General features: G+C 31.2%; 63 protein-coding genes, 3 tRNA genes and 4 pseudogenes (2 of these 70 cut by a window edge). 36 read left to right on the top strand and 34 right to left on the bottom strand.

Annotated elements, in window-relative coordinates:
* Positions 1 to 177 carry the 5' portion of a CidA/LrgA family protein gene (locus NWE55_RS15015; RefSeq protein WP_155091433.1) on the bottom strand. The gene continues 168 nt to the left of window position 1, outside the view, so the window shows 177 of its 345 coding nt (coding positions 1-177); the start codon lies at positions 175 to 177; its stop codon lies off the left edge, out of view.
* A gap of 372 nt (positions 178 to 549) precedes the next feature.
* Here NWE55_RS15015 and NWE55_RS15010 point away from each other — a divergent pair, with 372 nt between their 5' ends.
* Complete coding sequence (locus NWE55_RS15010; RefSeq protein WP_155091432.1) at positions 550 to 1,233, top strand: cell division ATP-binding protein FtsE; 684 nt, start codon at positions 550 to 552, stop codon at positions 1,231 to 1,233.
* A 39-nt stretch (positions 1,234 to 1,272) separates the two neighbouring features.
* On the opposite strand, the gene NWE55_RS15005 is transcribed toward NWE55_RS15010, so the two are convergent.
* Together NWE55_RS15005 and NWE55_RS15000 are read right to left on the bottom strand one after the other, a co-directional pair.
* Positions 1,273 to 1,797 (bottom strand): class IV adenylate cyclase, encoded by a 525-nt coding sequence (locus NWE55_RS15005; protein WP_155091431.1) that lies wholly within the window; start codon positions 1,795 to 1,797, stop codon positions 1,273 to 1,275.
* Positions 1,798 to 1,886: 89 nt separating this feature from the next.
* Positions 1,887 to 2,834 carry a Dyp-type peroxidase gene (locus tag NWE55_RS15000; RefSeq protein WP_160339197.1) on the bottom strand — a complete coding sequence of 316 codons (948 nt, stop codon included), beginning with the start codon at positions 2,832 to 2,834 and terminating at the stop codon, positions 1,887 to 1,889.
* Between the two features lie 322 nt (positions 2,835 to 3,156).
* On the opposite strand from NWE55_RS15000, the gene NWE55_RS14995 reads away from it, so the two are divergent.
* The 3 genes from NWE55_RS14995 to NWE55_RS14985 all read left to right on the top strand — a co-directional run bounded on the left by NWE55_RS14995 (position 3,157) and on the right by NWE55_RS14985 (position 7,085).
* A complete protein-coding gene (locus NWE55_RS14995) occupies positions 3,157 to 5,286 on the top strand; it encodes a TonB-dependent siderophore receptor (RefSeq protein ID WP_155091429.1) in 2,130 nt (709 codons plus the stop codon).
* Between the two features lie 162 nt (positions 5,287 to 5,448).
* Complete coding sequence (locus NWE55_RS14990; RefSeq protein WP_155091428.1) at positions 5,449 to 6,447, top strand: OmpA family protein; 999 nt, start codon at positions 5,449 to 5,451, stop codon at positions 6,445 to 6,447.
* Positions 6,448 to 6,653: 206 nt separating this feature from the next.
* Complete coding sequence (locus NWE55_RS14985; RefSeq protein WP_155091427.1) at positions 6,654 to 7,085, top strand: DUF1801 domain-containing protein; 432 nt, start codon at positions 6,654 to 6,656, stop codon at positions 7,083 to 7,085.
* Positions 7,086 to 7,135: 50 nt separating this feature from the next.
* Here NWE55_RS14985 and NWE55_RS14980 read toward each other — a convergent pair whose 3' ends face one another.
* Together NWE55_RS14980 and NWE55_RS14975 are read right to left on the bottom strand one after the other, a co-directional pair.
* Positions 7,136 to 7,693 (bottom strand): lipocalin family protein, encoded by a 558-nt coding sequence (locus tag NWE55_RS14980; RefSeq protein WP_155091426.1) that lies wholly within the window; start codon positions 7,691 to 7,693, stop codon positions 7,136 to 7,138.
* Between the two features lie 139 nt (positions 7,694 to 7,832).
* A complete protein-coding gene (locus NWE55_RS14975; RefSeq protein ID WP_258204373.1) occupies positions 7,833 to 7,967 on the bottom strand; it encodes a hypothetical protein in 135 nt (44 codons plus the stop codon).
* A gap of 416 nt (positions 7,968 to 8,383) precedes the next feature.
* On the opposite strand from NWE55_RS14975, the gene chrA reads away from it, so the two are divergent.
* The 4 genes and pseudogenes from chrA to NWE55_RS14955 form a co-directional block, all read left to right on the top strand.
* Entirely contained in the window at positions 8,384 to 9,508 is a 1,125-nt protein-coding gene (chrA, locus tag NWE55_RS14970) for a chromate efflux transporter (protein WP_155091425.1), read from the top strand.
* Positions 9,509 to 9,746: 238 nt separating this feature from the next.
* The gene (locus NWE55_RS14965) at positions 9,747 to 10,700 is read left to right on the top strand and encodes an alpha/beta fold hydrolase (RefSeq protein WP_155091424.1); all 954 of its coding nucleotides are present in this window, start codon (positions 9,747 to 9,749) and stop codon (positions 10,698 to 10,700) included.
* A 59-nt stretch (positions 10,701 to 10,759) separates the two neighbouring features.
* A pseudogene (locus NWE55_RS14960) lies at positions 10,760 to 11,325 on the top strand (Crp/Fnr family transcriptional regulator).
* Positions 11,326 to 11,415: 90 nt separating this feature from the next.
* Positions 11,416 to 11,801, top strand: a pseudogene (locus tag NWE55_RS14955) (RidA family protein); the annotation flags it as partial.
* A 619-nt stretch (positions 11,802 to 12,420) separates the two neighbouring features.
* Here NWE55_RS14955 and NWE55_RS14950 read toward each other — a convergent pair.
* The 7 genes and pseudogenes from NWE55_RS14950 to NWE55_RS14920 form a co-directional block, all read right to left on the bottom strand.
* Positions 12,421 to 12,531 (bottom strand): annotated as a pseudogene (locus tag NWE55_RS14950) (transposase); the annotation flags it as partial.
* A 78-nt stretch (positions 12,532 to 12,609) separates the two neighbouring features.
* Entirely contained in the window at positions 12,610 to 13,779 is a 1,170-nt protein-coding gene (locus NWE55_RS14945) for an IS4 family transposase (RefSeq protein ID WP_160339887.1), read from the bottom strand.
* A 77-nt stretch (positions 13,780 to 13,856) separates the two neighbouring features.
* Positions 13,857 to 14,690, bottom strand: coding sequence for an ISAon1 family transposase (locus NWE55_RS14940; protein WP_444850891.1), 834 nt, complete (start codon positions 14,688 to 14,690; stop codon positions 13,857 to 13,859).
* A 37-nt stretch (positions 14,691 to 14,727) separates the two neighbouring features.
* Positions 14,728 to 15,081 carry an ISAon1 family transposase N-terminal region protein gene (locus tag NWE55_RS14935; protein ID WP_160339156.1) on the bottom strand — a complete coding sequence of 118 codons (354 nt, stop codon included), beginning with the start codon at positions 15,079 to 15,081 and terminating at the stop codon, positions 14,728 to 14,730.
* A gap of 262 nt (positions 15,082 to 15,343) precedes the next feature.
* A complete protein-coding gene (locus NWE55_RS14930) occupies positions 15,344 to 15,661 on the bottom strand; it encodes a DUF6922 domain-containing protein (protein WP_006260078.1) in 318 nt (105 codons plus the stop codon).
* Between the two features lie 39 nt (positions 15,662 to 15,700).
* Positions 15,701 to 16,384 carry a nucleotidyl transferase AbiEii/AbiGii toxin family protein gene (locus tag NWE55_RS14925; protein ID WP_025126271.1) on the bottom strand — a complete coding sequence of 228 codons (684 nt, stop codon included), beginning with the start codon at positions 16,382 to 16,384 and terminating at the stop codon, positions 15,701 to 15,703.
* Positions 16,385 to 16,523: 139 nt separating this feature from the next.
* Positions 16,524 to 16,931, bottom strand: a complete 408-nt coding sequence (locus NWE55_RS14920) for a helix-turn-helix domain-containing protein (protein WP_155093393.1) — start codon at positions 16,929 to 16,931, stop codon at positions 16,524 to 16,526.
* 215 nt (positions 16,932 to 17,146) lie between these two features.
* On the opposite strand from NWE55_RS14920, the gene NWE55_RS14915 reads away from it, so the two are divergent.
* Positions 17,147 to 17,401 (top strand): helix-turn-helix domain-containing protein, encoded by a 255-nt coding sequence (locus tag NWE55_RS14915; protein ID WP_155093394.1) that lies wholly within the window; start codon positions 17,147 to 17,149, stop codon positions 17,399 to 17,401.
* A 111-nt stretch (positions 17,402 to 17,512) separates the two neighbouring features.
* On the opposite strand, the gene NWE55_RS14910 is transcribed toward NWE55_RS14915, so the two are convergent.
* The 6 genes from NWE55_RS14910 to thrS all read right to left on the bottom strand — a co-directional run bounded on the left by NWE55_RS14910 (position 17,513) and on the right by thrS (position 22,693).
* Entirely contained in the window at positions 17,513 to 18,817 is a 1,305-nt protein-coding gene (locus NWE55_RS14910) for a site-specific integrase (RefSeq protein ID WP_258204372.1), read from the bottom strand.
* A 267-nt stretch (positions 18,818 to 19,084) separates the two neighbouring features.
* A tRNA-Ser gene (locus tag NWE55_RS14905) sits at positions 19,085 to 19,169 on the bottom strand.
* 255 nt (positions 19,170 to 19,424) lie between these two features.
* Positions 19,425 to 19,769, bottom strand: a complete 345-nt coding sequence (rplT, locus tag NWE55_RS14900; protein ID WP_155093124.1) for a 50S ribosomal protein L20 — start codon at positions 19,767 to 19,769, stop codon at positions 19,425 to 19,427.
* A gap of 103 nt (positions 19,770 to 19,872) precedes the next feature.
* Complete coding sequence (gene rpmI, locus NWE55_RS14895) at positions 19,873 to 20,070, bottom strand: 50S ribosomal protein L35 (protein ID WP_155093123.1); 198 nt, start codon at positions 20,068 to 20,070, stop codon at positions 19,873 to 19,875.
* A gap of 64 nt (positions 20,071 to 20,134) precedes the next feature.
* A complete protein-coding gene (infC, locus tag NWE55_RS14890; protein WP_160340004.1) occupies positions 20,135 to 20,692 on the bottom strand; it encodes a translation initiation factor IF-3 in 558 nt (185 codons plus the stop codon).
* A gap of 48 nt (positions 20,693 to 20,740) precedes the next feature.
* A complete protein-coding gene (gene thrS, locus NWE55_RS14885; RefSeq protein WP_155093122.1) occupies positions 20,741 to 22,693 on the bottom strand; it encodes a threonine--tRNA ligase in 1,953 nt (650 codons plus the stop codon).
* A 404-nt stretch (positions 22,694 to 23,097) separates the two neighbouring features.
* On the opposite strand from thrS, the gene NWE55_RS14880 reads away from it, so the two are divergent.
* A tRNA-Ser gene (locus tag NWE55_RS14880) sits at positions 23,098 to 23,182 on the top strand.
* 272 nt (positions 23,183 to 23,454) lie between these two features.
* On the top strand, positions 23,455 to 24,774 hold the full coding sequence (locus NWE55_RS14875; RefSeq protein WP_258204371.1) for a site-specific integrase: 1,320 nt from the start codon (positions 23,455 to 23,457) through the stop codon (positions 24,772 to 24,774).
* A gap of 110 nt (positions 24,775 to 24,884) precedes the next feature.
* Here the strand turns inward: NWE55_RS14875 and NWE55_RS14870 are convergent, their stop codons facing one another.
* Entirely contained in the window at positions 24,885 to 25,139 is a 255-nt protein-coding gene (locus NWE55_RS14870) for a helix-turn-helix domain-containing protein (protein ID WP_258204370.1), read from the bottom strand.
* Between the two features lie 193 nt (positions 25,140 to 25,332).
* Between NWE55_RS14870 and NWE55_RS14865 the strand changes: the two genes are divergently transcribed.
* Positions 25,333 to 26,664 (top strand): hypothetical protein, encoded by a 1,332-nt coding sequence (locus NWE55_RS14865; protein ID WP_258204369.1) that lies wholly within the window; start codon positions 25,333 to 25,335, stop codon positions 26,662 to 26,664.
* Here NWE55_RS14865 and NWE55_RS14860 read toward each other — a convergent pair whose 3' ends face one another.
* Positions 26,665 to 27,531, bottom strand: a complete 867-nt coding sequence (locus NWE55_RS14860; protein WP_258204062.1) for an IS3 family transposase — start codon at positions 27,529 to 27,531, stop codon at positions 26,665 to 26,667. It lies immediately after the preceding gene.
* Positions 27,532 to 27,536: 5 nt separating this feature from the next.
* Positions 27,537 to 27,836: a transposase gene (locus NWE55_RS14855; protein WP_240142878.1), complete on the bottom strand. Its 300-nt coding sequence runs from the start codon at positions 27,834 to 27,836 to the stop codon at positions 27,537 to 27,539.
* A gap of 237 nt (positions 27,837 to 28,073) precedes the next feature.
* Between NWE55_RS14855 and NWE55_RS14850 the strand changes: the two genes are divergently transcribed.
* A complete protein-coding gene (locus NWE55_RS14850) occupies positions 28,074 to 28,547 on the top strand; it encodes a hypothetical protein (RefSeq protein WP_258204368.1) in 474 nt (157 codons plus the stop codon).
* A gap of 16 nt (positions 28,548 to 28,563) precedes the next feature.
* Here NWE55_RS14850 and NWE55_RS14845 read toward each other — a convergent pair whose 3' ends face one another.
* Entirely contained in the window at positions 28,564 to 30,159 is a 1,596-nt protein-coding gene (locus NWE55_RS14845) for a hypothetical protein (protein ID WP_258204367.1), read from the bottom strand.
* A gap of 178 nt (positions 30,160 to 30,337) precedes the next feature.
* On the opposite strand from NWE55_RS14845, the gene NWE55_RS14840 reads away from it, so the two are divergent.
* Entirely contained in the window at positions 30,338 to 30,736 is a 399-nt protein-coding gene (locus NWE55_RS14840; RefSeq protein ID WP_258204366.1) for an XRE family transcriptional regulator, read from the top strand.
* A gap of 18 nt (positions 30,737 to 30,754) precedes the next feature.
* A complete protein-coding gene (locus NWE55_RS14835) occupies positions 30,755 to 31,153 on the top strand; it encodes a GNAT family N-acetyltransferase (RefSeq protein WP_258204365.1) in 399 nt (132 codons plus the stop codon).
* 40 nt (positions 31,154 to 31,193) lie between these two features.
* Here the strand turns inward: NWE55_RS14835 and NWE55_RS14830 are convergent, their stop codons facing one another.
* The 4 genes from NWE55_RS14830 to NWE55_RS14815 form a co-directional block, all read right to left on the bottom strand.
* On the bottom strand, positions 31,194 to 31,931 hold the full coding sequence (locus NWE55_RS14830; protein ID WP_258204364.1) for an IS3 family transposase: 738 nt from the start codon (positions 31,929 to 31,931) through the stop codon (positions 31,194 to 31,196).
* A gap of 41 nt (positions 31,932 to 31,972) precedes the next feature.
* Entirely contained in the window at positions 31,973 to 32,404 is a 432-nt protein-coding gene (gene tnpA, locus NWE55_RS14825) for an IS200/IS605 family transposase (protein ID WP_155093506.1), read from the bottom strand.
* A gap of 238 nt (positions 32,405 to 32,642) precedes the next feature.
* The gene (locus NWE55_RS14820) at positions 32,643 to 32,942 is read right to left on the bottom strand and encodes an IS3 family transposase (RefSeq protein WP_010257638.1); all 300 of its coding nucleotides are present in this window, start codon (positions 32,940 to 32,942) and stop codon (positions 32,643 to 32,645) included.
* A 113-nt stretch (positions 32,943 to 33,055) separates the two neighbouring features.
* On the bottom strand, positions 33,056 to 33,562 hold the full coding sequence (locus NWE55_RS14815) for a hypothetical protein (RefSeq protein ID WP_258204363.1): 507 nt from the start codon (positions 33,560 to 33,562) through the stop codon (positions 33,056 to 33,058).
* Positions 33,563 to 33,892: 330 nt separating this feature from the next.
* Between NWE55_RS14815 and NWE55_RS14810 the strand changes: the two genes are divergently transcribed.
* Positions 33,893 to 34,363 (top strand): JAB domain-containing protein, encoded by a 471-nt coding sequence (locus NWE55_RS14810; protein WP_258204362.1) that lies wholly within the window; start codon positions 33,893 to 33,895, stop codon positions 34,361 to 34,363.
* A gap of 192 nt (positions 34,364 to 34,555) precedes the next feature.
* Here the strand turns inward: NWE55_RS14810 and NWE55_RS14805 are convergent, their stop codons facing one another.
* The gene (locus NWE55_RS14805; protein ID WP_258204361.1) at positions 34,556 to 36,079 is read right to left on the bottom strand and encodes an anti-phage protein; all 1,524 of its coding nucleotides are present in this window, start codon (positions 36,077 to 36,079) and stop codon (positions 34,556 to 34,558) included.
* Positions 36,080 to 36,346: 267 nt separating this feature from the next.
* On the opposite strand from NWE55_RS14805, the pseudogene NWE55_RS14800 reads away from it, so the two are divergent.
* A pseudogene (locus NWE55_RS14800) lies at positions 36,347 to 36,490 on the top strand (JAB domain-containing protein); the annotation flags it as partial.
* Between the two features lie 78 nt (positions 36,491 to 36,568).
* On the opposite strand, the gene NWE55_RS14795 reads toward NWE55_RS14800, so the two are convergent.
* On the bottom strand, positions 36,569 to 36,856 hold the full coding sequence (locus NWE55_RS14795; RefSeq protein ID WP_258204360.1) for a DUF3408 domain-containing protein: 288 nt from the start codon (positions 36,854 to 36,856) through the stop codon (positions 36,569 to 36,571).
* Positions 36,856 to 37,290: a DUF3408 domain-containing protein gene (locus NWE55_RS14790; RefSeq protein ID WP_258204359.1), complete on the bottom strand. Its 435-nt coding sequence runs from the start codon at positions 37,288 to 37,290 to the stop codon at positions 36,856 to 36,858. Before NWE55_RS14790 ends, NWE55_RS14795 begins: the two co-directional genes overlap by 1 nt.
* Positions 37,291 to 37,994: 704 nt before the next feature.
* Here NWE55_RS14790 and NWE55_RS14785 point away from each other — a divergent pair.
* The 13 genes from NWE55_RS14785 (at position 37,995) to tnpC (NWE55_RS14725) (ending at position 48,332) form a co-directional block, all read left to right on the top strand.
* Positions 37,995 to 38,858, top strand: a complete 864-nt coding sequence (locus NWE55_RS14785; RefSeq protein ID WP_258204358.1) for a pPIWI-associating nuclease domain-containing protein — start codon at positions 37,995 to 37,997, stop codon at positions 38,856 to 38,858.
* A 174-nt stretch (positions 38,859 to 39,032) separates the two neighbouring features.
* On the top strand, positions 39,033 to 39,980 hold the full coding sequence (locus NWE55_RS14780; protein WP_258204357.1) for a hypothetical protein: 948 nt from the start codon (positions 39,033 to 39,035) through the stop codon (positions 39,978 to 39,980).
* Between the two features lie 798 nt (positions 39,981 to 40,778).
* Positions 40,779 to 41,093, top strand: coding sequence for a transposase (locus NWE55_RS14775; RefSeq protein ID WP_155093491.1), 315 nt, complete (start codon positions 40,779 to 40,781; stop codon positions 41,091 to 41,093).
* The gene (locus NWE55_RS14770; RefSeq protein ID WP_308860670.1) at positions 41,069 to 41,980 is read left to right on the top strand and encodes an IS3 family transposase; all 912 of its coding nucleotides are present in this window, start codon (positions 41,069 to 41,071) and stop codon (positions 41,978 to 41,980) included. The genes NWE55_RS14775 and NWE55_RS14770 overlap by 25 nt, the downstream gene beginning before the upstream one ends.
* 179 nt (positions 41,981 to 42,159) lie before the next feature.
* Positions 42,160 to 42,342 carry a hypothetical protein gene (locus NWE55_RS14765; RefSeq protein ID WP_258204356.1) on the top strand — a complete coding sequence of 61 codons (183 nt, stop codon included), beginning with the start codon at positions 42,160 to 42,162 and terminating at the stop codon, positions 42,340 to 42,342.
* Between the two features lie 451 nt (positions 42,343 to 42,793).
* Positions 42,794 to 43,048 (top strand): DUF262 domain-containing protein, encoded by a 255-nt coding sequence (locus tag NWE55_RS14760; protein ID WP_258204355.1) that lies wholly within the window; start codon positions 42,794 to 42,796, stop codon positions 43,046 to 43,048.
* 147 nt (positions 43,049 to 43,195) lie between these two features.
* Entirely contained in the window at positions 43,196 to 43,462 is a 267-nt protein-coding gene (locus NWE55_RS14755; protein WP_006261795.1) for a transposase, read from the top strand.
* Positions 43,463 to 43,557: 95 nt separating this feature from the next.
* Positions 43,558 to 43,992, top strand: coding sequence for a hypothetical protein (locus NWE55_RS14750; protein ID WP_258204354.1), 435 nt, complete (start codon positions 43,558 to 43,560; stop codon positions 43,990 to 43,992).
* A complete protein-coding gene (locus NWE55_RS14745; protein ID WP_308860672.1) occupies positions 43,970 to 44,341 on the top strand; it encodes an integrase core domain-containing protein in 372 nt (123 codons plus the stop codon). The genes NWE55_RS14750 and NWE55_RS14745 overlap by 23 nt, the downstream gene beginning before the upstream one ends.
* Positions 44,342 to 44,614: 273 nt before the next feature.
* On the top strand, positions 44,615 to 45,565 hold the full coding sequence (locus NWE55_RS14740) for a hypothetical protein (protein ID WP_258204353.1): 951 nt from the start codon (positions 44,615 to 44,617) through the stop codon (positions 45,563 to 45,565).
* Positions 45,566 to 46,058: 493 nt separating this feature from the next.
* On the top strand, positions 46,059 to 46,349 hold the full coding sequence (gene tnpA, locus NWE55_RS14735; RefSeq protein ID WP_058699130.1) for an IS66 family insertion sequence element accessory protein TnpA: 291 nt from the start codon (positions 46,059 to 46,061) through the stop codon (positions 46,347 to 46,349).
* On the top strand, positions 46,349 to 46,687 hold the full coding sequence (gene tnpB, locus NWE55_RS14730; protein ID WP_081048718.1) for an IS66 family insertion sequence element accessory protein TnpB: 339 nt from the start codon (positions 46,349 to 46,351) through the stop codon (positions 46,685 to 46,687). The genes tnpA (NWE55_RS14735) and tnpB (NWE55_RS14730) overlap by 1 nt, the downstream gene beginning before the upstream one ends.
* A 49-nt stretch (positions 46,688 to 46,736) precedes the next feature.
* Positions 46,737 to 48,332, top strand: coding sequence for an IS66 family transposase (gene tnpC, locus NWE55_RS14725; RefSeq protein WP_058699585.1), 1,596 nt, complete (start codon positions 46,737 to 46,739; stop codon positions 48,330 to 48,332).
* Between the two features lie 137 nt (positions 48,333 to 48,469).
* On the opposite strand, the gene NWE55_RS14720 is transcribed toward tnpC (NWE55_RS14725), so the two are convergent.
* The 3 genes from NWE55_RS14720 to NWE55_RS14710 form a co-directional block, all read right to left on the bottom strand.
* Positions 48,470 to 49,237, bottom strand: coding sequence for a hypothetical protein (locus NWE55_RS14720; protein WP_258204352.1), 768 nt, complete (start codon positions 49,235 to 49,237; stop codon positions 48,470 to 48,472).
* A gap of 393 nt (positions 49,238 to 49,630) precedes the next feature.
* On the bottom strand, positions 49,631 to 50,053 hold the full coding sequence (locus NWE55_RS14715) for a GNAT family N-acetyltransferase (RefSeq protein WP_258204351.1): 423 nt from the start codon (positions 50,051 to 50,053) through the stop codon (positions 49,631 to 49,633).
* 59 nt (positions 50,054 to 50,112) lie between these two features.
* Complete coding sequence (locus tag NWE55_RS14710) at positions 50,113 to 50,691, bottom strand: Crp/Fnr family transcriptional regulator (RefSeq protein ID WP_155093482.1); 579 nt, start codon at positions 50,689 to 50,691, stop codon at positions 50,113 to 50,115.
* 206 nt (positions 50,692 to 50,897) lie between these two features.
* On the opposite strand from NWE55_RS14710, the gene NWE55_RS14705 reads away from it, so the two are divergent.
* Positions 50,898 to 50,982 (top strand) — tRNA-Ser (locus tag NWE55_RS14705).
* 172 nt (positions 50,983 to 51,154) lie between these two features.
* Here the strand turns inward: NWE55_RS14705 and NWE55_RS14700 are convergent.
* A complete protein-coding gene (locus NWE55_RS14700) occupies positions 51,155 to 52,090 on the bottom strand; it encodes an ISAon1 family transposase (RefSeq protein WP_258204716.1) in 936 nt (311 codons plus the stop codon).
* Positions 52,091 to 52,127: 37 nt separating this feature from the next.
* The gene (locus NWE55_RS14695; RefSeq protein ID WP_160339156.1) at positions 52,128 to 52,481 is read right to left on the bottom strand and encodes an ISAon1 family transposase N-terminal region protein; all 354 of its coding nucleotides are present in this window, start codon (positions 52,479 to 52,481) and stop codon (positions 52,128 to 52,130) included.
* Positions 52,482 to 52,676: 195 nt separating this feature from the next.
* On the opposite strand from NWE55_RS14695, the gene NWE55_RS14690 reads away from it, so the two are divergent.
* The 5 genes from NWE55_RS14690 to NWE55_RS14665 all read left to right on the top strand — a co-directional run.
* Positions 52,677 to 53,384 (top strand): phage integrase SAM-like domain and Arm DNA-binding domain-containing protein, encoded by a 708-nt coding sequence (locus tag NWE55_RS14690; protein WP_258204350.1) that lies wholly within the window; start codon positions 52,677 to 52,679, stop codon positions 53,382 to 53,384.
* Between the two features lie 35 nt (positions 53,385 to 53,419).
* Positions 53,420 to 53,710 carry an IS66 family insertion sequence element accessory protein TnpA gene (gene tnpA, locus NWE55_RS14685; protein ID WP_058699130.1) on the top strand — a complete coding sequence of 97 codons (291 nt, stop codon included), beginning with the start codon at positions 53,420 to 53,422 and terminating at the stop codon, positions 53,708 to 53,710.
* Positions 53,710 to 54,048: an IS66 family insertion sequence element accessory protein TnpB gene (gene tnpB / locus NWE55_RS14680; protein WP_081048718.1), complete on the top strand. Its 339-nt coding sequence runs from the start codon at positions 53,710 to 53,712 to the stop codon at positions 54,046 to 54,048. Before tnpA (NWE55_RS14685) ends, tnpB (NWE55_RS14680) begins: the two co-directional genes overlap by 1 nt.
* A gap of 49 nt (positions 54,049 to 54,097) precedes the next feature.
* A complete protein-coding gene (gene tnpC, locus NWE55_RS14675; protein WP_058699585.1) occupies positions 54,098 to 55,693 on the top strand; it encodes an IS66 family transposase in 1,596 nt (531 codons plus the stop codon).
* Between the two features lie 618 nt (positions 55,694 to 56,311).
* On the top strand, positions 56,312 to 57,671 hold the 5' end (the start) of the coding sequence (locus tag NWE55_RS14665) for a cold-shock protein (RefSeq protein WP_258204349.1). The gene runs 2,129 nt beyond the window's last position; only the first 1,360 of its 3,489 coding nucleotides appear in the window; it begins with the start codon at positions 56,312 to 56,314; its stop codon lies off the right edge, out of view.

The following is a 57,671-nucleotide window of genomic DNA, read 5'->3' as shown; positions in this document are numbered from 1 at the left end:
TAGAAAATCTGTAAACCCACTGATGGACTCGACCTTAACCCATCCAATTTTTAAAAGAGTCCACAATAAGATTAGGCCTATGATACTTGAAGGTAATTTGATACCTGTAAGATAGATAAGTAGTTCACCGAATGCGAGACAGCCTATGATAATCGCAACCTGTTTTATTAAGTTCATTTTTCAAATTAATTTGTTACAAAATTACTAAACAATAACAACTCAAGAACTCATTTTTCGATTTAATTCATTTTTTTAACACTTTAGAATCTTCATATTACTCCATATTAGAAAGTGATTTCTTATTGATTTGATAACCTCTAATTAACACACAGGTAATATTATAAGCATACTTTTACAGTATTAAATAAGTAAATAAAGTCTATAAGAATAAACCCATTTTATTATTGTTTTTGGTTAGTTGAGAAAGCACTTTCAGAGAAAGTGTTTTTTTTTATTGTATTATTCTTATAGCCTATTGCAATTCTTTTTTCTTAGTTATTATGTAAAAAACATTTAACTTGCTATTTTTACACAAAATTAGATGTGATTATGGCTCGTACAGTATTATCCTTACAGGGTGTAGATATATTTCAAAATAAGCACAAAGTACTATCCAATGTTAACTTACAAGTTAAGCAAGGAGAGTTCATTTATATTATTGGTAAGACCGGAGCTGGAAAAAGTAGTTTTATGAAAACGCTTTATGCTGACTTACCTTTAACAGAAGGCCATGGAACTATTGTTGAATATGATTTAAGACAATTAAGAGAAAAAGATATTCCCTACTTACGACGTTCGTTAGGAATTGTATTTCAAGACTTCAAATTACTTCCAGATAGAACAGTATATGGAAATTTACACTTTGCCCTAAAGGCAACAGGGTGGACAGAGAAAGAGGCTATTGACCGCAAAATTGAAGAAGTACTTGACAAAGTAGGTATGCGTACGCATATACAAAAGATGCCTCATCAATTATCTGGAGGAGAACAACAGAGAATAGCTATAGCACGTGCACTTTTAAATGATCCTGATTTAATCCTTGCCGATGAACCTACTGGTAATTTAGATCCACAAACCAGTGTAGAAGTAATGGAGCTACTCAAGGAGATCAATGCTAATGGCAAGACAATCATAATGGTAACTCACGATTATGCTCTACTGTTAAAGTATCCCTATAAAACACTGAAATGCGATGATGGAACACTATTCGAAGTAGTATATAAAACAACATAAAAACAACAAAGGCTTTAGTAATCTAAAGCCTTTGTTGTTTTATTGTAATTGTAATGATAGAACTAAATCACTATAGGATTGCTCTATTAAATCTGCTTGAGTTAATTTAAAAAGATTAAAAAAGTAATCACATTGTTTTTGGAGATCTTCCACTGTTTTATTATTTTCTTCACTACAAGCTTCTACTTCAACAAAGCATCCCAATCCATCAACCTGGTCAAAGTGAATACTTACATTGTCAACCTTGTAGATTTTCCTCACTTTTGACACGCGTACTTTAACGCCAAACTGTAGTTCTAATATTGCAGATAAAGCCTGATTGGGCGCATGCTGATAATAGATTACATCAGATTGCTTTACTGCTTTAGTATTTTCTCTATTATAGTAGATTAAGGAACTAAAATTCCCATACTCGCGTAACTTCACTCTTCCTTTCGGAACATCATAATAGGTGTCAACCTGCTTATATGATCCCTCTAACTTAATATTAGACAACTCAGCAATAGCTATAAGCCTATCTAAATTTTCTACTTTGGCTTTAAATTCAATATTCTTTACTTCCATAACTACTTTTGTTCAGATAGGCAATTTAAGGACGAAAAAACAATTATAATATTTTTAATTTTAGTTTAATTCCATTAGACTATGGCGCATTAATCAGCTGAATAATCACCAAGCATATCCAAGGTTGGTACAAAGTACAATGAGCCAGAAACAGCTGTACTAAAATCTAATAAACGATCATAATTACCTACAGGATCCCCAATGAACATATTCTCCAACATCTTCTCAGTAGTACTAAATCTATTGGCATAAGAAATAAAATAGGTTCCAATTTCTCCCTTAGAGGCATTTCCAAATGGCAAATTATCACGAATAATCTTTAACTCATTACCATCTTCATCTTCAATATTAGTTAATGCTGTATGTGAATTACTTGGCTTAATGTCATCTGGCATCTCGATGTCTGACATTTTATATCTACCTATCACTCTCTCTTGCTCTTCTACCGAGGTACTATTCCAACTTTTCATATTGTGCAAGTATTTTTGCACAAACAGGTAACTACCACCTTGGTAGAGATCAGACTCCTCTCCCACCATAGCATAGTGTTCTCTGTCTTGTCCTTGTGGATTCTCTGTACCGTCTACAAAGCCAATTACAGAACGACCATCCCAATATCTAAATGCCTGTACTTCGTCTATGCAGTCAGCAATCTCAATCAAGACTTCTGACAAAGCCATAGACATATCAAAACAAGCTCCCATAGTAGTAGAACGCAAGTGAAAATGCAAATCTCCTGGTGTAGAAACAGCTGTGTGCTTTGGTCCTTTAATCTCATTAAATGTTTTTAATTCTAAAGGCATTGGCATTGGCATATCTAACTTTAACCAAGCTTCATACCCAATCCCCATCACACAACTTGTCTCTGTATTTGGCAATCTGGTGCGAAAAGAGTTATTAAAATTCTCAACTAAAGCGCAAACACGCTCAAAACTATGCTTAATATCAATATTATCTTTAAATACCCAAATGCTAAAAATAGTATTTACATTTGGTGAATCTGTAACATTTTGCGGTGTAAAATCTGCTCTTTTCATATTAAAATTTTAGTTATACTAAAGGTAGTGATTTCCTCTATAATAGCGAAGAATACAAGGATTATCAAAGTAATTTAAAATTGATATACACAAACTAAACAAAAGGGACATCGTGATTAGCTAAAGTAAATTCAAAAAAAACAATCACTTACAATCAACTGTATGTAAAGATTATTTTCATACAATTACAAAATGTATTTTTAATCTCTTGATTACTGGTATTAAAATCACATATTATAAATAATGTTAAATATTTATTCTCAATTTTTATAATACTTTAATTCATATACCTTTACGCGTCGAAATAATACTAACTTTACTGATGAAATATATTTTACTTTCGTTATCATTGGGTTGTTTTACTTACACATATTCACAATCAAATGATTCTTTAGTGAATCACAAAATCAATGAAGTAGTTATTACAACTACACATCACAGTAGTCATAACACATCTAAAATGCCATTGAGCTTTTTAGAAACACCTCAATCTTACGATGTCATCACGCAACATACTTTCGAAACACAAGTATCTACAAACATACATGACATTCTTAAAAATGCAACGGGTTTACAACGTTCATGGGAATCGACTGGATTGGGTATTCAAGGAGGAGAATACTATACCTTGAGAGGTTTCGCACTTCAACCTAACCTTTTAAACGGTTTACCAAGTTATACAAATGCAACTCTTGATATAGCCAATATTGAACAGATTGAAGTTGTCAAAGGACCTAATGGAACACTCTACGGAGGAAATGCTGTTTCCTATGGTGGTTTAATTAACGTGATTACAAAGAAACCACACGACACATTCAATGCTAATGTGAATTATATCACAGGATCAAATAATCTGAACCGCTTTGCTATTGATGTCAATTCCCCCTTGTCGTCAAAAATTTCTTTTCGAATAAACGCGGCATATCACAAGGAAAATTCATTTCAAGATGCGGGATTCAAAGAATCTATTTTTGTAGCTCCATCTGTGAAGTTTTCACTGCTTGAGAATCTGAAGTTATTTGTTGATTTTCAATATAAAGCGGCTGAGTCAGCTCATGCTCCTATGTACTTTCTCTCGAGGAATGAGATGATGTCGTTTGATCGAATTGATCTATTCAAAGACAATTATAAGAACTCATATACTATAAATGACTTATCGATTAAGAACCCTACATTGACCAGTCAGGTTAGACTTGAGTATCAGATTGCACAAAATTGGACTTCCAATACACTGATTAGTATTAACAATACTCGTAGCAGAGGATACGATCAGTTATTCAGTGATTTAAACAATGGCGATGAGTTCCTAAGGTTCTTGTCTAAAGTTAATTCAAAAACCGATGTCATAAGCCTTCAACATAACCTTACAGGAAAATTTAGAATAGGAAATTTCAATAATACTATTTTGTTTGGATTAGATTATCTATCAAAGAAATTTGATAGTTACGACGGAGATTTAATTGACTATGGTATTATTTCCCTTAAACACCAATCTGATACTGCCGAGATGAATAAGTCAGAAATTGATCAAGCATTAGCAGATATCAACACAACACATAATGTGGCGAAAACACAAACTTATGGAGCATACATATCAAATGTAACTGCGTTTTCACCAAATTTATCTTTGATGTTAAGCCTTAGGATAGATCACCTTAAAGGAAATAGCTCTTCTTTCGGAAAGCAAAGCAATTATCAAACTACACTTTCTCCAAAGTTTGGTTTGGTTTATCAACCCATTAAAGATAAATGGGCCTTTTTTGCTAATTACTTAAATGGATTTCTATACTTAGACCCTGCAGTAACATCAAACGACGATGGGACGACTAAGTCTATCAAACCCTTTGACCCCGAGCAGGCCAATCAATTTGAGATTGGTACAAAAGTCAAGCTATTTGACGGAAAATTAGACGCTAGTATATCTTACTATGACATTACAGTTACCAATAAGTTAATGTCTGATCTCAATACTTTAGATGGGTTAAAACAAGGAGGAAAAGTAAAAAGCAAGGGGCTTGAACTTTCTGTATCTGGTCAATTAGTTCCTGGTTGGGATTTCATCTCAGGATTTAGTCACAACTACAACAAAGTAACACGTTCAATTGCAGAAGATGATGGAATCTTAGGAAGAAGACCCGAAGAAGCCGGACCAGCCAATTCGTTTCATTTATGGACTAATTACAAATTGCAAACGGGAGTATTGAAGAATTTAAGCTTGGGCTTTGGTGTTTATTCTACAAGTAGTTTTAATACCTTGAATAGATCGACAATCGGCGTGTTTACCTTGCCAAGTTATACTGTATTGAACACAGCCATTGGGTATGATATTAACAACTTATCATTTATTTTTAAAATAGATAATTTGACTAATCGCAAGTATTTCACTGGTAGTGGTACTGTGAACCCACAAAAAAGTCGTTCACTTTCACTGTCATTAAGTTACAGCCTATAGTTGTAACAAGTACTCTATATAACCATTACTTATTGACACATACGCATATTGTTTATTATTTATATACTATTTAGCTTGAGTATATCTTAGCTATTATTTTTTTTCTGAACTTAGTACAGTTTAAAAAATCAGTAAATAACGATAACCATTTATAACTAAAGAATGAAAAAAACAACTTTAATATTAGCTTGCTCTTGTCTTATCATCGCTTGTGGAGAGAAAAAAAACAATGTACAGACTCAAGATATTCCGATGGAACAACAATCAAATAGTACAGATAAGTTAGAGCAAACACCTACTAAGTTTAACATTGAAGATATTAAATTTAGCCAAGCTGACTTGGGAACCTTCCCTTTCTTTACTTTACCAAAAGGGTTACAAGAGTTAAATAAACCGTTACAGAAGAACTTTGATGTTTGCTACTTCCCTATTGATGGAATAATAACACCTATTGAAGGAAAACTGTTTAAGACAAATGTAACTGCTGTCCCTGGAGAGGAATTCTCACAACGCTACTTTGAAAAAAGTATAGAAGATTACTTAGTTTCGATTGGTGGTGTAAAAGTATTCAATGGAGAAATAACACAGGAACAATACAACAGTTATCACAAACAAGATCCAAATAAAGGAGCAGATGGAGATATTGGATATCCAGGAGAAATAATACAAGTATTTGTCATCCGTTCTGAGCAACAAGGTAACATCTACGTTCAGTATACAGCTAATAATGCTGGTGGTAAACTTAACATAGTACAACAAGAAGCTTTACAACAGACCATTACTAAGATTACGGCCGACGAAATAGCAAAAGATTTAATTGAAAAGGGAAAATCTATTCTTTATATCAACTTTGATATTGATAAATCTACAATTACTGAGGAAGGACAAAAGATTGTTGCTGAAATAGCAACTGCCTTAAGTAAAGACCTTACTTTAAGAATTTCTATTGAAGGTCACACAGATAACACAGGCGACGGTATTAACAATAAAAAGCTTTCTACCGATCGTGCAAATGCTGTGATGAATAGCTTGATTAATTACAAGGTTGATAAAGCTCGTTTGCTGGCAAAAGGATTTGGTGCTGAACATCCTTTAGTTGCAAATGATTCTGAAAGCAATAAGGCTAAGAATCGCAGGGTTGAACTTGTAAGGATAGAATAAGGTAAAATGAGTTAAACCAAAAGAAGAATTGCCTTGTCTTAATTCGATTACTTAAGTTAGAAACAACGAGTACTTCACTCCTGTCTGATTATAAGTTAGCATTTATGTACAAACCATATAAGGTGTCTTGTAAGACACCTTTTTTGTTGTCTTTGGCTATTTATTCAATATAAATACTTATTTTAATTTTTTAATTCAGTGTGTCAATGGCAAAGAATAAAACTACTTATACGGATCAAGAGGTATCTACATTTATAGACTCCTATGTAGAAAATCAACAAAAGAAAGAAGATTCTCTAGAATTGATTAGATTATTTCAACATTGGTCTGGTTATCAGCCGAGAATGTGGGGCCCTACCATTATAGGTTTTGGCAATTATCATTATCAATATGCAAGTGGCCATGAAGGTGATGCTCCCATTTTGGGATTCTCTCCGCGCAAAGATAAATTTTCTCTCTACGTCTTCTCTGATACCGAAAAAAGTAGAATGGCCTTAGTAGATTTAGGCAAATACAAGATGGGAAAAGCGTGCATCTATATAAGCAAAATAACAGATATTAACTTAGCCGCTTTAGAGATTTTATGTAAGGAATCTATCCTTTTTGTAAAAGAGCATTACAAAGTGACTTCAATATAAATACTATAAAAAAATAAGCCCTCATAATTATTTTAGAGGGCTTATTTGTATTATTTTAAATAGGGATTATCACTCTTATCGTGTTTTACCCATATCAAACGAGAAGTATCATATCCAACTTCTTTTGCAATTTCTAAATACTTTACTTTCACATCTTCAGGTAAAGTTTTTTCCCTTGAGAGAATCCAAAGATAATCAAGATTCTTTCCTGCAATTAAAGCATATTTATAATCTTCATCTAAAGCAATGACGTTATAACCAGAATAAAAAGGACCAAAGAAACTTACTTTAAGTGCTGCAGTGCTTTCATCTTCTCTAAACTTTGCTTTCCCATCTGCTTTTTTCCACTGTTTCTCAACATAGTTAAATCCACTATTGAGGACCTTAATACTCCCATCCTCATTTAGACTATATTGTGCCGAAGTATTATCTAAGTCTTTTTCAAAGCGAAAGTCAAAACGTGCGATTTCATACCAGGTACCTAAGTAGTGATCCACTTTAAAGTTAGTAATAGGTGTTGCCTTATCCGGTTTTACTGTGCTACTACAAGATAGCATCGCTCCCATTGTTAGAAGAATTAAACCGAAGCGAAAAATACTGTTCTTCATGATTTTTTGAGTTTCTCCCAAAAATAGAAAGATTCTTTCTATTCTACTATTTTATTTAGAATAACTTTAAATAAAAAGATCTACATACTTTTTATAAAGGACCATAGAATTCTCTGGTTTTATAAAACTAATAGACTGATTATTTATTTTTCATTTGATTTACTATTTCTTTCAAAAGAGCTTTACGCTTAACAGCTGCCTCTTGCTCTTTCTTCTTCTTTTTATCTATCTTATCCTTTACAGCCTTTCTATTGGCAGGTGTATTTCTTCCCATATCTACCGCATATTACTTTTAATATAAGTACTATCTATGTATAGGCAAATTTAGAATAAAAATGACTCTCTTAGGGAATTTAATTAAAAAAGAGATTTTCACGTAAGCATAAACTATAATAGTTTTTAAATCAAGATTCAGAATTACTGTTATTTGAAATTAAAAATATAGTTGTTATATATCTCATAAATACAGATAAGCAACAGATTATTATCTAATCTCCTTTTAAAACCAATTACTTTAGTAAAGAGAGCACGTTTCTTTTTACATACAAAAAGTACAAGTTCAAAAGCAAGTCTATAATTAATATTCACATAACCCTTGGTTATTAGATTATCATTAGTTTTATACCAATTCATACAACTTAATAACTTAGAATACGTCGATTGTAGTAAAGACTAAAATTAGAAAGCAATATGTCAGAAAAAGTAAGCTTAAAAGAAATAGCCATAGTATTTACAAAACTGGGATTTATTGGTTTTGGCGGTCCTGCTGCTCATATTGCAATGATGAGAGAGGAAGTCGTTGTACAAAGAAAGTGGATGAATGAACAACACTTCTTAGATCTACTAGGGGCTACCAATTTAATCCCTGGTCCTAACAGTACAGAAATGGCCATTCATATTGGCTATGACAAAGCGGGTTGGAAAGGCCTTATAATTGCAGGGCTGTGTTTTATTCTTCCTGCTGTTTCTCTAACGGGTGTACTCGCCTATTTTTATAAACTATATGGACAATTACCACATATACAACCTTTAATATACGGAATTAAACCCGCAATTATAGCCATTATGCTTGGAGCTGTTTTTCCTCTAGCTAAAAAATCAATAACCTCCTCCTTTTTAGCCTTTTTAGGATTAATCGTTCTAACAGCCTCTTTACTAGGTGTTAATGAAATCATTTTATTGTTTGGGGCTGGAATTTTAGCCTATGCTTTGTTTTATATAAATATTATAAGGCAAAATACTTTACAAAGTTTTATACTACTACCTTTGTTACTTAGCATACAAAGTACGTTTTTCAACACAACCAATCGGCAGCTATTTTGGATTTTTCTCAAAATCGGGGCTATACTTTATGGTAGTGGTTATGTTCTATTTGCCTTTTTAGATACAGAACTAGTTCAAACAGGATTACTAACAAGAGAACAACTGATGGATGCTATAGCTGTAGGGCAATTCACCCCTGGACCAGTTTTCTCTTCTGTTACTTTTATTGGTTATCAAATTAATGATTTATCAGGAGCTCTTTTATCAACCTTAGCGATTTTTTTACCTTCGTTTGTTCTAGTAGCTTTAATCAATCCGATGATGAAAAAACTGCGCAATTCAAAAGGATTATCTGTCTTTTTAGATGCAGTTAATGTTGCTTCTGTGGCTTTGATTATCGCCGTTTGTGTATTGATGACTAGAGATACTTTAATTAGCTGGCAACCCCTTGTTATTGCTCTTCTAAGTTGTATAGTGGTTTTTAAATTTAAAAAAGTAAATAGTGCTTTTATTGTTTTAGGTGGGGCATTATTGGGTTATATTCTCTTTTAACTTTTAACTTTTCATTTTTCTTATAATTCTAGATACACAGGATTTGAATCTACTTCGTCCACCTAAGATTTCACCTCAATGATGAAAGATTACTTATAAGAAGAAGAAAAACGCTTTATCAATGATATAGCTAAAGAAATTAATACTTCTTCTCACCAAAAACATAGTCAAATAATGGTTGCATTTTTTTTCTTAAATCATTTTAAGTATATTTAGACTTAATAAATAATGTAAAAACATGAAACAATTTTCATATAAAAAAACAGGGATAATATTCTTATTACTATTTGAGTTATTTTCTATTGATGTATTTGCTCAAACTACTTCAAAAACAGAACTTGAGTATTTTACAATTGAAAATACGCCTCTTTATCTTATCAATAAAAGTGATGTTGATTTAGCTATACGCTATAAAAAAGGTCAAGGTATACCAATTGTCTTTATTCATGGTTCGTGGGATGATCATAATTCTTGGCTACCAGTAGCAGAAGAGTTAATTAAAACTACTACTAACCCCATTATTTTATATGATAGAAGAGGACATAGTGCTTCTTCTTTAGATAAAGAACAAGGTACAATATCAATGGATGTCCAAGATGCCGTCTCCCTACTCGATGCTTTGCAGATTGAGAAAGCTCATTTTATTGGACATTCTTATGGAGCAAATATCACAATTGAACTTACTAATAATCACGCTGATAGAGTTGAGAGCATTGTTTTATATGAACCTCCTATTTTTGGAATGCTTAAAGGACAAACTCAATACAAACAAATTTTATCAGAGGTTCAAAGTGAAATGCAAAAAAGTAAAACTTTACTTGAACAAGGACACATTGAACAGGGAACCTTTAATTTTATTGAAAAAGTAGCCTTTGGAAAAGGTAGTTGGTATTCTGTTTTTGATCAAAGAGCCAGAAATACAATGACAGCTAGTTACACTACTTGGCTTGATCAAGCCAATGATCCTGAAAGATTAAATATAAAACCCGAAAACCTTAATCAATTTAGTGGTAGAATAACACTTATTACAGGCTCAGATTCTATCTTAGTATATCCAGCTGTAGCAAAAACAATAAAACAGAAAGTTAATTCAATAGAATTACAGACTATTCAAGGTGCAGGTCATGGAGGACTTATTTCTCATCCCAAACAAACTGCTGATTTGATTAGTAAACATTTAGAACAACTATAATTATATACTTATATATCTTTAATGTACCAGAGCTTATATCTTTACCTAAAGTAAATCACATAAATAATACTCTTAAGAAACCAATAGAACAAGTAATCTTTATAACAGACAAGCAGTTTGATTTTGTCTTGTCTTGTTTTGTGTTTAAAAAATATAAAAGACATCAATTTTTAATTCAAGAAGGAGAACCTGCCCCCTATCTGTTCTTTATTGATACAGGTCTATTAAAACTTATTTATACTGACAATAATGCCAAAGAGCATATTGTAGACTTTGCAATGGAAGGCTAGTGGGAAACGGATCAAAAAGCATTCTACAGCCAATATCTAGCAAGTATAAGTTTAGATTGTATTGAAGATACGCAGGTCTATGCTTTGGATTTAGAAGGATATAATAGACTAAGAAAAGAACTTCCTATGATAAATGAATTCTTTTTAGATAAAACGCACAAGGGATTTATTGAAGGGCAGCAGCGTATTTTATCCATGATGAAAACAATATTACAGAGCGATTCTTTGAACTTCAAGAACGCTTTCCTGGTATTATGCAGCGCGTTCCAAAATCTCTATTAGCTGCTTATCTTGGAGTTTCTAGAGAAACACTAAGCCGATTAGATTTAAAGTGATCTACCTCACTTTTTATTTCTGATATAGGTCAACTGTTGATTTAAGCATTTAATAGCAAATTTGCTATTTAACTTAAATAAGAAAGCAAAATGATTAAAACAGCTATTAACCCTTGGCAATGGCAATCTGAGCGTAACTACGCTCAAGCAATAGAAATTAAAATGTTCAAAGTACTTTATGCTGCTCTGGTCAAGTAGCCATCAACGCTAATGGAATTTCAAGTAATGCTGATATGAAAACTCAGCTTCTACTCTTTATTAAGAACTTAGAAGAGGTAATAAAAACAGCAGATTATCCCCTTAAAGTTATTGTTAAATTAAATATCTATACAATTTATACCACTGAACTGATGTAACATTTTTCTATTTTACAAGAATGTCTTGTTAAGCATAAAATCAAGCAAGCAACAACAGTACTTAATGTAAAAGGATTATTTGAAAATCTAACAGTAGAAATTAAAGCTACAGTTGTAAAATATTTTTTAACAAAGAGGGTATCTCAAAAAAAATCCCTCTTTATCTTTTCAGAACAACTCTTCAGTAAGTTCTTTAACTATGGTTGCCCCAGCCAAAGATCTATTCGCTACTGCGGCCGATACGCTGGTATTATCACCACAAGCATATATACCATCTATACTTGTTTTTTGAAAAGCATCAATAAATGCATTACCTCGTGAGAAATTACACACGAGATTTTACATTTATCATATAGTTTAGGTAACTTTAGTTCAAATATAAAGGCTACTTTTTCTACTCACAACACACGATCAGTAGAATTAGTGCTAAATATATAATTCATTATTTTTAAATAATAAAGTTTCTCATGTAAAAATAATAAAGTTTTTTAATACAATATGAAGAAATCCGTAAACCCCTCAATATTTTGAGTCTACCTACCATTTCAATCAAAAACTTGCGACTTCAGAGTAGTTTTCCAGCCCTCTGCAAGAAAGAAAAGCAAATTTTTGAAGTACACTACCAAATTCCTCCTATCTATTTATTTATATAAGTTACTTGATGCTTGTTGGTTAATTTATAAACGAAGTTCTTATGGATCAATCTCAAAAGTTGTGTTTAGGCATAAAGCTTAGTCAATCAGTATAAAAAGAAATCAATATCTCTTACACCTCTAAACTGAGCTCTGAATGCTTTAATTTTTGCATTAAAAGATTCAGCAGAGGCATTGGTACTTCTATTATCAAAATAGCAATAGCGTCCTAAATAAATTTAGTACATAGAATATCCTCCCACTTTAGTAGGATACGAGTATATATATGATGATTTTTAAAACAGAACCCCCTGTTGTAATTTAGGAGGTGGTTTTTCTACTTCATTTAGCGGATTATCGAGCCATAATTTCAGCTGAATCTTCACAAAGAGATTTAATCTTATAAAAGCGACTAAATTGGATAAATGCCACTTGAATTTAGACTGTGCTCGCAATGCTTTTAGTATTAAAATGGTAATTAACGCCGTCCAAATTTGTATCATCACAGCGTTTTCAGATGTTCCTATAAAAGATTTGATATGCAGTAACTGCTTTAAATCTCTAAAGAATATTTCTACCATCCATCTACTTTTATACAATTCACTTATAGTATTTGCAGTCCAATTAAATTGATTGGTAATGAGTTCAATGACCTGATTATTTTGCTCATCCCACACTGCTACACGCCTTAATTTTTTCGGATATATCTGCTTTGACCTTGTATTAGTTAAGCTAATTAACTCATCTTTTAAGATGTTTTGATGTCTGTTCTCTGGAAGCTCTAATTCCTTAATAGTTTCAAATTTCAAATTGTCTTTATGTCTAATCACAAAGAATACTTGTTTGCTGTCCCAAACATTTAAAAGGCTAAAATCATTGTAGAATCGATCAGCAACTATAACACTGCCTTTGAGTAATGGGATATCATAAGCTCCTTTATTATCAGCCGTTTTACCATTTGTAATATTAATATAGGCTGGTAAATTCCCATCAAAATCAAGGAGTGTATGCATTTTAACAGCACCTTTATTGGTCTTGTATTTTGCCCAATCAAAGATGCTCAAACACAGAGATATGGTTGTGGAGTCTAATAACAGGATTTTTGACTTGATTCGGAACTTCACCTGCTTAAACTTGGGATGCTGTCCTAAACTTTCGAGCAAAGTAAAATAGTACTCTTTAAAGAGCTCATGGGATCTTTTTTTATTCTGATAACTGATTGATGATTTAGATGGGGCTATAGTTAAACCTAAATGATTTAAGTTTCCAGTAGCAGAGCGAAGGCCATTACTAATATCACGAACAGATTTACTACGGGCAAAATGGCAAAATAGCATAGATACTAAATGACTCCAACTATCAAAACCCTTGTTGTGTTTATCTGTTTGCCTTTCCTTTACTATTTTCTTAAACTTTGAACGATCTAGTTTTTGGATTATTTGAGAAAATAAAGTTACATTTGTCATAGAGAGAGTGTTTTTTGGTGTGCAACTCAAAGATAATTTGAGATCCTTAATTTACTCTCTTTTTTTGTACCTTTTTTTTAAACGTTTAGGACGTTATTGTCAAAATAGTTAAGAATTGTTTTATAATTGATTTGCATTGTATTGATAACAGTGCCGAATTGTTTTAAATTAATCTTCATAACATCATTGTACCAATGAGCCAGTTTAGTATAAGCTACTTCTTTTACTGTGGTTGTGTTATATATTATTCTTAAGTTTTGCGCTACATTATAAGCTTGTTTAATCAAAGGATATTGATTAAATAATATATCTGCTCTTTGCATTTGATTAGTAGTCCATTTACTTGGATCCATAGTTAGTAGATATCTACTTCTTATAAGTAGTTGCTTAGCTGTATCTCCATTATCAAATTCTATTGGAATAAATTGTTTACCTTCTTTTTTAGCTTGTAGGATTAAGTTGTTTTCAATATCTGAAGCATTCCAACGTTCTTGTATTCTAATATCTTGTAATGCTTCATTTACTAGTTTCTGTACATGAAAACGATCTGTTACTTGTGTCGCATTAACAAAGCACTTCGTAACAATTTTTTTCATAGAATTTGCCATATCAAGTGTTATCTCCTTAACTTTAGATCTTGTCTTAGAGGAGATTGTAAGAAGCTTCTCTATAATAGGCTCTACTTTAGTGCCAGAAAAAATTGCTACTATACTTCCTTGCTTTCCTCTACTATATTTGTTTGTAATAATTGTATAGAGCTCACCTTTTGACAAAGCTGTTTCGTCTATTGATAGTTTAGGACCTATGTTTTCAGGAAAAAGAAGATAGTCTTTAGCGTGTTCTTTATGTTCCCAAGCTTGAAAATCACTTAGTGAATCTTTGTATTGGCGTTGTAATTTTTTACCATCAATATTAAAGAAACCTCCTATTGTATGGCAATCACTTGCCTTAGTATCTATTAATTTCTTTTAAAAAAGAGGCAAACTCATCAGTTAAACGAGTGCCTTTTGCTACTAGATTCCAATCTCTCTGTACTAATTCGCGAGTAGTTTTATCTAACCAACGACGACGCTTGACATGAAGATAAACACTATTTCCTCGTAAAGGAAAATCTTGTATTGTGGTTTCATTATGAAATCCATGACCTATAAGAATACGGTCTTTTGCTTCATCTGGGACTCTATTAAATTCTTCAAAATATAGGTGCATTGTTTCACCTTGTTTTATCGTTTTTACTAAATCAAAATGTTCTACTAAAAACTCAGGTAAAATCATTTTTACAAACTCAATATAGTTTTCCACGGTTATTATTTATTATTACAAAGATCTGTAGTTTTTAATTCACACACAACTTTTGAGATTGATCCGTTCTTATCCACAACGAAATGACGTTTAAATTATCGAGATGTGTCTTTGTCCTTACAAATTGGAAATTTTTCAGTACCAAAGACCACTCGTTTTTCTCCCCAAGGTCGCAAAATGGGTAAAGAGAAAAAGTATTAATTACCAGAATATATAAAGCAAAAAAGCTAGAGTACAAAATTACATGTACTCTAGCTTTTTCTTATATCCAATGATAGGATTTATCTTTTCTGTTTTGATAACAAAGCATATCTTCTTTTCTAAGTTCTGGAAAAAATCTAATTGCTCTTTCAATAGCGTAATTAGGTAAGAACTTAATCTCCTTACATATTGTAAGAAGCACTTTTTCTTTGCTATACAGCCGAACAATTTCATCTATTTCACTCTGATCGCCACGTTCAATTACACGTACTATAATGGGAATGTATGCTTTCTGATAATCAAGCTTATTAATGTCAGTATCCCAAAATAATTGAGTTCCTAAAGTTGAAATATCAGTTAGTTTTTGTTCTTTTTTCATATTATAAATATAGTGATTTAATGGAGGTTAAGCAACTATTTATCTGCGTATTCCTCTTTTTCTAACATGTTGGTCTATTTTTTTATCGGGTTCTAAATCGAATTTAAAAGAGGGATTTGCAACAGCTTTTTCTAAACGTTCTTTCATTCTATCCCAATTACTTTCTTTTCCATGCATCAAGGTAACCTCAAAATCTCGATAGATATTCTCATAAAAAGTTAATGCATAGGATGCTAATGCTGTATTACCATTATACTTGTTTTTATAAGCATCTAAATAGGTTTGCAAAGGATTGTGCTCTAAAAGAAAATACATATCAACAAAGTCTTTGATACGTGTTCCGCTTTGAAAAATAGCATGAAGTTTCATTGCTCCAATATCTTCTAAAGAAGCTAATCGTACATTGTCTATATGCAATACTTCTTTTTGTAAAGGATATTTATGTGCAATAATATCTACTTTAACTCGATTGATATCCATTAAAATAGTATTATTAAACATTTCCTTTACATTGGCATTAAGTTTTTGCTTTAAATGTTGTGATATCGATTTATAATCAAAATCTTTGGTCGAAAATAGGTCTATATCAATACTAATTCGATGACCTATTTGCAGGCTTAATGCTGTTCCTCCTACAAGAATAAAATCTTGTAACTTTTCATCTTTCATAAGTCTTTGAAGTAATTCCCAAAGCTCATTAATAACGGTTTGTTTATATAACATAATTAAAAAATTTTCAGAAAAGTATTCCTGAAAACCTCCTATATTATGTATTGGCTTAATGAGGTTCTATTTGTCTTTATAAGTCACAAAAAAAAGCCTAACCATAGGTTAAACTTTCATATATTTATTAATAATCTATTTACTTCGTTTGAATCAACTTCTCTAAACGAGTCATCATTTCGTCTTTCTCTTTAAGCATACGCTCATACAAAGCAATCTTTTCTTCATGAAGTTGAACAATTTTATCAATAGGGTTGTTATTAAAAACTGGACTATAATTTATCAAACCTTGTGTACCATGAAATGTACTTGATATTATATTAATCGCTTGCTCTTCATCAAAGTTCTCAATTGCTTCTACAGGTATTTTTAGCACCTTAGAGATCTGTTGTAATAAAGTATTATCAATGACCTCTTTCTGTTCAAGTAGAGATATCTTCTTTTGATTCCAATCATCTCCTAAATCAAAAGCAAGAACCTCTTGTTTGATTCCAAGCATTTCTCTAAAACGCTTTACATTTCTTCCTTGGTGTATTTTATGTTCCATAATTAATAGCTGAGTTAAGAAGGCTCAAAGATAAAGCCAATGATTTAAAAAGATTGAATTGTAAAGTTATAAAATAATCGGTAAGATATCCCAATATGAGAATATTATAGTTGTTTAATAGGAAATTCATAGCAAAATAGACCTTGAAACTGCCAAAAACAGAGTATCATCTGTTTTGATTGTAGTTTAGTTGTTTAACCAAAAAAATAACTATCATGGAAAGTCAAATTACAAAAGACGATTTAAGATTGTTTGCTCAAACAATCATTGGAGAGTTAAAAGATCTATTAGTCAAGCAAAACAAAGAAACTTCTCTTGATTGGGTAAAGGCTAAAGTAGCAAGACAATTACTAAGTATCTCACCAGCCTCGCTACAAACTCTTAGAATCAATGGTAAATTGCAGTATCGCAAAATACTTGGTTCGTATTACTACAACAGAAAAGAGATAGAGAACCTATTTAGTAAGTAGAAGATAGCTTCTACTTACTAAATAGGTTGAAAATTGACTCCTTTAAATTCCTTGCTTGCAAATACAACAGTTGAATTGTTAGAAAGTGTAGAGAATTTAAGGGAGTTTTTATTATCCATTTAATTGATTAATAAAATTAGTTAGTTGGGTTAATTTATCAGGGGTTAGGCTTTTTAAATTCTCTAGTAAATCTGTGTAATTATCAGTTTGTTTATTTGCTTTTCCGTCAAGCTTATCTTTTAATATCTGCATTTCAGTTTTAATAGACTCTTCTTCTGTTAGAGCGTATTCCTCTGTTTGTTTAACAGAGTGATGTCCTAACATTTCTTTGACTACGTGAATAGGTACGCCATTACCAAGAGTTACAGTACTTCCAAAAGTTCTTCTAGCTTTATGGGTGTTTAACTCACTTATCTCACATAGTGAAGCAATTTCTTTTAAGTACTCATTCATCTTTTGATTAGAACGAACTGGAAGAACGATATCTTTACCAATACAATCAGGATGATTTTTATACTTTTCCATTATCTCTATTGCTTTTGGAAGTAGAGGGATAGTTATATTCGCATCTGTTTTTTGTCTGTTGGTTCTAATCCACAGATTGCCCTCCTCATCTTTAGTAATATCGCTTTTCTTTAGTTGAAACACATTGATATAAGCAAGACCAGTATAACACTGAAATACAAATACATCTCTTACAGTACTTACTCTATCATTTTGAAACTCTTTGTTCTCTAAAATAGATAGCTCTTGTTTGCTTAATGGTTTCTTATTGAGCTTCGTCTTTTTAGGTTTGTATTGTACAAAAGGATTAGAAGATATTATTCCCTTCGCAACAGCCCGTAAAACAATCTTCTTGAAGTTTGATATATACTTTATAGCGGTATTGTTAGAACACGCTCTAACAGTTTTTAAATAGTGTTCATAGCCAATTACAAACTTATAATTAAGTTCTCTAAACTCTATGTCTTCTTTACCATATACATAACGGATATATTCTCCAACATGTGATCTTGCTGTTACATATCTTTCATGAGTTCCAATAGCATACTCTTTAGGTACAAGTTTAAAAACTTCATCATTGTGCTTTTGGAATTCTTCTAAAACTTTAACCCTACTAGTTCCTTTACCTTGTATATGATCCATAAGAATTGAAGCAGTAATAGGTAGTTCATTACTTAATAGCTCTAATTTGTGCTTAGTAATTTTAGATACAATTGTATCTAATAGGTAGTTTAAGGTTTTAGCGTCTTCTTTAGCGCCATTAGCACGACCTGCTTTTTGGTTCCATCTTTTGATATCCCATTTATGACTAAGTGAAGTCTCTTTGCGAATACCATCTACTGTGATTCGAAGGTAAACACCTCTTAAATCACTTTTCTTCCTACTTGGTTTGAGAAAGAAATTAATTGACAACTGTTTTTAAATATTAATAAATGTCGAATTAAAACGTTCCAAAAACACAGTGTAAAACTCTCTGGTTCCCTTTGGCGTCAAGGTTTGCCAAGTTGAAAGGTGCACATCTCTTAGATATTTTTTTGTGCACCGAATCCCGAATATTTTTAGGTGCACTTTTAAAAAGAATGCGATACCCCTAAAAAAGAAAAAACCTATAACTCATTGTGAATCATAGGTTTTTGTACTTTTTTGATGACTTTTGAAAAGTTATCTTTTATAAATCAGCGGAGAAAGAGGGATTCGAACCCCCGGACCTGTTACAGTCAACGGTTTTCAAGACCGCCGCATTCGACCACTCTGCCATTTCTCCAGTCGAACTCTCTTGTTCTGTATTGCGAGTGCAAATATAGCGTGTTTACTGGGATTACCAAACATTTGAACACATTTTTTAAAAAAAAATGGCGTTCAAAAGACAACTAATTGATATCCAATATACTCTTTCTAAATAAAATTTCTTTACCAATTGCAATGCAAAAGACAAATAAGTATTAAATAAAAAAAGCCCCACAAATAGTGAGGCTTTTATTTATATTAAGTAAGATAAATCAGATTTGACAAACGTTTATTATTTTACTTTATTTACGATAGCTGCGAAAGCTTCAGGGTGATTCATAGCTAAATCTGCAAGAACTTTACGGTTCAATTCGATATTGTTAGCTTTAATTTTACCCATGAATTGAGAATAGCTCATTCCGTGTAATCTTGCACCAGCGTTAATACGCATAATCCATAAAGAACGGAAGTTTCTTTTCTTTTGTTTTCTATCACGGTAAGCATATACCATTGCTTTTTCTACCGCGTTTTTAGCTACTGTCCAAACGTTTTTACGTCTTCCAAAGAATCCTTTGGCTTGCTTCAAAATTCTTTTTCTTCTTGCTCTTGAAGCTACTGAGTTTACTGATCTTGCCATTTTTGTAAATGTATTTTTGTAGTGTGCGACTATTTTTCAAGTACTTCTAAATCTTAATTTGCTCCACTCCAGGGTTATTAAATTATTTTAACCGCAACTAAGATTAGATTAATCTTAATTGATCTTTGATACTATGAGTATCTGCTTTAGCTACTAATCCAGAGTGAGTTAAAGCTAATTTACGCTTTTTAGATTTTTTAGTCAAAATGTGACTTTTGAAAGCGTGTTTTCTTTTGATTTTTCCAGAGCCAGTTAACTTGAAACGTTTCTTAGCGCTAGATTTAGTTTTCATTTTAGGCATTATTTCCTAGGTATTAATGATTATCTTACTTACTATTTTTTACTTAATATATTCTTAAACAGAATTATGCTTTCTTCTTCTTAGGAGCAATAAACATAGTCATACGTTTACCCTCTAAAACTGGCATTGATTCTACTTTTCCGAATTCTTCAAGATCTTGTGCAAGTCTTAATAATAAGATTTGACCTTGATCTTTATAGATGATCGAACGACCTTTAAAGAAAACAAATGCCTTTAATTTAGATCCTTCTTTTAAGAACTTCTCAGCATTTTTCTTTTTGAACTCGTAATCGTGTTCATCTGTTTGAGGACCAAAGCGAATCTCTTTTACAGTGATCTGAGTAGATTTAGCTTTAAGCATTTTATCGCGTTTCTTTTGTTCATAAAGAAACTTCTTATAGTCGATTACTTTACAAACAGGAGGTTCAGCATTAGGAGAAATCTCCACTAAATCCAATTCTTGTTCTTCAGCAATACGCAATGCTTCTGCTAATTTAAATACACCCATTTCAACATTGTCTCCCACAAGTCGAACTTCCGGAACACGGATGGCATTGTTAATTCTATGCGCATCTTTTTTTTCTTCGCGAGGTTTAAAACCTCTGTTTTGTCTTACTGCTATGGCTCTAAAAGTTTTTGCTTGTTTACCAAGCGTTATACATTAATATTTTTATTCTCCGAATTGTTTTACAGAGTTATTCACTTCTTCTTGAATCATCGCGGCAAATTCTTCAATCTTCATCGTTTGATTACTCTTACCAGAATCTCCGTGTTTTCTTACAGAAATTGTTCCATTTTTTTCCTCGTCCTCACCTACAATTAACATATAAGGAAATTTTTGAACCTCTGCTTCTCGAATTTTCTTACCGATAGTCTCGTTACGATTATCTACCAGCGCGCGAATTTCGTTATTTTCTAGCAAATTTAAAACTTTTTCTGCATATTTTTCGTATTTCTCACTCAAAGACAGAATTATAGCTTGCTCTGGCATTAACCAAAGTGGGAATTTACCCCCTGTATGCTCTAACAAAATAGCGATAAAACGCTCCATTGATCCAAATGGCGCTCTGTGGATCATAATCGGACGATGCAACTCATTGTCTGATCCTTTATAACTAAGCTCAAAACGTTCTGGTAGGTTGTAATCTACCTGAATTGTTCCTAACTGCCAACTTCTTCCAAGGGCATCTTTAACCATAAAGTCTAACTTCGGACCATAGAAAGCAGCTTCTCCACTTTCAATAACGTAATTTAGACCTTTATCTTTAGCCGCATTAATAATAGCTTGCTCTGCTTTCTCCCAATTCTCAACACTTCCAATGTACTTATCTGGATTGTCTAAATCGCGAACAGATACTTGAGCTGTAAAGTTTTCAAAACCTAATGATCCAAATACATAAAGTACCAAATCAATTACTTTTTTGAATTCTTCGTCTAATTGCTCTGGTGTACAGAAAATATGAGCATCATCTTGTGTAAATCCTCTTACTCGAGTTAACCCATGCAATTCTCCTGATTGTTCGTAGCGATATACTGTTCCAAACTCAGCAAAACGCTTAGGTAAATCTTTATAAGACCACGGTTTAGAGTTATAAATCTCACAGTGATGAGGACAGTTCATCGGTTTTAATAAAAACTCCTCTCCTTCCACTGGAGTGTGAATAGGTTGAAAACTATCTGCACCATATTTTGCATAGTGTCCAGATGTAACATATAATTCCTTTTGCCCAATATGTGGAGTTACAACTTGTTCGTAACCTGCTTTTTTCTGTGCTTTTCGCAAAAACTGCTCTAATCTTTCTCTTAGCGCTGCCCCTTTAGGTAACCACAAAGGCAGACCTTGACCAACTTTTTGAGAGAATGTAAACAATTCTAACTCTTTTCCTAATTTACGGTGATCTCTTTTCTTAGCTTCTTCTAAAAGTTCTAAATACTCGGTCAAATCTTTTTGTTTAGGGAATGAAATACCATAAACACGTGTTAATTGTTTATTCTTCTCATCTCCTCTCCAATAAGCTCCTGCTATAGATAAAACTTTAAAAGCTTTTATTATTCCAGTGTTAGGAATATGTCCTCCACGACATAAGTCAGTGAAGCTATCGTGATCACAAAATGTAATAGTACCATCAGCCAAGTTTTCGATTAACTCAACTTTATATGGATTTTGTTCTTTTTTATAAAAATCCAAAGCCTCAGCCTTAGTAGCAGAACGCATTTTAAAATCGTGCTTTGCTCGTGCAATTTCTAAAACTTTATCTTCGATCTTTTTAAAGTCAGCATCTGTTACTTTATAATCCATGAAATCCACATCGTAATAGAATCCATTAGCGATAGCTGGACCTATAGTTAATTTGATTCCAGGGTATAAATCTTGTAAAGCTTGCGCCATTACGTGTGAAGTAGAGTGCCAGAAAGCTTTTTTCCCTTCATCATCATTCCATGAATATAAAACTAGACTACCATCCGTGGTCATTGGTGTCGTGGTTTCGATGGTGGTACCATTGAAGCTTGCAGAAATAATATTTCTTGCTAAACCTTCACTTATACTTTTTGCAACATCGAAAGGAGTAACGCCCGAAGCAAACTCTTTCACTGAACCGTCTGGTAATGTAATTTTTATCATAATAGTTTTAAAAAATAAAACGCAAATATACTAGTTTTACTACAGAATCGCAACATTTATGATAGGTTAACTTGATTTTTTTACTAAGAAGTACAATTGCTTTTCAATACACTTTTCTACAATGGTATAAATCATAGTAAATGCAAAACAAACTGTGGTTTATCTTTTAACTCTTAACAATAGTTCTAAGTAATCTCACTTTAATATTAGTTGCAATAGATATGTGAACTAAAACTTCATTCTTTTATAAAATATAATAAAAAATATTTCGCCTGTTAATAGCTAACAATAAATTAGTTACAAAACGCTATGCATTTTTGCTTGAAATTTTATTCAAAAAAGCTTGTAAACATCAGACTTTGCAGTATATTTGCACTCGCAATACAGAACAAGAGAGTTCGACTGGAGAAATGGCAGAGTGGTCGAATGCGGCGGTCTTGAAAACCGTTGACTGTAACAGGTCCGGGGGTTCGAATCCCTCTTTCTCCGCGAAATTATAAAAGATAACTTTTCAAAAGTCATCAAAAAAGCACAAAACCTATGATTCACAATGAGTTATAGGTTTTTTCTTTTTTAGGGGTATCGCATTTTATTCAAAAATGCTCAAAAAAAAGTTACAGATTCGGTGCACAAAAAAACAGGTAAGCGATGTGCACCTTTCAACTGAGCAAACCCAGACGCCAAAGGGTGCCAGAGAGTTTTGAACTGTGTTTTTGGAACGTTTTAATTCGACATTTATTAATATTTAAAACAGTTGAATTATGTTAGAAAAACAGTTGTCAATTAATTTCTTTCTCAAACCAACTAGAGAGAAAAGTGATTTAAGAGGTGTTTACCTTAGAATCACAGTAGATGGTATTCGCAAAGAGACTTCTCTTAGTCATAAATGGGATATCAAAAGATGGAACCAAAAAGCAGGTCGTGCTAATGGCGCTAAAGAAGATGCTAAAACGCTGAACTACCTATTAGATACAACTGTATCAAAGATTACCAAGTACAAATTAGAGCTCTTAAGCAATGAAGAACCTATTACTGCTACTGTACTTATGGATTATATTCAAGGTAAAGGAACAAGTAAAGCTAAAGTTTTAGAAGAATTCCAAAAGCATAATGATGAAGTTTTTAAGTTAGTGCCTAAAGAATATGCTATTGGAACACATGAAAGATATGTAACAGCAAGATCACATGTAGCAGAGTATATTCGTTACATCTATTGTAAAGAAGATATCGAGTTCAGAGAACTCAATTATGAATTTGTACTTGGCTATGAACATTATTTAAAGACCGTTAGAGCGTGTTCTAACAATACCGCTATAAAGTATATCTCAAACTTTAAGAAGATTGTTCTACGAGCAGTTGCTAAAGGAATTATCCCTTCCAATCCATTTGTACAATACAAACCTAAAAAGACTAAGCTCAATAAAAAGCCATTAAGCAAGGAAGAGTTATCTATTTTAGAAAACAAAGAATTCACTAATGAACGATTAGCTACTGTAAGAGATGTCTTTGTTTTTCAGTGTTATACTGGTCTTGCTTATATTGATGTATTTCAGTTAAAGAAAAGTGATATTACAAAAGATGAAGAAGGTAATTTATGGATTAGAATTAACAGACAAAAGACAGATGCTAATATCACTATACCATTACTTCCTAAAGCTATTGAGATAATGGAAAAACATAAAGATCATCCCGCTTGTATTGGTAAAGATATTGTGCTTCCTGTTCGCTCTAATCAAAAGATGAATGAGTACTTAAAAGAGATTGCTTCATTGTGTGAAATAAGCGAATTAAATACCCATAAAGCAAGAAGAACTTTTGGAAGTACTGTAACTCTTGGTAATGGAGTTCCTATTCACGTAGTAAAAGAAATGTTAGGACATCACTCTGTTAAACAGACTGAGGAATACGCTCTCACAGAGGAAGAATCTATCAAGACCGAAATGCAGATATTAAAAGGTAAGCTTGAAGAAAAAGCAAATAAACAAACGGATAATTTTACTGATTTACTTGAGAGCTTAAAAAAGCTAAATCCTGATAAATTAGCTCAGCTAACTACTTTTATTAATCAGTTAAATGGATAATAAAAACTCCCTTGGATTCTCTACACTTTCTAACAATTCAACTGTAGTTTTGCAGATAAGGAATTCAAGGGAGTCAATTTTCAACTTTTTTAATGAGTAGAAGTTAACTTCTACTCATTAAAAAGGTTCATAATATCTTTTCTATTGTAGTAATACGAACCAAGTATTTTGCGATACTGCAATTTACCACTAATGCGTAGTGTTTGTAGTGAAGCTGGTGAGATACTAAGTAACTGTCTTGCTACTTTAGCCTTTACCCAATTAAGAGAGGTTTCTTTGCTTTGTTTAGTTAATAATTCTTTTAACTCTCCAATGATTGTTTGAGCAAACAGTCTTAAATCTTTTTTTGTAATTTGATTTTCCATGATAATTGTTTTAGGTTAAACAACTAAGGTAAAGTAGTTATTAAAAGGTTTATATCCTTTTGAACATTGACGTACTCTTTGGCTGTAGTAAATAAATTATTCAACTGTACTAAGAGCTATGATTTAAAAGCAATATTCTATTTTAAATACTATCTTTATAAGATATAGATCACTTATAATAAAGCTATTCATAATGCGTAGAATTATTTTTTTCTCTAAAGACGATTTGGCATCGTATTCAATGTTAAATCAAATAGATGAATTCTTCAAAAATAAATCTTATCAATCATCTGAAACAACGATTAATGATTTACTCGAAAAACAACATATCATACTTTATATGGACAACGATTTTGTTCATGATACGTGGACTAATGAAGAAATAATTGATTATAAGAAACTTACTAAAAATTTCAAAGAAGAAATTAGTTTGTACTTTCAATCATTAACTACAGAAATAATATCAACTTTCTACAATAAGATAAGATTCGATTATTATTCAACATTCTGGCTTCTACTAAATAAAACTGGGGTTTACAAAATGTTTTCAAATGAGGATTTAGTTGAGTTAATAAAAAACAATAGAACATCATTGAGAGATGTCTTATATTGTAAGAATATTGTTACTCATTTTGATTCAGAAATTAGCTCTTATATATTACAAAGTCCAGAGAATGCAGAAATTTTATTAGATTACTATGAGGTACATCATGATAAAGAGACAAAAGAAATGTTTTTTCCAAAATCACTGACTTTAGATAAGCGAGAATCACTTATATGTAATTATCTCGATATTGAAGATGCAAATCTAAATTATGTTAGGTTAATCGAATCAAGTAAAGCATCTGACCATCTTAAATTATCAGATAAGACTAGATTTAAAGCCAAAAAAGTTTCAAAAAAACTTAATGATGATATTCGCAATAGTGATTACTCAATCAATATACGAAAAGGTGTTTCACTATCAGAAGATCAAGAAGAAATAAAGAAAGTAATATTTAAGAATAACGTAAAAATTATTTCTTATAGTAAAAAGAGATTATTAGAAAATACTGACAAAAATATTCTTTTTAAGAATTTTACAACGGTTTTTGAATTGCTAGATAAGCAAGGAGGTATAAATCTATTAGCTAGGAAGCGTGAAATTGATACGTTTGAGTATGCTATAGGTATCAATTCTAAAAATGATTACTTTTTATCTCATTCATTTTATGAAAAAAGAATGAACTCTTTGCTATCATTTGAAGTTTACAAAATAGCACTTGATACAATAAATATTAGCTTTGAAAATTTGATAGAAAATTACGTAAACAACTACTTAAACCAAACATTTAATATCAATTACTTTAAGTTACATCTTCCTAGTTCAACATCAACTTATCTTGAAAAGATTAGGTTAATGGTACCTGAATTTGAATCAATTCTTGAACAATATAAATTGTATGTAGAAGACGATATTGTAGATTATGAACTCTTGCAAGTAAGTACTAAAACCTGGATATCCAAACGAAATCTGGACAATTAGTTAAGCAGCTTTATTACTATTTATTATTTGATTAAATTCGTTGATTGTCTGGTAGTTTAAGTAGGAGTGTCTGCGTCTTTTATTATACCACATTTCGATATATTCAAAGACTTTAGACTCCATTTTCTTTGTACTTAGTTGTAAATTTCCATAAACCATCTCCACTTTTAAGGATTTAAAGAAGCTTTCCGCTACGGCATTATCCCAACAATTTGCTTTTCTACTCATACTTCTAACAACCTTAAATGACTTCAGGTAGTTGGCAAATTTGTAGTTTGCATATTGTACTCCTTGGTCAGAATGGAAAATTAGTCCTTCTTCAAAAGCTCTGTTCTTTTTAGCCATTTTAAAGGCTGCTAAGGTGGTGTTTTCTGTTGACATATCTTTACTCAAACTCCATCCAATAACCTTTCTATCATATAAATCTATTATTGTAGTTAGGTAAATAAACCCTTCTTTAACAGCGATATAAGTAATGTCAGACACCCAGGCTTTCCCTGGTTCAGTTTGTTTAAATTGTCTATCTAAAATATTATCAACCACTAAATAATTGTGTTCAGAGTCTGTGGTTATTCTATATCGTCGAGCTACTTTACTACGTAATCCTAACTCTTTCATATACTTAGCAACGGTAGGTTTTGATATCTTATATCCTCGTGCATTGAGTTCTATTGTAAGACGAGGACTGCCATAACGCTGTTTAAATTCTAGATAAACTTCTGTAATAACACGTTTTAGATTTGCTTTGGCTTGTTGTCTTTTATTAACAGGAGACCGTTTCCAATGATAATAACCACTTCTACTTACCTCTAAAACCTTACACATAATCCCAATCGGAAATTCATGTTCATGATCAAATATGAACATGTAAATCATTTGCCGGTCTTTGAGAAAATGCCGATTGCTTTTTTTAATATTTCATGCTCTAATTCGACAGCTGCTAACTTCTTCTCTAACTCTTTAATTCTTGCTTGTTCTGGAGTAAGTTTTTGTTTCCCATTGCCTGGAAAACTAGCATCGCCTAACTCTTGAGCTTCTTTACACCATTTATACAATAATGTAGGTCTGATTCCAAGCTCACGAGCCAATTCTGATTTGTTTGTTCTTTCCTTAGCCAGTTCAACGGCTTGCTGCTTAAATGCAGCATCGTAGGCCTTTCTAATTCTTTTCATAATTCAAAGATAAGTTTTTATGCTTAACTTAATGTCCAGGCTAAGTTACCAAGTCCAACCTCAAAGTTTAATACAATTCCATCTATACTTGAAAACAAGTATATTTATCCACAAGGAGAAGAATACAATAAACTTATTCATATTTTCTTTAGTACGAATAGTTATTTATTTAATTATGAGAAGCATAAGGATAAATATCAAAGTTTATTTCATCTATTAGTAGACCCAAATTATGCGTTGACTAGAGACGATTTTAATACTACTCAAAATGAATATTTACAACACTTTATTGATTCAAATTACATTCGAGTATCTGAGAAAGGTAATTTAGAAATTATTGATTTAGAGTTTTTTTATATTCTTTTTCTTTTTGATACTTATGATGTCATCAGTTATTGGCACCTACCTATAAGTATTAGAAAAAAGGTAGCTTTATTACATAAAAAAGGGATGATAACGTATTCTAATAAGTTGCTGACAACAGCAGAACAAGAATATTTTGATTTTTATTTAAATAATCGCTTTAGCAATGGTTTGTGGTTAAGGAATAAATATGTTCATGCAACGAATAGCCATGATGAAGAGGTTCAAACGGATGACTATCGTACACTCTTAGTACTTATGGTACTTTTGATTTTAAAAATTGAAGATGATTTAAGTCTTGCATGTAAAATATTAAAAGAAAATTCATTAAATGTAATAGATAAATAAAAGTACAAGAGAGGAACTATACCTCTCTTATACTTATAATCAATTTTAATTCTGATTGCAGTTGAGTAACTAGTTCTAACAGCACTTCTGCTTTTTCTGTATCGAAATTAATAAGTCGTTGATGTAATACTCTATAGTAATCTAATAAAGAAAAAAACTTGCTACCGAATTTATCAAATAAGTATTGATACTTAGTCAAGTTAGTATTCACATTTATACAAAGTAGCCATAAAGAGAAGCTAGATAAGTAATTAGGTAAGTACGATAAATGAGCTAATATATATGTTCTACAAAATGACATAAAATAAAGTGATAGTAGATAAGGAATACTTTGCTTACATTCTTGTCCCTTTTTTAGTTTTTGTAGATTCTTAAGTAGTTCTTTAGCAGTATTATTAGTAACAGAATTATAATAGTATAGATCAGTATATAAGGATGCGTGAGGGACTAACCAATGTAATGATGCATTGTATTTACTTGATGTATAAATCTTGTTTTCGTTTTTTATGATGTCAGCAAAGAAATCTTGTGAGCTGTATAATTCAGTTTGAATCCATATTTTAGTATGAGCTATAATAACAAAGTTCGTTTGCTTATTAAACTTATCTTGTAAACTTGATTCCAAATACTTAATCTGTTCGTTTGCAAACTTATCACCTATGACAAGAAGATAGTAAATAGTTTGGCTACCAAGAATTAACGTCTTGTACAGATAAATTTCTTCTATACGCTGATTTTGATTTAAGCATCTTTCAATGATGATATCATTAAAAGTATCTTGCTTATTTAGCTCTAAAGCCACCTCTGTAATCGTAGGAATGACTGTTGGGTGTTTGATTAAACATTTTAAAGACTTAAAACGTTCTTGAACAAAATTATGAAGAGTGTTTTCAACATTATTAAAAGCCTCAAAGTACTCATGGTAATAAACTTCTCTATCCTCTTCGATTGCTTCTTTTACTCTGTCTATTAAAGCTATAAGATAGTATTCCTCTTCATTTCTTTTAATAAATAAACCTTCAATCTCTGGGTTAAACTTGCTGATTTTTTTTATTCGTTGATGGAGATTATTGATTGAGCTGATATGTCCTACATATAGTTCTTCTAAATATTGTAAGTGTAATTCTAATATACGCTCGTAAACAAGAAACACACTTGAAATAGCGTCTAAAGATTTATACTTATTAAGCTCTGAACTTAATAGATCATAATCTTGGAAATATCTCTCTTTATAAATATTGTACTGATTTTTAAATTTTTTGAAACTTCTTGTAGCAAGTTTAGTAAAATCAATTCCTTCTTGCTGATAAATTAGATGCTCTTCTTGGTAGATAAGCTCTATTAATGGATAACCATGCTTAAATTTGTATTTCAAAGAGTCATAATCAAATAACAATACTATGATACCGTAGTTCTTAAATAGTTTTTTAATTCCTTTGCGATTGGCAATAATGTCAATATCACTTCTGTTATTTAGGTGTATAAGTAAATAGGAAGTCATCTCTATAGTATTACTACAATAGTACATCTCTAATACAGAAGGAAACTCTGTAATAATTTCTTTAAGCTGATTACTTAAAAAGTCGTTGATAGGTAAAATAGTTGTTTTCATAATTTTGAGTTTTTTTGATTTGATTAAAATTCAATAGAACTCATAGAATAAACTATTCAACTAAGAAGTATAATATTCTCATTATGGGATATTTTACAAGATAATTTTATAACTTTACCTTTCAATCTTTTTAAATCATTGGCTTTATCTTTGAGCCTTCTTAACTCAGCTATTAATTATGGAACATAAAATACATCAAGGAAGAAATGTAAAGCGTTTTAGAGAAATGCTTGGAATCAAACAAGAGGTTCTTGCTTTTGATTTAGGAGATGATTGGAATCAGAAAAAGATATCTGTTTTAGAACAGAAAGAGGTAATTGATAATTCACTATTACAACAGATTTCAAAGGTGCTTAAAATACCTGTTGAAGCAATTGAAAACTTTGATGAAGAAAAAGCAGTTAGTATTATATCTAATACTTTTCATGACAACGCTTCTTGTGTAGGGGTTATAGTAAATAATAATCCAATTGATAAGATTGTCCAACTTCACGAAGAAAAGATTGCTTTGTATGAGCGTATGCTTAAAGAGAAAGATGAGATGATGGCTCGTTTAGAGAAATTGATTCAAAAATAATATTCTCTTTTCTTAAAAATGGATAAAAACATTTCTTATACAATTAATGCTTCTTTGGACATAAATGCTTTAAATAGTTTTATGGGGAAAGTATGGAAAGACCATATGTGGATAGATTACAATCAAGTATTATCTAGAAGTCTAAGCTATATTACTGCACATTGGGGTAATGAAATCATAGGCTTTATAAATATAGCTTGGGATGGAAATAAACATGCCTTTCTCCTTGATACCTCTGTGGATCCCAATTTTCGCAATAAAGGTATTGGTAAAGAGTTAGTTGTTAAAGCTATATCTGCGTGTAAAGCTAATTCTATTGAATGGATTCATGTAGATTATGAAGAAAAATATGAAAACTTCTATAGACAATGTGGTTTTGTACAAAGAACTTCAGCTTCGTTATTACATTTAACCTAATGGGATAACATGGATATCCAAATAAAAACCGGAGTATTAGTTAAGCAGCATTTCTATAATTCATTGATTGATTAAATTCTTCTATCGTTAGATATCCTAAATGTGAATGTCTACGCTTTTTATTATACCAAAGTTCAATATATTCAAAAAGGTTCTTTTCCATTTTCTGGCGATTAACTAAAAGATTTCCGTAAATAATTTCTGTTTTCAGGGACTTAAAAAAACTCTCTGCTACTGCATTGTCCCAACAATTACCTTTTCTACTCATACTTCTTGTTACCTTAAAAGCCTCTAAAACATTAGTGAATTTCTTGTTAGCATATTGTACTCCTTGATCCGAATGGAAGATTAGTCCTGCTTTGAAAGGACGATTTTTACGAGCCATTTTAAAAGCAGCTAAAGTTGTATCTTCTGTATTCATCGTCTTGCTTATACTCCAGCCTATAAGTTTTCTGTCATATAAATCAATCACAGTGGTTAGGTAAACAAACCCTTCTTTTACAGGTATATAGGTAATATCTGACACCCATGCTTTACAAGGTGCTGTTTGTTTAAATCTACGTTCTAAAATGTTTTCAACAACTAAATAGTTGTGTTTGGAGTCAGTAGTTACTTTAAATTTCTTAGCTAATTTACTTCGCAATCCTAACTCTTTCATATATTTAGCAACTGTTGGTTCAGAGATTTTGTAACCACGTGCTTTTAATTCCGCAGAGATTCGTGGACTTCCATAACGTTGTTTAAATTCAAAATAAACCACTATGGACTGAAAGTCCATAGTTTGTTAAAGCAGACTAAAGTCTGCCTGGGTGGAGCTACTTACTCAAGTATAAAGTTACCTCCGTTATCATTTGGTTTACGATGGTGTTCAAGATATTGATTTAGCATTTCATCAGTAATATTTCCTGTACTCCAACAACCAAAGCCTATTGCCCAAAAGTGACGTCCCCAGTATCTGTGCTTCAACTCAGGAAATTCTATTTGGAGTTTCCTTGAGGTACGACCCTTGAAGAGTTTGACAATATTACTTATGTTTTGAGATGGTCGATATTCTATATGAAGATGAACATGATCCTTTGATACTACACCTTTTAAAATTTGAATATCTTCTGCTTCACAAATCTGAATGATCAGACTACGACAACGTATCTGAATATCTCCTTCCAATACTGGATAACGATATTTAGTCACCCATACTATATGGGCGGTTAAACGTGATACACTATGTCCTCCGGTTCGTTGATATTCCATATATCAAAGGTAAACATTTTTAGAAGCTGAAAGCTAAATGCACTAAAGTGCATAGTTTTAACTACAGTCTGCGACCAATAAACATCTTTGACAACTTGTTTTAGCTCTTGTTTTTTTTGCTCACGTAGGCTCTTTGGTGACCGTTTCCAATGGTAGTAGCTACTTGAACTTACCCCTAAAACTTTGCACATTTTCCCAATTGGAAACTCGTTTTCATGGCTTAATATGAAATTATAAGTTACTTTTCGGTCTTTGAAAAAATGGCAATTGCTTTTTTTAATATTTCATGTTCTAACTCAACATCCGCTAATTTCTTTTCTAAATCCCTAATTCTTTCTTGCTCTGGAGTTAACTTTAATTTTCCATTACCAGGAAAACTACCTGTTCCAAAATCCTCAAACTCCTTACACCATTTGTAAAGCAAAGCAACTGGTATTCCTAACTCTCTAGCTAATTCTGATTTATTTTTTCTCTCTTTTGTTAATTCAACTGCTTGACGTTTAAATAACGTATCGTAACTCTTTCTTGTTTGTTTCATATTTCAAAGTTAAATTTTTATACTTAACTTACTATCCAGTCAAAGTTAGGAAGTCCAGAGGGTATTCTACCTTTTTTCGTTTATAAATATTATTCATTCCTTTGATATAATAGTCAACATGCCTCTATTAGTCTATTTATACTAATAAAAGAGGTGTTAACCTCTATTGATGGTGGTTCTATAAAGTCTCCAAGTGCAAATTGTGTTATTTCGAATAAATCAATTTCTAACTGAATTACGGATTGTTTTGCAAATACATCCTCAAATACTAAGTAAGGGTTTAAATATTCCTCTTGGGATAGTGAACCTAAAAATGTCATTAATTTGGAAACTTCTGATTTGTTCATGGGATGTATCGAATAGTATTTTTTTGAGTTGCTTAGTATCTTATAACTACCGCGTATTATCGAACGCAGTAAAGAATAGATTAAGAGAACTATATGTGGGGTATTCTGTAGATAAATCTCACTTTTATGAGTGTGATTCATTAATTCTGATAGATACAGTTTTAACTCAGGAGGGTACACTACATCAAATAAGCAGTACAACATATAATAAGGGTTCTTAATTGGTTCTCTATACCACATATGGGTTTCTAAGGAAAGTTTTACTTTTTTCATAATTCATGTCTTTTAAGGTTTGTTTTAAAAGTATCATGCTTTATATCAGTAAACTATTCGCTTGGAAAGGTAAATTATCTTCTATAAAAGCATTACTGATTTGAAAATATCAGATATATTAAGACATAGAAAATCAGAGCTAAGTGATAAATAATTATTGGGTTTTATTTTTATTAATAATTGCACAAATTTAGGAAATGCCTAGCGGTTCGCTAGCAAGAAATTCCCCCATAAATGCTTGACTAAAGTCTTCGCTTTATTGCGTTGCTTCTTGCGCTCGCTAAGCCATTACCAATTGTGGCTCCATAATTAATTTAAAAATTTAATATTATGGAAACTATAGTTTTAAACAAAGATTGGCTTATCGCTTCAGAAGTAGAATTAATTTACAAATCAAAAGTAAAGGCTTCACAGAGACCTCAGATTACATCTTCTTATAGTGCATATCAAGTTGCATTAAAGGCTTGGGATAGTAATAAGATTGAATTATTAGAACAGTTTAAAGTACTTATGCTTTCAAACAACAACAAAGTACTTGGAGTATTAGAAGCTTCCTCAGGAGGAATAACAGGAACAATAGTAGATTTAAGAATCATCTTCTCAGCTCTATTAAAAGCGAATGCTACAGCGTTTTTGATTGTACATAATCATCCATCTGGAAAACTAGTTCCCAGTGATGCTGATAGACAACTTACAAGAAAGATTAAAGAAGCAAGTAAGATACTTGATATTACGCTTTTAGATCATTTAATTATAACCAATGAGAGTTACTACTCTTTTGCAGATGAAGGCACCTTATAGGTGCCTTTGTTGTTTTGATACTGTAGTTCTTATATGAATAATTACTTCATATGCGAAATCCATATGCAACTCTTTTATATCAAGTAAAAAATATTCCAATTCTCAACAAAAAAGTTTTAATGACAACATTCTTTAATTAATATCATTGTTTTAAAAAACATTCGTTTATAAAATATAAATTATGGAGTACTTTTATTCATTCTTTGTATTACACTCTGGACATTCATATTCTTTCTTATCGAAATCACGATAGTAAATTGTTTTACATGTGGTTGTTTTACAGCGTCTCACTTTTGTTTTTGTAAAATCGTCGACACTTAAAGCAGGTGTTGCTGTAAAAGCTAATCTAATATCTTGGAAAGCATATTCATTAACAGATTTGGCATTTTTACGTTGCACAAGGCCAATTTTTTTTAGGTAACCAGCAGTAGTCCATGGGTTTATAATATTTCTTATTGCTGCTGAATCTGACGCTACTTTAGAAACAACAAGCTCTTCTATAGTAAATGAAACTCGATTGGTTTTGGTTAAATGTTTTAGGTTTGTAGGATTAATTATTAATTCGCTTGCTTTTTCTTTACAAAATTGTTCAATCGATCTATCTACAACTATTTCACTAAAAATCAAAGAATTGGGGTCTTCCTTGAATTGTTCAGATAAAATTCTGTTACAAATTCTAATACAATCTCGTGGTGATAATTCTGAAAATAAAATTATTCTTCCAAGAGATTTCCTGTTATTAAATAGTGATTCAAAATTTGTAATTTTTCCATGGCTATACGCCTCAACTCTTTTAGATAACATCTCAATGATTTGACCCCATGTCCAACGCAAATCGTATGAAAATACTCTATCTGGACGCGCTGCTTCAACAGTATAAGGTTTTAAAGCATCCCACAAAAAAAACTTAAAACTTAAATTTGGCGTTTCTAATAGTTCTAAATCTTTAATAAGATCTTTAATTAATAAAAAGCTTGCAGAAGGATTATTTCCTGTTAGGTTTTGTTCATCAACTTTATCTACTAGTATATAAATTGAATTATAGTTACATTTTTTTAATAGGTCAACAATATTGAAAGTATTGTCCTTATGACTCATTTCTAATTTTTTATCAACTTCAATCTTTGAGAGGTCTATTTCTAATCCTTTATTTTTAGAAATCTGTTTAATTATATTTGTTATCGGCTCTTTAAAACCTTTCCATAAGTCAACTGCATAATCACCTAATGTTTTCAGAGATTGAATAGCTTGATTTGGAAAAGAAGCTGGCGTATCGTATAAATAAATCCTAGCTAATTTGTATATATATTGACGTTCTTTAAATGAAAAAATAGAATTAAAATCAAATTTCTCATCATTTACTCTATTAAAAAAAGAAAGTAAGAGAAGCCTGTTTAAGTAAATGAGATGATACTGTAAATTAACTTCATCAATTTTCTTAAATTCCGATAAATCATGATTTGTGTAAGTAATAGCTAAAATGTCAGTTGATAGTTTAGTCCTTTTCTCTATCATTATCCTTTGAGCCGTTTTTCCTCCTCCTCTTGGCGCATAAATGATATTAGATACAGGATTATAGGGATCTCCCCAAACATCTTCAAAATAATCAGGCTTTATGAAATATGAATCTAAATGGTCAACTTCTTTATCTGCATTTGAATATTGAAAGGGATTGATATTAAACCCTAGATTATGTATAAATTGCTCTATAGTCATGATTATTATTTAATATTAAAGCCAATATTTTTTACTGTTATTCTATTTTTAAACTCGAGGATTTATAAATTAGATAAAATAGTTACGCTAATTTACCTAAATAAAAGGTACAAAAAAAATCAACTTTATATTTTGGAGATGAAACTCAGTTATACTATTATAACTTTTTTATAATCAATGTTATATTTATTTTTTTTAAAAAATATCTTCTCTACTCTTTTAAGAGTGAAAGTAAAGATTTTTTTGATTATATAAAATCATCTATCAAGAAAAATAGCTTCAAGTGATACTAATATAGAAATTATAAGAAAGATTAAAGAAGCGAGTAAGATACTTGATATTATGCTTTTAGATCATTTAATTACAACAGCAGAGAGTTATTACTCTTTTGCAGATGAAGGCATCTTATAAGGTACCTTCGTTATTTAAAGATGTAAAACTGTAAAAGTACTTTTACAGTTTTACATCTTTATTATTTTATTGAAATACTTAAAAAATAGGTTTATTCTTTTCATTAAAGCTTATGGTTATCTCTTGTTCCAATTCATTGAAATGATGTTCTAATAGATTATATAAATAAGCATAGACAGATACCTTATTTTCTCCTATTACTTCAACTATACGTGTTAATTTCTTATGGGACTCAGGACGAATATAAACCGTTTTGCCATCTTTTGCTTTAGTAGATACTTCATTTAAAAAAGTATCTACATAATTCTCTATACTCTTAGTAATCTGTACTTGAGTTGATTCTCTTAATTGATTAAGTTTTTCCATTATAAAATAGGTTTGAATTTGTCATTAAAATATTGGGTAATCTCAGAGCTATACTGCTGTAAATGTTGCTTTAAGATATTGTCTAAATAAGAGTAAAGCGTAGTTTTTTCTTCTTTAGCCAGTTGCGTTATACGAAGTAATACTTCGTGATACTCAGGTCGGATATAAACAACCTTTCCTGCTCTTGATGAAGGAAATTCATTAATTAGAAAAAGCTCTTGGTATTTAGTAGTTGCTAATTCTTTCTTTGACTTCTTCTCTTTGACTTTTGTTACTTCTTCTTGGCTTAGAGGTTCTTCTTTTTCTTCTACGATAGGTTTAACTTGTTCTACAGACTTAACTTCTATATCACCACTCATGATATTCATTAAGTAGTCTTCATCGACTAACTCATTTCGAGTGTCTTTTTTTGATGGTTGGTTTATTGTTCCCATATTGTACATTTTTAAAGGTTTACATTTTACATTATGGATAGTTGTAAGCTTTAGTTTGTCAAAAACTTTACTCTTTTAAGTTTTTACACCAAGATTATTTTAAAACAGCTTTAAAGCGCTAATTAAAAGACAATTGCAAGACTTACTTTACTATCTTATAGCAAAGAAAGAATATATACAGTTTGAAAACTTTAAATAGAATTTTAAGGTTATACTTGGCACTTTAGTGTCAAATAGTGAGTGATTTCTTAATATGAAATCACTATAGATTTTACTTTGTAAAATTGGAGGATTTAGTAATCGAAAGATCACAGCAAGTTATGTTTTGAGGCACTCGAAACTACGTTCGTGCCATCAAAACTACTTGCTCTTGCAGAGGGTTAGAAAACTACTCCAAAGTCGATAGTTTTTGTTAGAATAGTAGATAGACTCAAAATATTGAGGGGTTTACGGATTTCCGTAATATTATTAGAGAAAGTTTTAATATGTTTGAAGAATAATGTACTAACTTCTCACAGCATTAGTTTCGTAAAGTTTGAAGTTAAATTAGAATAGAATATTTTCAACCTAGCAATCTACCAAAATTGTTTTGCTTCTTATTGCTTTAAAAATAGCTAAAGCTTTGGCTACGTCTGGATAGAATTGAGTTACCATACAATTCAAAGCCATACTCAGCTAAGTCGACGATAATTAACTATAATATTATGAGTACTTTACAACAAATTGAAAAAATCCTAAAGTCTGATTTCGAAAAATTATTATTCAAAGCAAGTTTGAAAAATTTGGAAGATGAGAATAACATACTTCGTTATCATAATTTTTGTTATAGTATTCGCGAGTTATCCAGACATTTTTTAAATTCACTTTCCCCTGAAGAATTAATATTTAATTGTCCTTGGTTTAAAGTAGAAAGTGAAAATGGTAAACCTACAAGAAGTCAAAAAGTAAAATATGCAATTCAAGGCGGATTAACTGATAAACTCCTTGAAGAATTAGGATTTAATATTAAAGAATTAAAAACTACTATTAAAGAATTAAAAACTACTATTGATTCTTTAAGTAAATATACTCATATAAATTCTGAGAACTTCATGCTCACTGAGAAACAAATAAAAACAAATAGTGATAAGGTTTTAAAAACATTTGAAAGTTTTGTAAATACAATCATTGATTACAAGGAAACTTTAAAAAATTTCTTAGATGGCAAAATTGAAGAGCATATGATTGATACGATTCTTTGCAACTCGTACGAAAACATTGATTCTTTAGCGCCACATTACTCACTTGAATTTGGAGAAGTTAATGCGTACCATATTGAAGAAATCACTAATACAGAAATAATTGTCAATGTATATGGAGATCTACACATTACACTTGAATATGGTTCTAGAAGCGAACGTGTAAACAATGATGGTTTAGATATAAACGAATCCTTTCCATTTGAGACACAAGTGAGATATGAAATAAGCAATAAGTTTCCTTCAGATGACTATGTAGTGGAAGAATTTGATGTTGATACATCAAAATGGTATTGTAATAATATTAGTAATGAAGAACTAGATAAATAGTTAATTGAGAAGAAAAAATAAAGATATAATAATACAACTAATATACATATGCAAAATGGATAGTTTCTCTTAAGATTGAAACTTTATTTGGCGTTTAATTAAAACTTTTGATTTCAATTCTCGTCACTTCTCAAAGCCCAAAGCATTAGTAGCAATAATTTACCAAGAATATTTATGAATGACTCAAATTACATCCACAAAATTAAAGTTCCAATATTTTCTTCTGAAATTAAAGATAGAACAGAAGGCGGATTATTTGAATTCAACAATTATAATTCTCTAATTGATTATATCAAAAGCAAAATTGATAAATTCAATGAATCAAAAAAAGTTGTAACTCAATCTAAAAGTAGCAAAGTAAAAGAAATGCAAATTTCTAAAATTGAATATTTTGATTCTGAATTTGAAAAAGTACCTACTTTATTACTAAAAGTTACTGCATATAACACAAACTTATTGGATGGTTTTGTTGAAATTGATGAAAAAAAAGAACTTAAATCAACAGATAAAGTTGGTAGTGATACTAACTTTATGCTAATTTATCCTTGTATTTTTGGTCCTTCCACAGACAAGTTTTCCTATCAATTTAAATTTTTTGTTTATGATGATCCAACAAAAGATAGCCACGAAATTATTTCAATTTGCAAACTTGTATCAAATAAAATTCTTGATATAAAAATAAGAAATTTGAAACTTGACAATATATTAAAAGAATTACACGAAGATAAAATTCTTGAGAATGTAGAAATTCATTTATCATCTCAATATGAAGAAGCTGATGATCCAGACATAAAAATGAAAAAATATTTAGTTAAGTCAAAAGTTTCTAAAATCACAAAAAACAATTATAAAGATATACCATCTGAAAAATTTGAAAATTTATTGAACCAAACTGATGGCTCCTTTATTAGGAGAACTTTCAAACTGGTAAAAAATAAACGTGAAATTAAAATAACCCAGGAATACAAAAGTGATCTAAATAAATTGAGTAATAGTATAGAAGAAATATTTAATTCTCAATATGAACTTAATCAAGAAGACTTAAAGAACATTTTTGAAAAAGGATTTGTTTTAAAAAATTTAGAATTGGCTTTAAGAGATTTTTACAAACAAAATCAATAAATTTATCCAATGGATAGTTTAATCAATATATTATCAGATATATCAAACTTCGCATTAGTAATATTTGGCTTTTGCGCAACTTTGTATACAGTAATTTATTCATTTATATTAAACAAAAAAGAATCTTTAAATGAAATAAATGAGTTAATCAAGTTAAGTGAAAAAGTACCTTTACAAACTTTAAAAGAAACATCCTATAAAAATTACATAAAACGTATGAGAAGATTCAATTCTTATATAATTTATTGTTTATGGTCTTCACTTTTAATTTACATAATATCTTTAGTTATTAAATATTTTGGATTTTATAAATTCTCCATTAAGCTAAATGAAGAGATAGTTGTTGATGGATACTTAGTATACCTCTTATTGATATTAACGATTACTTTATTTATTTGTATTATAATTTTAATCAATAAAAGTATATCCACATATAACAAAACAACAAAAATATAAATATTACTAATATTGGTTTATACATAGCGAATAAATAGTTCATAATTCGCATTTTCTTCTTGGATATAAATTTGTATTTTTGTTAAAATTCGGCAATAGGTGGATTCTTTACCACCAAACTCTAAAACATTAATAGTAATAATTTACCCCCTCTAAATAAATATGGACACAATATCAATTTTTGGTTTTATTAGTGGTTTAATAGGAATAATAGGCTTCTTTTTTCCTATAGAATGGAAAAATAATTTTTTTGTAAAAATCATATTTGTTTTGGTCTTAGGTATCTTAGCCCCTAAATAAGCTGGAGTGAAACTAGTAAATTAATTACATAACTTTGGACTTATGAAATACAAGAAATGGAGCTTATCTGAGAAGCTATCAATTTTAGAAGAAGCAGAAGAAAATGGGGTAATAGAAACTTGTCGTAAACACAGTTTAAGTACAGGTACTTTCTACTCATGGAAGAAGAAATTCGATTCTCAAGGAGAATCAGGATTAAGACCTGCTGTTTCTGACAAATCAAAAGAACTTAAAAAAGCAGAAGAAGAGAATAAGATTCTCCGTAAACTACTAAGTGATAAAGAAATAGAATTAGAAGTTCAACGTGAACTTCTAAAAAAAAAGTTTGGGACATCCGATCCAAAAAAGATCTGGTAGAATACTTTTATAGTAAATATCAAAAAAGTAAAGCTAAACTAATACATTGGGTTGGCTTAAGTGAAAGCACGTACTACTTCAAGGGTTCTGGCAAGTCAAAAGGTAATAAAGCTACTTTATTAACCTATCATAAAACCCAAGGTTGGGTTAATGAACAAACTGTTGTAGAGTCAATTAAAGAGCTTTTAAGGGGTGATTTTATGGATTGTGGCTACCGTATGATGAGCGAGTATCTTAAACGCGAAGGGTACACCATTAACCATAAAAAAGTATATCGTATCATGAAAAACGCCAAGCTTTTACAAACTCGTATAACTAGAGATCATTCGGATAAGAAGTACGTTAAGCATCGTAAAGTAAAGACTACGAGACCCTTAGAGTGTATTGAAATGGATATTAAGATGGTATGGATACCACAAAAAGGTAAAAATGCTTATTTACTTTCTGTAATTGATGTACACAGTCGTAGAATATTAAAAGACTACTTCAGCTTTAATATTAAGCAGAAGCAGGTAATAGAATTATTGTCAGGGCTTTTTGAAGAGTTAGATTACCCTAAAAATGTGGTTATTAGATCGGATAATGGTAGTCAATTTATTGCCAAGAATGTAAGAGAATATCTTTCCTTAGTAGGTGTATCACAAGAATTTACACACGTAGCAACACCAGAGGAAAATGCTCACATAGAAGCCTATCACGGTACTTTAAAAAGAGAGGTTTTTACTAAATTTGAATACTTTACTTTTGGACAAATAGAACAAATATTAAAGAAGTACGTAGTATTTTATAATAACAAAAGACTACATGGCTTGCTTGGAAAAATCACTCCAATGGAGAAATGGGAAAAGGACAAACACTTGATTTGTAGCAGAGAAAAAGTAGCCTAAAACATTATACTTTAAAAATTTAAAAATACTCTAGGTTTATAGGGGTCAAAACATTAGGTTCTTTATCAATTTTTATTTTTTATCAAAATTCAAAGATTGATAAAATAGAAAAAGTTTCAAAATCGGCCGATTTATTAATCAAGAGTAAAGATACGGAATTTACGCATGAAGGATTCATTTTGGCAAGTCTAAGCTTCTTAGAACAAAATAAAAATGAATTTCCCGAATCATATGAAAGAGCAAAAGAAATTTTTAAAAAGTATGATAACAGTGAATATAAAACTACTGAAAGTGTTGGAATTTCATACGAAATGGCAGGAATAGTTAAAGGAATTGCAATATTATCGACAGTAAAAGAATAATAATAGTCACTTCCGTTAACATAGACTCAAAATATTGAGGGTGTTACAGATTTTTATAGGTCATATTTAAAATTGTTTTGTATGTTTGAATACCAGTTATAAGTTACTAAACTAAGCTATATACAGCAAGCTAGGATATACTGGTTTATTTCGTTATTCACATTCATATAAATTAATTGTAAATTGAATTACTTCATTATATACCAAACTATTCTCTTTAAGTATCTTATTTATATATAAATAATTAGCATAACATACTGATTTTACGAAATGCCACTATAAACATTTTTAACGAAACAGATAGGAAGATGTTAGATACAAACTTAAAAAAAACTAATTACTATAATATATAGAAGAAATTCAAGAAGAAATTAATGACAATTACTCAAATGATGATTTATACAATATAAATTCTTGGGGAGCCGATTTATCATTCAGGAAATTAATTACAATGTATGAAGAAGATGAGTTGCTAAAGCCTGAACTACAGAGATATTATGTATGGGAAAAAACTGAAGCTAGTAGATTTATTGAATCTATACTTTTAGGATTACCCGTTCCAAGCATATTTTTAGCAAATACCCAAGACGATAAAAAACTAATTATTGACGGTTATCAAAGAATCATGACAGTTTATGATTATGTAAAAAATGGCTCTGGAGAAAAGATGGAAAGATTTTTAGATTGTCTAATACAGACAAGATAAATATAAGATTTAAAAATAAATCTTTTAAAGAATTAGACGAAAAAGACCAACGTAGAATAAAAAGTACAACAATACAGACTGTAGGCTTCCCTAAAAATCGGACAGATGTTAATTCGAAATTATTAACTTTAAACAAAACTGTCAAGTATGAAAACAAGTAATTTTAGTGAGAGCCAAATCATTAAAGCTCTCAAAGAAAATGAACAGGGAAGATCAGTAAGTGAAATCTCTCGAGAATTAGGTATTGATAAGAGTACATTCTACTATTGGAGAAAGAAGTATGGTGGAATGGAAAAACAAGAGTTGAAACGTTTAAAAGAACTTGAAGAAGAAAATCGCAAGCTTAAACAGATGTATGCAGATGTTAGTTTAGACAATAAAATGCTCAAAGATATTCTGTCAAAAAAGTTCTAAGCTCAGCAGATAAAATAGAAAGAGCAAAGTATCTGTTAGAGCAATATAAGTTATCCATTGTTCGTATTTGTTTATTAGTTGGATTATGCCGATCGATGTGGTATTATCAAAGTAAAAAAGATGATACACAGGTTATTGATAAACTAAGCGAATTAGCAGAACAATATCCTACTCGCGGCTTTGATGAGTACTACAATAAGATACGCAGAGAAGGACTTATATGGAACAGAAAAAGAGTTCTACGCGTTTATCGCTTAATGAAACTAAGTCTAAGAAGAAAACATAAGAAACGTTTAATAACAAGAGTTAAACAGCCTTTAGAAACACCACAAGTACTCAATGAGTGTTGGAGTATGGACTTTATGAGTGACTTACTTACAGATGGTAGAAAGGTACGAGTTTTTAATGTATTAGATGACTGTAATAGAGAAGCAATAGCTATTGAAGCTGGATTAAGTTATCCTGCAAGGGCGGTAATAGAAACATTAGAAAACTTAAAAACAAGAAATAGGTATTCCAAAGTACATTAGATGTGATAACGGCCCTGAATTTATCTCTAAAACCTTTGTAAATTGGTGTGAGAATAATTTTATAGAAATTAAATATACCCAGCCTGGCAAACCAATGCAGAATGGATATATAGAACGTTTTAATCGATTTTTTAGAGAGGATATATTAGATGCTTTTTACTTCAATGATATCTACCAGTTACAAAGATTGGCTGATAAATGGAAAGAGGATTACAATTTTAACCATCCTCATAAAGCATTAGGGAATAAATCGCCTAAAGAATATAAGCCCAGATTTGATGAAGAATTTAAATTCTTCATCAAATCTGAACATAATAAGAATTATTTGTCGAATTTAGAGGTGTCCTAAAAAAGGGAAGCCTACAAGACTATCATGTTTGAACAGAAAACTCCTAATGATAACGACACAATTAAAAACGCTTTTGAAAATTCTAAAACAAACATAGAAAATGAATGAGAAAAACTACTGTTAACAAGCGTTTGGAAAAGTGGCGGTTTCATACTTCGTATAAAATTTTTTCGTAACTTTGAAATTAGTACTTCGTACGAAGTTTAGTGATAAAGTCGCCACCTTCGCCAAGCATCAAAACGTTAATTATAACCATAAAAGAGACTCTACAAAGTGAAATTGATTACCGATTGGAATGTTTTCAAAAAAAATGTTAGTGAACTAATTGTCGAGGGAAATGAAATAGTTCAAAATTTTGACACTAATAAGAATTATGAAGAGCAAAAAGAATATATTTCTATTTGGCATACGAAAATTCTAAATGAGTTCGAGTCTTCATTTGAGCCTAATATTAATGAACTTAGTTCTGAAATAAAAAATGCTTTTAGAGAGCAAAACAACACATATAATACACCACAAAATCAATACAATAGAAAATTTAATTTTCCAAAAGATAAAGAGCAGGAGAATAGAGAAAATAACATTAGTTTTAAAAATAAATTAGAAAGTTTATTAAAATATCTAAGTTTCTATTTAAAATTTTTAAGTGCTTCAGACTCTATAATCTATCCAGAACTAATTGAATTAAACAATAGAGATAATTATTCCACAGAGAATGTTCTAAATCTAATACTCGAAAAATTATACATACTTTATGATACTAATTATATTTCAATCAATAGTATTTTAAATGCAAATGGGATAAAATTAAGTCGTCATGGGGAAGAGAGAGAGTTAACTAAGGTTTTAGAAAAGAAAGGGCTAATAAATGTAATGTCTGCGAGAGATGTAAGTGCTCAGCTTACAATTCAAGGAAAAATGTATGTTGAAGAAAAACAAAAAACATCAAAATCTAACTACGAGAAAATAGATGATAATCAATTAGAATTTGAAAAAACAATTGATCAAATTTTGTTAAAACTAGAAAAGTTAGGGTATGGTCAACAAATTATCTTTGAAGAAATAGAAGAGTTAAAAGACCTTCATTCAAAACTCAATAAAAAGAACTTTGGCCAAGTGTTAAAAGGTAAACTAATAGATTTAGCCTTATCTAAAGCAATTGAAAATGATACCATTAGCTATATATATAATAAAATTACAGATGAAATATTAAAGTTACCGTAAAATTGCTACAGCTAACTTCGTATTGAGAAAACAAAGATTTTATTATTAAATTGAAAAAATCTCTTTTCCTCCAAAATAAATATAAAATAGTATATTTGATTTTGAATCAAACAATTCTAATCATAGTTAAAAACTTTCGGAATAAGGTGCTCACCCCAATCCAAAAAAATGAGCATCCCTATTTATAAAGCATACTGAGTAAAAGAGGCTAACCCTCTTTCTCCGCAAAAAAAACCGATAACATTCGTTATCGGTTTTTTTATTTAACAAAAGGAACGGAAAGCTCGCTTTCTACGTTCCTTTTGTTAAATAAAAAAGCACAAAACCGAATGCAATGAGGGATTGATTTTATTTGTGTCAATATACCCACTTAGGATCTGTAATCCCTCTTTCTATTCAATACTCGCTTTCTACGTTCCTCTGTATCCACCCGACCAAGCCCATATTTCATAAGCTAACGTAAGGTAGTAAGTTTGCTTGAAATAATAAAGAGATGAGCAAACAAGAAATAATGTACTCTCATGTAGAGGATTGGAAAACAAGTGGATTAACGCAATCAAGATACTGTGAAAGTGTCGGAATTAAATTAGCAACCTTTAGTTATTGGGTGGTTAAGTATAAGGCAAAGTCAGAGTCAACGCAATTAGACAATAATTTTATAACTGTAACAAAAGGTCAAGTCATCAATACTCAGGAATATGAGATAGTATATCCCAATGGTGTAAAGTTACGTCTACAAACGGATAATCTTAGTGAACTATATTCATTAGTAAACTTAGTGTAATGTTTAGTTTGAGTAGTTCTAATCAATTTCATTTGTATAGACAAGCTTGTGATATGCGCAAGAGTTTTGATAGCCTTTGTGGACTTGTCCAGAATGAACTTAATCAAGTAGCTCATAGTGGAAGTGTCTATATATTTATCAATAGACGCTGTAATCAAATGAAGCTCTTGCATTGGGAAGCAGGAGGCTTTGTACTATACCACAAGCGCTTAGAACAAGGAACTTTTGCTTTTCCCACGCATAGTAAAGCTCAAATAAGTTGGACTGATTTAGTACTGATGATAGAGGGAATCCAGGTTATCAAAAGTAACCAAAAAAGGCGTTTTTTATTGAAGTAAAACAGGTTAAAACCTTGTATATTCTGGGCTTTTGACGTATTTTTACTTCATGGAAATAGACTTAGAAAACTTATCGAAAGAACAACTTTTGGCGCTTATAAAAAAGCAGTCTAAGACTATTTCCAAACAAGACAAAATAAATACTAAGTTAGAGCAAAAGACATCTAAGTTAGAGCAAAAGACATCTAAGTTAGAGCAAAAGACATCTCAGCTAGAACAAGAAAAGCAAGAACTCCAACGCTTAGTAGATCTTTTACGACGCATGCAATTTGGACAAAAACGCGAGCGTTTCGAAGACCCTAATCAAACACAGTTACCTTTAGAGGTTCAGCAAGCAGTCCTGGAAGAACAAGAAGAAGTAATCAAACAAGAGATCACTTATTCTCGTCAGAAGAAAAAACATCCAGGAAGAGCTAAACTACCCGATCATTTACCTGTAGAAGAAATAGAAATCTACCCAGAGGGAGATTTATCTGATAAGATTTGCATTGGTAAAGAAACTACAGATGTCTTAGATTATGTTCCAGGTTACTTTAAAATAAAACGTTACATCCGATATAAATACGCCACGAAAGACAAAGACAATACGCAAATCAGTATTGCACTGCTTCCAGAGCGAATTATAGATAAAGGAATACCTTCTGAAGGATTATTATCTACAATACTTGTTGACAAATACGTAGATCACCTTCCGCTATATAGACAGAAGCAACGCTTTTCAAGAGAAAATATCGATATAGCTTCTTCTACTATAGATGGCTGGGCAGCTCAATGTATGGATGCTTTAAAACCACTATATGAAAAGCTTCTGCTGGACATCAAAAATGAAGGATATCTTCAAGTTGATGAAACCACCATCAAAGTCTTAGATGAGAAAAAGAAAGATAAATCTCATCTTGGGTATTATTGGGTGTATCACGCACCTATATCCAAACTCGTAATGTTCAATTACAGTCCCACACGTAGTGGTAGCGCTGCACTACCTGTATTAGAAAACTTCAAAGGATATCTGCAAACCGATGGTTATAGCGGATACAAAGCCTATGGAGCTAAGTCTGGTGTAGTTCATCTGGGCTGTTGGGCACACGCTCGTCGTGAGTTTGAAAGAGCTCTTGACAATGATAAGACAAAAGCACAGCATGTACTTGTAGAAATACAAAAACTATATGCTGTAGAAAGAAAAGCAAAAGAACAAAACTTAACCCCAGAGCAAATTAAAGAACTTCGATTAGAACAAAGCTTACCAATCATCAATGAACTGGGTAAATATATGTTTGTTCAAATGAAACTCGTACTTCCTAAAAGTCAAATAGGTAAAGCTTTTGCTTACTCACAAACTAGATGGGATAATCTTAGTGCGTACTTATATGATGGAAACTTACAGATAGACAATAATCTCATTGAAAATGTAATTAGACCAGTAGCTATTGGACGTAAAAACTATCTCTTTGCAGGATCACACGATGCAGCTCAAAGGGCGGCTATGGCGTATACGTTTTTTGCTAACTGCAAAAAGCACGATATTAATCCATACCAATGGCTTAAATATGTTCTAGAAAATATTCAATCTATCAACCACAAGAACATTACAGATTTATATCCTCATAACTATAAAACATTAAACTCAAACGTTGTAGAAGAATAATTATATCTCACAAGATGTACTTGCTCGGGTGCATACGTTCCTCTTGCTAAATAAAAAACCACAAAACCGAATGCAATGAGGGATTGGTTTTCTTTGTGTCTATATAGCCCCCCTTAGAGATCTGTAATCAATAAAAATTACAAAGCCTTTATTTTACTACTAATATATTTTAGGTCATATCTAGCTTCTGTACCGTAATTCTCAGCTGGTCCTTTACCCATATATATTTCTCTACAAAGCTCTTCTCCTGTTTGTCCATCTAATATAATATAAAGTATTTCAAACTTATCTATTCTTTGGACATTAGATAAAATCCAAACAAAATGTTTGTCATTAGCATTATCGCTATTTAATTTGTAACCATACTGGGAGATATCTCCACGATATATATACGGCACAGGAAACTCTGGATCTTCTAATGAGTTATAATTCATAAAATCACTATTAATCTTCTCATCACTCATAAATTTAAATACATTATCTATAGAGAAATTATATAATTCATCATAATTAACTAAATCATAAATCTCTTTTTTAGAATTAACCTTATATTCTAATATATCATATCCCAAAGCAGAATTCAACTTATGGGATATAATTTTCCAATCTAAATCATATCTATTGAAAGAAATAGTACTATCTGTATAGACTCTCAAGGCATATCCTTGACTATTTGAATTCATAAAAACGTTCTTTGACTTATAAACCCCTCTATACTCAAGATGTTCTTCATTACTTGAACTATACATTTTCCCATTTAACATTAAAAAGTCAAGATCAAAATCCTCTATATTGCAATACACAATGATATTCTTTTGCTCTTTATTAATCACTTTTTTTTGCTCCTTACTACATCCGCTAAAAATTAGAGATATAACAAACAACTTCAATATTATTTTTATCATATTATTTACTATTTTTCTTAAAATATCTCATTGCATAAAAACGATTAAATTAAAGATATGTTACTCATAACCATATTTGTATAGTCCATAACATTGTTTATGTTCACAACTTTAAAAGTTGTTAAACTATTATGATCAAAAATAGTAACAAGACACTAAATATAAGCACACCACCCCATCACATTTATATCAAAATCAAACAGTCTATCTGATTTTTAATCAACTAATTTCAATCATAGATTAAACTTTCGCTATAAGATGCCCACCATAATCCAATAAAGTGAACACCTTTATTTATAATAGTATGTGAAATAAAAGAAGATTATCTTTTACTTGACTAAATAATAAATACAAAACACTTAATAACAATAAAAAGAGGACCTAATCGACACATTAAAGTTCCAAGTGCAATACCGGATAAGCTTTACCCTGTGCATCTGTCTCCGATCTATCGATAACTTTAAATCCTAAGTGTTTGTAAAACCCTACCGCTTGCCAATTTTGTTCATTCACATCCACTCTTTTGATATGAAATGAATCTCTGGCATAAGCAATCATTTGTTTGCCTATTCCCTCTCCCCTATACTCATGATCAATAAACAACATATCCAAGCTATCTTCAGCTATCCCCATAAAGCCAACTAAAACGCCTTTGCTTTCATACCCCCACAAAGAAACGTGTTCAAAGTACAAAGGAATATGCTCTTTGTAATACAGAAAATCTTCATTCTTTAGGAAATCATGAGTATTCAAAACTGCACTTTCCCAGATTTGCATTAAACGGGGATAATCCCCTACCTTTATTCTTCGAATCATAATCTAAATTTTAGAACAACAAAAATTGTACTTTTAATCAAACAACTACTGAACCTGGGTTAAAAAATTCGCTTGCGTATCCGACTAAGCCCTTGTGGTGTTACTCCAATAAAAGAGGCAATATCTTTCAAAGGCAAATAATTCATCAACTCACCATATTCGTTTAGCAGCTCTAAATAATATTGCTCAGAAGTGTACTTTATCAAATCAATATTCCTTTTCAATAAGCGATTGAGAAGTTTAGCCGTCAAATCACTAAAGACCTCCTTTACAAGAGGAAGCTCTGTATACAATCTAACCACTTGTTCCTTGTCAATGCGATAAACTACACTTGACATCACAGCTTGTACATTGAATAAAGACTGTTCTTCTAAGGTAAATGAAATATTGCTCATAGAAAATGTTCCCGCCAAGCAAAACCAAAAAGTCTGTTCATCACCTTTGTGATTCAACGTCCAACAACGAAATGCCCCATCTGAGATAAAGTAGCTATATCGCTCCACTTGCCCTTGTTCGATTAGAAAAGCATTCCTCTGCACTTCTATCCTTTCAAAATAACCATCAAACAAGTCATACTCCCTTTGCGTAAACACTCCCTTGTCAACATCAAATTCTTTTATTAGTTTCTCTAAAAGCATCTTTACTATTATCTAATCTTGCAAAATTAAGGACTTAACCACTTTCTATAAAAAAATATTTACTTTTATTAAAAATATAAAAAACAGACAATAAAGCACTTATGATTTCATTCAAAAAAAAGTAGCCATTTGATACAAAAAACATTTGCGCACAATACAAATTGTACTATATTTGCACTCGCAATACAGAACAAGAGAGTTCGACTGGAGAAATGGCAGAGTGGTCGAATGCGGCGGTCTTGAAAACCGTTGACTGTAACAGGTCCGGGGGTTCGAATCCCTCTTTCTCCGCGAAATTATAAATAGTAACTTTTCAAAAGTTAGTAAAAAAGCACAAAACCTATGATTCACAATGAATTATAGGTTTTTTCTTTTTTAGGGGTATCGCATTTTATTCAAAAGTGCACCTAAAAAAGTTATAGATTCGGTGCACAAAAAGACGGATCAATCTCAAAAGTTGTGTTTAGGCATAAAGCTTAGTCAATCTGTATAAAAAGAAATCAATATCTCTTACACCTCTAAACTGAGCTCTGAATGCTTTAATTTTTGCATTAAAAGATTCAGCAGAGGCATTGGTACTTCTATTATCAAAATAGTTAAGAATTGTTTTATAATTGATTTGCATTGTATTGATAACAGTGCCGAATTGTTTTAAATTAATCTTCATAACATCATTGTACCAATGAGCCAGTTTAGTATAAGCTACTTCTTTTACTGTGGTTGTGTTATATATTATTCTTAAGTTTTGCGCTACATTATAAGCTTGTTTAATCAAAGGATATTGATTAAATAATATATCTGCTCTTTGCATTTGATTAGTAGTCCATTTACTTGGATCCATAGTTAGTAGATATCTACTTCTTATAAGTAGTTGCTTAGCTGTATCTCCATTATCAAATTCTATTGGAATAAATTGTTTACCTTCTTTTTTAGCTTGTAGGATTAAGTTGTTTTCAATATCTGAAGCATTCCAACGTTCTTGTATTCTAATATCTTGTAATGCTTCATTTACTAGTTTCTGTACATGAAAACGATCTGTTACTTGTGTCGCATTAACAAAGCACTTCGTAACAATTTTTTTCATAGAATTTGCCATATCAAGTGTTATCTCCTTAACTTTAGATCTTGTCTTAGAGGAGATTGTAAGAAGCTTCTCTATAATAGGCTCTACTTTAGTGCCAGAAAAAATTGCTACTATACTCCCTTGCTTTCCTCTACTATATTTGTTTGTAATAATTGTATAGAGCTCACCTTTTGACAAAGCTGTTTCGTCTATTGATAGTTTAGGACCTATGTTTTCAGGAAAAAGAAGATAGTCTTTAGCGTGTTCTTTATGTTCCCAAGCTTGAAAATCACTTAGTGAATCTTTGTATTGGCGTTGTAGTTTTTTACCATCAATATTAAAGAAACCTCCTATTGTATGGCAATCACTTGCCTTAGTATCTATTAATTTCTTTTAAAAAAGAGGCAAACTCATCAGTTAAACGAGTGCCTTTTGCTACTAGATTCCAATCTCTCTGTACTAATTCGCGAGTAGTTTTATCTAACCAACGACGACGCTTGACATGAAGATAAACACTATTTCCTCGTAAAGGAAAATCTTGTATTGTGGTTTCATTATGAAATCCATGACCTATAAGAATACGGTCTTTTGCTTCATCCGGGACTCTATTAAATTCTTCAAAATATAGGTGCATTGTTTCACCTTGTTTTATCGTTTTTACTAAATCAAAATGTTCTACTAAAAACTCAGGTAAAATCATTTTTACAAACTCAATATAGTTTTCCACGGTTATTATTTATTATTACAAAGATCTGTAGTTTTTAATTCACACACAACTTTTGAGATTGATCCAAAAAGACATTCAAGTGATGCGCACCTTTCAATCAAGTAAACCTAGACGCCAAAGGGTGCCAGAGAGTTTTAGACTGTGATTTTGGAACGTTTTAATTCGACATTTATTATTAATTAAAACAGTTGAATTATGTTAGAAAAACAGTTGTCAATTAATTTCTTTCTCAAACCAAGCAGAGAGAAAAGTGATTTAAGAGGTGTTTACCTAAGAATCACAGTAGATGGTATTCGCAAAGAGACTTCCCTTAGTCACAAATGGGATATCAAAAGATGGAACCAAAAAGCAGGTCGTGCTAATGGAGCTAAAGAAGATGCCAAAACGCTAAACTATATTTTAGATACAATTGTATCTAAGATTACCAAGTACAAATTAGAGCTCTTAAGCAATGAAGAACCTATTACTGCTACTGTACTTATGGATTATATTCAAGGTAAAGGAACAAGTAAAGCTAAAGTTTTAGAAGAATTCCAAAAGCATAATGATGAAGTTTTTAAGTTAGTGCCTAAAGAATATGCTATTGGAACACATGAAAGATATGTAACAGCAAGATCACATGTAGCAGAGTATATTCGTTACATCTATTGTAAAGAAGATATCGAGTTCAGAGAACTCAATTATGAATTTGTACTTGGCTATGAACATTATTTAAAGACCGTTAGAGCGTGTTCTAACAATACTGCTATAAAGTATATCTCAAACTTCAAAAAGATTGTTCTACGAGCAGTTGCTAAGGGAATTATTCCTTCGAACCCATTTGTGCAATACAAACCTAAAAAAACTAAGCTCAATAAGAAACCATTAGTATCCACCCGACCAAGCCCATATTTCATAAGCTAACGTAAGGTAGTAAGTTTGCTTGAAATAATAAAGAGATGAGCAAACAAGAAATAATGTACTCTCATGTAGAGGATTGGAAAACAAGTGGATTAACGCAATCAAGATACTGTGAAAGTGTCGGAATTAAATTAGCAACCTTTAGTTATTGGGTGGTTAAGTATAAGGCAAAGTCAGAGTCAACGCAATTAGACAATAATTTTATAACTGTAACAAAAGGTCAAGTCATCAATACTCAGGAATATGAGATAGTATATCCCAATGGTGTAAAGTTACGTCTACAAACGGATAATCTTAGTGAACTATATTCATTAGTAAACTTAGTGTAATGTTTAGTTTGAGTAGTTCTAATCAATTTCATTTGTATAGACAAGCTTGTGATATGCGCAAGAGTTTTGATAGCCTTTGTGGACTTGTCCAGAATGAACTTAATCAAGTAGCTCATAGTGGAAGTGTCTATATATTTATCAATAGACGCTGTAATCAAATGAAGCTCTTGCATTGGGAAGCAGGAGGCTTTGTACTATACCACAAGCGCTTAGAACAAGGAACTTTTGCTTTTCCCACGCATAGTAAAGCTCAAATAAGTTGGACTGATTTAGTACTGATGATAGAGGGAATCCAGGTTATCAAAAGTAACCAAAAAAGGCGTTTTTTATTGAAGTAAAACAGGTTAAAACCTTGTATATTCTGGGCTTTTGACGTATTTTTACTTCATGGAAATAGACTTAGAAAACTTATCGAAAGAACAACTTTTGGCGCTTATAAAAAAGCAGTCTAAGACTATTTCCAAACAAGACAAAATAAATACTAAGTTAGAGCAAAAGACATCTAAGTTAGAGCAAAAGACATCTAAGTTAGAGCAAAAGACATCTCAGCTAGAACAAGAAAAGCAAGAACTCCAACGCTTAGTAGATCTTTTACGACGCATGCAATTTGGACAAAAACGCGAGCGTTTCGAAGACCCTAATCAAACACAGTTACCTTTAGAGGTTCAGCAAGCAGTCCTGGAAGAACAAGAAGAAGTAATCAAACAAGAGATCACTTATTCTCGTCAGAAGAAAAAACATCCAGGAAGAGCTAAACTACCCGATCATTTACCTGTAGAAGAAATAGAAATCTACCCAGAGGGAGATTTATCTGATAAGATTTGCATTGGTAAAGAAACTACAGATGTCTTAGATTATGTTCCAGGTTACTTTAAAATAAAACGTTACATCCGATATAAATACGCCACGAAAGACAAAGACAATACGCAAATCAGTATTGCACTGCTTCCAGAGCGAATTATAGATAAAGGAATACCTTCTGAAGGATTATTATCTACAATACTTGTTGACAAATACGTAGATCACCTTCCGCTATATAGACAGAAGCAACGCTTTTCAAGAGAAAATATCGATATAGCTTCTTCTACTATAGATGGCTGGGCAGCTCAATGTATGGATGCTTTAAAACCACTATATGAAAAGCTTCTGCTGGACATCAAAAATGAAGGATATCTTCAAGTTGATGAAACCACCATCAAAGTCTTAGATGAGAAAAAGAAAGATAAATCTCATCTTGGGTATTATTGGGTGTATCACGCACCTATATCCAAACTCGTAATGTTCAATTACAGTCCCACACGTAGTGGTAGCGCTGCACTACCTGTATTAGAAAACTTCAAAGGATATCTGCAAACCGATGGTTATAGCGGATACAAAGCCTATGGAGCTAAGTCTGGTGTAGTTCATCTGGGCTGTTGGGCACACGCTCGTCGTGAGTTTGAAAGAGCTCTTGACAATGATAAGACAAAAGCACAGCATGTACTTGTAGAAATACAAAAACTATATGCTGTAGAAAGAAAAGCAAAAGAACAAAACTTAACCCCAGAGCAAATTAAAGAACTTCGATTAGAACAAAGCTTACCAATCATCAATGAACTGGGTAAATATATGTTTGTTCAAATGAAACTCGTACTTCCTAAAAGTCAAATAGGTAAAGCTTTTGCTTACTCACAAACTAGATGGGATAATCTTAGTGCGTACTTATATGATGGAAACTTACAGATAGACAATAATCTCATTGAAAATGTAATTAGACCAGTAGCTATTGGACGTAAAAACTATCTCTTTGCAGGATCACACGATGCAGCTCAAAGGGCGGCTATGGCGTATACGTTTTTTGCTAACTGCAAAAAGCACGATATTAATCCATACCAATGGCTTAAATATGTTCTAGAAAATATTCAATCTATCAACCACAAGAACATTACAGATTTATATCCTCATAACTATAAAACATTAAACTCAAACGTTGTAGAAGAATAATTATATCTCACAAGATGTACTTGCTCGGGTGCATACAACCATTAAGCAAGGAAGAGCTATCAATTTTAGAAAATAAAGAGTTTACTAATGAAAGGCTAAGTACCGTAAGAGATGTGTTTGTTTTTCAATGTTATTCAGTAATAGGTATTTCGTTGAATGTACGATATTTACTCATATGCTCTAAGAATATTTGTGCATAACTACAATACGATTTTATGGTATTATTGGCATAGCGTTGCACTTGCAATCGTCGTGTAAGTTTTTTAATTTTGTTTCGCTATCCATACTTAAATAAATATAATTTAACCTATTTTGTTTCGTTATCTATAAAAAATAACTTATTAAGTATCTAATTTACATAAAAGTAATTATATTAGTAACAGATTTTACGAAATGCGCATATGGGTGTTATTTTACGAAACTGCACCGTGCTTTATTTCGTGAAATAACAATGTTAGCGGTCACTCTATTGAACGGCCCTGCTAAAATTCAAGAGACAGACAGACAAATGAACAAAAAAGCCAATGCTCAAAAACAAAAGAGGTGCAACTCAATGCACCAAGCCAACGTTTTTGCACCACATTTGTTTTTTACCAACCACACAAAAATCAAGATTGAATGTTAATTGGACTTGTAAAATGGTTTGACACAGAAAAAGGGTTTGGTGTTGTCGGAACACCAAACGGAGAAGAATATTTTCTTCACATAAATAGTTTTACAACTAAACCAGAAAAAATATTAAAGGGAACGCCTATAGCTTTTTATCCTAAGACAAACAAAGTCAAGAATAAAAATTCGGCTGACAACAGCCGTTTAGTTGGAATTGCCGAAGATTGGAAAACAATCCTTAGTTATTTAGGTAATCCCGACAGCGTTAGAATAGAAGTAGAAGTAACAGGACGTGGAAAACGAGGTAATCCATACCGCCATAAAGAAATCCAATCGTTCAGTTTAATTGGTATTGCTTTAAAATATTTCTTTAAAGATAAGAGTGAAGAAGAAATATTAAATTTCATTACTGACTATTTTGACACCAATTTAGATACAAAACTTTTCATTTCATATTGCGAACTATTTGAAAACACATTACCAAAGTATTTTTCAAGCGATGCGACTGCTACTATTCTAAATAGTATCTTTTCTTATTTTGGTAAAAACTTGAACGAAGAAATACTATTTAATGTATGGAAACAGAAGAAGTTTAAATTCATTTCATACAATGAAATGGACGATTACGAAATTCCTGAAAATGTTCTTAAAACACATATTCTTGAAATTGGTAAAACAGAATTAAATCGTATTCTAAAATTTAGTTTTGGTTCAGAGTTCGGCTCTTACTATGTAAATAATAAATTCAACAACATAGAAAATCTTACTTCTGAGGAAATAAAAGAACTCTATCAATTTGTTGAATTTGAAACTGAAACGCAACGAGAAAAAAGAACATATCAACTTGATAGTTTATATGTTCAGAAAATTGAAACTGAATTAACTGAAAAAGCCAACCGACTTGACACAATAAGAACTAGCGATGATTTCAATAATTACAATCGTTTGTTACAACTTATTCCTTACCAATTCACCGATGTTGACAAAAACAAAATAACAAAAGCAATTCATCAAATAATTGCTCAAAAATGTTCAGATGAATACCAAGTAGAGCTTTGGCTTAAAGGAATAATAAAAGATACATCTTTTGAATTTGTATCAAAATATTTTTTTGACAAAGATACTCAAACAGAAAAGCAAATAACAATCCTTACGAAGTTAGAACATAGAAAGCAATTTGAACTTTTAAAAATATATTCTGATAAATTTAATTTCGAAAGAGCCTTTAAATTACTTGGAGAATTGCTCAAAAAAGAAAATACATTTGACTATTATTTTGACTTTTCAAAGGCTCTGTTTGATAGTGAATTTTGGAAAGATAAAAAGGGAAGTGAGTTAATAGAGTTATTTGCTAATTACGTTATTACGC

The organism is Myroides albus (assembly GCF_024722315.1).
GTDB lineage: Bacteria > Bacteroidota > Bacteroidia > Flavobacteriales > Flavobacteriaceae > Flavobacterium > Flavobacterium album_A.
The sequence above is the reverse complement of the archived record's forward strand: the minus strand, read 5'-3'. Positions and strand labels throughout refer to the sequence as shown.

Coding starts and splice junctions, on each gene's coding strand:
- tnpA (WP_058699130.1), top strand. CDS start 46,059: ATGAGCAAACAAGAAATAATGTACTCTCATGTAGAGGATTGGAAAACA.
- NWE55_RS14775 (WP_155093491.1), top strand. CDS start 40,779: ATGAAATACAAGAAATGGAGCTTATCTGAGAAGCTATCAATTTTAGAA.
- NWE55_RS14790 (WP_258204359.1), bottom strand. CDS start 37,290: ATGGGAACAATAAACCAACCATCAAAAAAAGACACTCGAAATGAGTTA.
- rpmI (WP_155093123.1), bottom strand. CDS start 20,070: ATGCCTAAAATGAAAACTAAATCTAGCGCTAAGAAACGTTTCAAGTTA.
- NWE55_RS14945 (WP_160339887.1), bottom strand. CDS start 13,779: ATGACAAATGTAACTTTATTTTCTCAAATAATCCAAAAACTAGATCGT.
- NWE55_RS14710 (WP_155093482.1), bottom strand. CDS start 50,691: ATGCTTTTAGAGAAACTAATAAAAGAATTTGATGTTGACAAGGGAGTG.
- rplT (WP_155093124.1), bottom strand. CDS start 19,769: ATGGCAAGATCAGTAAACTCAGTAGCTTCAAGAGCAAGAAGAAAAAGA.
- NWE55_RS14760 (WP_258204355.1), top strand. CDS start 42,794: ATGTATGAAGAAGATGAGTTGCTAAAGCCTGAACTACAGAGATATTAT.
- tnpB (WP_081048718.1), top strand. CDS start 53,710: ATGTTTAGTTTGAGTAGTTCTAATCAATTTCATTTGTATAGACAAGCT.
- NWE55_RS14785 (WP_258204358.1), top strand. CDS start 37,995: ATGAGTACTTTACAACAAATTGAAAAAATCCTAAAGTCTGATTTCGAA.
- NWE55_RS14815 (WP_258204363.1), bottom strand. CDS start 33,562: ATGAAAAAAGTAAAACTTTCCTTAGAAACCCATATGTGGTATAGAGAA.
- NWE55_RS14930 (WP_006260078.1), bottom strand. CDS start 15,661: ATGAAAAAAGAACAAAAACTAACTGATATTTCAACTTTAGGAACTCAA.
- NWE55_RS14875 (WP_258204371.1), top strand. CDS start 23,455: ATGTTAGAAAAACAGTTGTCAATTAATTTCTTTCTCAAACCAACTAGA.
- NWE55_RS14810 (WP_258204362.1), top strand. CDS start 33,893: ATGGAAACTATAGTTTTAAACAAAGATTGGCTTATCGCTTCAGAAGTA.
- NWE55_RS15000 (WP_160339197.1), bottom strand. CDS start 2,834: ATGAAAAGAGCAGATTTTACACCGCAAAATGTTACAGATTCACCAAAT.
- NWE55_RS14925 (WP_025126271.1), bottom strand. CDS start 16,384: ATGTTATATAAACAAACCGTTATTAATGAGCTTTGGGAATTACTTCAA.
- NWE55_RS14845 (WP_258204367.1), bottom strand. CDS start 30,159: ATGAAAACAACTATTTTACCTATCAACGACTTTTTAAGTAATCAGCTT.
- NWE55_RS14750 (WP_258204354.1), top strand. CDS start 43,558: ATGTGGTATTATCAAAGTAAAAAAGATGATACACAGGTTATTGATAAA.
- NWE55_RS14840 (WP_258204366.1), top strand. CDS start 30,338: ATGGAACATAAAATACATCAAGGAAGAAATGTAAAGCGTTTTAGAGAA.
- NWE55_RS14860 (WP_258204062.1), bottom strand. CDS start 27,531: ATGTTCATATTTGATCATGAACATGAATTTCCGATTGGGATTATGTGT.
- thrS (WP_155093122.1), bottom strand. CDS start 22,693: ATGATAAAAATTACATTACCAGACGGTTCAGTGAAAGAGTTTGCTTCG.
- NWE55_RS14720 (WP_258204352.1), bottom strand. CDS start 49,237: ATGATAAAAATAATATTGAAGTTGTTTGTTATATCTCTAATTTTTAGC.
- NWE55_RS14990 (WP_155091428.1), top strand. CDS start 5,449: ATGAAAAAAACAACTTTAATATTAGCTTGCTCTTGTCTTATCATCGCT.
- chrA (WP_155091425.1), top strand. CDS start 8,384: ATGTCAGAAAAAGTAAGCTTAAAAGAAATAGCCATAGTATTTACAAAA.
- NWE55_RS14965 (WP_155091424.1), top strand. CDS start 9,747: ATGAAACAATTTTCATATAAAAAAACAGGGATAATATTCTTATTACTA.
- NWE55_RS14980 (WP_155091426.1), bottom strand. CDS start 7,693: ATGAAGAACAGTATTTTTCGCTTCGGTTTAATTCTTCTAACAATGGGA.
- NWE55_RS15005 (WP_155091431.1), bottom strand. CDS start 1,797: ATGGAAGTAAAGAATATTGAATTTAAAGCCAAAGTAGAAAATTTAGAT.
- NWE55_RS14995 (WP_155091429.1), top strand. CDS start 3,157: ATGAAATATATTTTACTTTCGTTATCATTGGGTTGTTTTACTTACACA.
- tnpC (WP_058699585.1), top strand. CDS start 54,098: ATGGAAATAGACTTAGAAAACTTATCGAAAGAACAACTTTTGGCGCTT.
- NWE55_RS14865 (WP_258204369.1), top strand. CDS start 25,333: ATGCGTAGAATTATTTTTTTCTCTAAAGACGATTTGGCATCGTATTCA.
- NWE55_RS14820 (WP_010257638.1), bottom strand. CDS start 32,942: ATGAAACAAACAAGAAAGAGTTACGATACGTTATTTAAACGTCAAGCA.
- NWE55_RS14870 (WP_258204370.1), bottom strand. CDS start 25,139: ATGGAAAATCAAATTACAAAAAAAGATTTAAGACTGTTTGCTCAAACA.
- NWE55_RS14920 (WP_155093393.1), bottom strand. CDS start 16,931: ATGGAACATAAAATACACCAAGGAAGAAATGTAAAGCGTTTTAGAGAA.
- NWE55_RS14805 (WP_258204361.1), bottom strand. CDS start 36,079: ATGACTATAGAGCAATTTATACATAATCTAGGGTTTAATATCAATCCC.
- NWE55_RS14780 (WP_258204357.1), top strand. CDS start 39,033: ATGAATGACTCAAATTACATCCACAAAATTAAAGTTCCAATATTTTCT.
- NWE55_RS14795 (WP_258204360.1), bottom strand. CDS start 36,856: ATGGAAAAACTTAATCAATTAAGAGAATCAACTCAAGTACAGATTACT.
- tnpA (WP_058699130.1), top strand. CDS start 53,420: ATGAGCAAACAAGAAATAATGTACTCTCATGTAGAGGATTGGAAAACA.
- NWE55_RS14690 (WP_258204350.1), top strand. CDS start 52,677: ATGTTAGAAAAACAGTTGTCAATTAATTTCTTTCTCAAACCAAGCAGA.
- NWE55_RS14975 (WP_258204373.1), bottom strand. CDS start 7,967: ATGGGAAGAAATACACCTGCCAATAGAAAGGCTGTAAAGGATAAGATA.
- NWE55_RS14755 (WP_006261795.1), top strand. CDS start 43,196: ATGAAAACAAGTAATTTTAGTGAGAGCCAAATCATTAAAGCTCTCAAA.
- NWE55_RS14915 (WP_155093394.1), top strand. CDS start 17,147: ATGGAAAGTCAAATTACAAAAGACGATTTAAGATTGTTTGCTCAAACA.
- NWE55_RS14835 (WP_258204365.1), top strand. CDS start 30,755: ATGGATAAAAACATTTCTTATACAATTAATGCTTCTTTGGACATAAAT.
- NWE55_RS14985 (WP_155091427.1), top strand. CDS start 6,654: ATGGCAAAGAATAAAACTACTTATACGGATCAAGAGGTATCTACATTT.
- tnpA (WP_155093506.1), bottom strand. CDS start 32,404: ATGGAATATCAACGAACCGGAGGACATAGTGTATCACGTTTAACCGCC.
- NWE55_RS14715 (WP_258204351.1), bottom strand. CDS start 50,053: ATGATTCGAAGAATAAAGGTAGGGGATTATCCCCGTTTAATGCAAATC.
- NWE55_RS15010 (WP_155091432.1), top strand. CDS start 550: ATGGCTCGTACAGTATTATCCTTACAGGGTGTAGATATATTTCAAAAT.
- tnpC (WP_058699585.1), top strand. CDS start 46,737: ATGGAAATAGACTTAGAAAACTTATCGAAAGAACAACTTTTGGCGCTT.
- tnpB (WP_081048718.1), top strand. CDS start 46,349: ATGTTTAGTTTGAGTAGTTCTAATCAATTTCATTTGTATAGACAAGCT.
- NWE55_RS14830 (WP_258204364.1), bottom strand. CDS start 31,931: ATGGACTTTCAGTCCATAGTGGTTTATTTTGAATTTAAACAACGTTAT.
- NWE55_RS14855 (WP_240142878.1), bottom strand. CDS start 27,836: ATGAAAAGAATTAGAAAGGCCTACGATGCTGCATTTAAGCAGCAAGCC.